Consider the following 56,050-nt stretch of genomic DNA (forward strand, 5'->3'; position numbering starts at 1 on the left):
GGCATCACTGTAGCGGGCGGCCTTACTCGGATGCCGGAGAGGAACGGCCCGCTCTGGAATTGGAACAAAGTCTTATAGAGGGGCTGTTGCTTTCCCTATACAGTTTTCCCCGCCGATAGAGCGAAGGTCGATGGCCCCGATGTGTGCGGAAGCGCGCGGGAGCTTGCGCGACCTCATACCCAAGCGGGAGGAACTGCATGACCAAGGACATTAGGCGGCCGACCCGGCGCGGCCTGCTGACGGCGGGCGCCGTGGGCGCGGCGGCCCTTTCGGCCCCGAGCTTCTTCATCAAGGGCGCGTGGGCGCAGGAGAAGGCGATCGGGAATTTCCCCCGCGCCACGGAAGGCTCGTCGATCAAGTTCGGCTTCGTCCTGCCGCAGACGGGTGCCTATGCCGACGAGGGCGCCGACGAGCTGCGCGCGTACCAGCTCGCGGTGAAGCACCTGAACGAGGGCTTCGACTTCGACAGCATCATCTCCGACAGCGGTCTCTCGGGCAGCGGCGTGCTCGGCAAGAAGGTCGAGTACGTGGTCGGGGACGACCAGACGAACCCGGACGCCGCCCGCCAGGTGTCGCAGCGCATGATCGAGCGTGACGGCGTGATCATGTTCTCCGGCGGCTCGTCCTCCGCGACCGCGGTGGCCAACCAGTATCTCGCCCAGGAAAAGGGCGTGATCTTCATGAACGGCCTCACGCATTCGAACGACACGACGGGCAAGGACCGCCGTCGTTACGGCTTCCGGCACTTCTTCAACGCCTACATGTCGGGCATCGCGCTCGGGCCGATCATCGCCGAGAGCTACGGCAAGGACCGCCGGGCCTATCACCTGACCGCCGACTACACCTGGGGCCACACCCAGTACGAGTCGATGAAGGCGTCGACCGAGGACCAGGGCTGGACGACCGTCAACAACATCATGACGCCGCTCGGCGCGCCCGACTTCTCGCAGTATCTCACCCAGGTGCTGAACTCGGATGCCGACGTGGTCATCCTGAACCACTACGGCAAGGACATGGTGAACTCGTTGACCCAGGCCGTGCAGTTCGGCATGCGCGACCTGCAGAAGAACGGGAAGGACTTCCAGATCGTCGTGCCGCTCTATTCCGAGCTGATGGCGGAAGGCGCGGGCGACAACATCGAGGGCGTCTACGGCACCACGAACTGGAACGAGAAGCTGCCCGACGCCGGCACGAAGGCCTTCGTCGACGCGTTCGTCGCCGACTACGACCGCCCGCCCAGCCAGGCCGCGCAGACCGCCTACGTGCAGACGCTTCTCTACGCCAGCGCGGCCGAGCGGGCCGGCACGTTCTATCCGCCCGAGGTGATCAAGGCGCTCGAGGACTTCGAGTTCACCGGCATCGGCTCGGAAGGGCCCATGCTCTATCGCGGCGCCGACCACCAGTGCTTCCACGACGTGCTCGTCGTGCAGGGCAAGCCGCCGAGCGAACGTGCCGACCAGCACGACCTGCTCGAGATCGTGAAGGTCGTGCCGCGCGCCGACATCGAGTACGACCCCGCCCTGCCGGCCTTCGGCGGCGAGCAGGCGGATCTCGGCCCCTACGAGCCGGCCTGAGCAGCAGGATCCGGGCCTTCGGATATCTCCGGAGGCCCGGACAGGCCCTCCGCGCCGGCAGGCATCTTCCGGCCGGCGCGTCGTGTTTCGCGGCCGGCCCACGGGTGAGCATCCGACCATGGAATTCAACGCGTTCTTCCTGAACTTTCTGACCGGGCTCCAGCTCGGCGCGATCTACGCGCTGATCGCCCTGGGCCTGACGCTGATCTTCGGCACGCTCGGCGTGGTGAACTTCGCCCACGGCGCGCTCTACATGATCGCGGCCTACGCCGCGGTGCTCATCTCGCGGTCGATGGGCTTCACCTACGCGATCTTCATCGTGCCGGCGCTGCTCTTCCTCGTCGGGCTCCTGATGGAGCGCGGGCTCATACGCTGGTTCTACGACCGACCACACACCGACCAGATCCTCGTGACGTTCGGCCTGGCGATCGTCATCGAGGAGGCGCTGAAATGGATCTTCGGCGCGAACAACATCCCGTTCGCGCTGCCGTCGTGGGGCTCGGGGCAGGTCCTGTTCTACGGGCTGGGCGCCACGGTGCCCGAGGCCATTCCGGGGCTCCGGATCCCGATGCCGGGGATCGAGGGCTTCACCTTCTTCCCCTTCTGGCGCCTCCTCCTGATCGGCGTCTCGGCGATCGTCGTGCTCGGCCTCTTCGTGCTCCTGCAGTTCACCCGGTTCGGCCTCGTCGTCCGCGCCGGCATGCGCGACCCGCAGATGGTCAGCCATCTCGGCATCAACGTGACGCAGAAATTCGCCATCGTCTTCGGCCTCGCCGCGGCGATCGCGGGGGTGGCGGGCGTGTTCGGCGGCCCGGTGACCCAGGTGAGCCCGACGGTCGGCCTCGCCTATCTCGTCCCATCGTTCCTGGTCGTGGTGATCGGCGGCATGGGCTCGCTGCTCGGCGCGCTCGTGGCGGCCGTCCTTCTGGGAATGGCCAGCGCCTTCACGACGGGCTTCGCCGCGCTCGCGGTCGATCCGTTCATGAAGGGCTTCCTGACGGCGCTGCAGCAGATCGTCGTCTACCTCGTGGCAGTGGTCGTCCTGCTCGTTCGGCCCCGCGGCCTGTTCGGCAAGAAGGGAGTGTTCGAATGAGCGACGTCGCAAAGCCCGTCTACGCCGGAGCGGACGAGCGGGGCGGCCGGGCCGGCATGTGGAACGGCCGGGGGCGCGACCTCGTGGTGGTCGCGATCATCGGCATGGTCACCTTCACCATGCCCTTGTGGCTCGTCGAGCTCGGCGGCTACGAGGCGCTGGCGACGAAGATCGTCATCTGGGCGATCTTCGCGCTCGGCTTCGACCTCCTGCTCGGCTTCACCGGCCTCCTCTCCTTCGGCCACGCCGCCTTCTTCGGGACGGCGGCCTACATCACCGGCCTGAGCCTGAAGCACTTCTCGTCCGACGTGATACCCGCGATGGCGTTCGCCTTCGTCGGCACGCTCCTCGTCGCGCTGTTCATCGGCTTCCTGACCCTGCGGCGCACCGGCATCTACTTCTCGATCCTCACCCTCGCCTTCGCGGAGATGATCCACGCGCTCGTGCTCTCCTCGACGCTGCAGCGCTGGACCGGCGGCGACAACGGCCTGACGGGGCTTCACTATCCCACGCTCCTCGGCATGAACCTGCGGGGCATCGCGGTCTTCTACTTCTGCGCCGTGATCCTCGTGATCATGTTCCTCGTCGCCCAGTTCCTGAAGCGCTCCCCGTTCGGCCTCATGCTGCGCTCCATCAAGGAGAACCCCATGCGGCTCGAATACACGGGCATCAACGTGTGGGCGTACAAGATGATGGCGTTCCTGATATCGGCGATGTACGCCGGGCTCGCGGGCTCGCTCATGGTCATCTACGAGCCCTACGTGGCGACGAAGTTCCTCCACTGGTCGACCTCGGGCGAGGTGGTCATCGCCACCGTCATCGGCGGCGCGAGCACGCTGATCGGGCCGATGATCGGCGCCGCCTTCCTCATGTATTTCGAGAACGTCGTGCAAGGCATGATCGGCGAGCAGTGGCGCCTGATCCTGGGGCTCATCTTCGCCGCCATCGTCATCTTCCTGCCCGGCGGCCTGATCGACATCTGGCGGGTGGTCTGGCGCGCGACGGGGCACAAGCTCCTGCACGGCCGCCGGCACAACGTGCCGGACATGGAGCTCACCGAGCCCCGCCACACCGATCCCCGTCCCTGACGCCGGCAGCTCAAGGAAACGACCCGTGACCGCCACACACACAACCGAGCCAGCGGCCGGCCACGCGAGGGGGGGCGACGACCTCCTCGTCATCAGGGGCGTGAGCAAGCGCTTCGGCGGCCTGCGTGCGCTCAGCAACGTGAACCTCACCGTCGAGCACGGCCAGATCCATGCCATCATCGGCCCGAACGGGGCCGGCAAGTCGACGCTCCTCAACTGCATGATCGGCCTGATCGACGCCGACGAGGGCGAGGTCGTCTTCGACGGCAAGCCGCTGAAGGGCCTGTCGCCCCACAACATCATGCAGCGCGGCATCGCGCGCGTCTTCCAGACGCCGCAGGTCTTCCCCGGCATGTCGCTGCTCGACAACGTGGCGATCGCCGCGCTCGCCAAGATGAACGGCCAGTTCCGGATCGACCCGTTCGTCTACCTCTCGCCGACCCACCCGGCCGTCGAGGAGGCGTCCGAGATCCTGCGGCGCCTCGGGCTCCTCAAGATGGCGAAATACGACGCGGCGCACCTGTCGCGCGGCGACAAGCGCCGGCTCGAGCTCGGCATCTGCATGGCCTGCAAGCCGCGCCTGATGCTGCTCGACGAGCCGACGGCCGGCATGGCGCGCCACGACACGAACCGCACGATCGACCTCCTCCGGGAGATCTCCGCCACCGGCATCACGATGATCGTGATCGAGCACGACATGCACGTCGTGTTCTCGCTCGCCGACGTGATCACCTGCCTCGCGCAAGGAACCCCCATCGCCTTCGGCAAGCCGGAGGAGGTGCGCGGCAATCCGAAAGTCCGCGAAGCCTATCTGGGGAGCAGCCACTGATGAGCGCCGTCATGGAGGCCGAACGGCCGGCCGCCGCGCCCGCGGGCGAGGCTTTCGTCCGGCTGAAGGACGTGGAGTCCTATTACGGCGAGAGCTACATCGTCCAGGGCGTGACCTTCGACGTGAAGGAAGGCGAGATCGTCGCGCTGCTCGGGCGCAACGGCGCCGGCAAGACCTCGACGCTGAAGACGATCGCCCGCGCCCACGAGCCGCACCTGACGGCGGGCGAGATCTGGCTCGGCGACCAGGCGGTCCACAAGATGCGCGACTGGCAGGCCGCGCGCGCCGGCATCCAGCTCGTGCCGGAGGACAGGCGCATCATCGGCGGCCTGACGGTGGAGGAGAACCTCATCCTCGCGCAGACCGCAGAGCCGGTCGGGTGGCCGGTCGACCGGATCTACCAGCTCTTCCCGCGCCTCGGCGAGCGGCGGCGGCAGGAGGCGACGACGATGTCGGGCGGCGAGCAGCAGATGCTGGCCGTCGGCCGGGCCCTCGCCCGCGACATCAAGCTCCTCCTGCTCGACGAGCCCTACGAGGGGCTCGCGCCGACGATCGTGGAGGAGATCGAGAAGGCGATGTTCGAGATCAAGGGGCTCGGCATCACCACGATCATCGTCGAGCAGAACGCCGTCGCCGCCCTGCGCATCGCCGACAGCGCCGTCATCCTCGACATGGGCTCCGTCGCCTATCGCGGAACCGCGAAGGAGGTTCTCGACAACGAGGAGCTCCGGAACGAGTACCTGGCGATCTGACGTCGGGAAGGCCACGCGAAATCCCGCTCCCGCCGTGCTAGCCTCGCCGAGGGGCGAATCGCGGGGGACGGGGATGATCTCGCTGGACTATATCCTGGAGGCGCTGGAGACGGGCGAGACGACGAGCGAGGCGTTGACGCTCGAAGCCCTCGACCGGGCGCGCGATCCGGCGGGCGAGGGCGGCCGCGCCTTCCTCTCGCTCTACGAGGAGGCGGCGCCGGTCGTCGCGCGCGCGAGCGACATGGTGCGCGAGGCGGGCGTGCCGCAGGGACCGCTGGCGGGCCTGCCGATCTCGATCAAGGATCTGTTCGACGTCCGGGGCGAGGTGACGAAGGCGGGCTCGCGGGTTCTCGAGGACGCGGAGCCCGCCGCCGACGACGCGCCCGTCGTGAAGAGGCTGCGGGCCGCCGGCGCGGTCCTCGTGGGCCGAACGAACATGACCGAGTTCGCCTTCTCCGGCCTCGGCCTCAACCCGCATTACGGCACGCCGCTCAACCCCTACGACCGCGAGACCGGACGCATTCCCGGCGGCTCGTCCTCGGGGGCGGCCGTCTCGGTGACGGACGGCATGGCGGTGGCCGCGATCGGTTCGGACACCGGCGGCTCCGTGCGCATCCCCGCGGCGATGTGCGGCCTGACGGGCTTCAAGCCGACGGCGCGCCGCGTCCCGACGACGGGCGCGGCGCCGCTGTCGTGGTCGCTCGATTCGGTCGGCGCGCTGGCGCCGACGGTCGCCTGCTGCACGCTGCTCGATTCAGTGCTGGCCGGCGAGGAGCCGTCGCCGCTGCCGCGCGTCTCGATCGAGGGCCTGAGGCTCGCCGTGTCGCAGACGCTTCTCCTCGACGGTCTCGACGAAACGGTCGCGCGCAGCTTCGGCCGGGCCGCCCGGCTGATCGCGGATGCGGGGGCGCGGCTTTTCGAGACGCCGCTCGAGCCGTTCGGCGAGATCGCGTCGGCGAACTCGCTCGGCGGCTTTCCCGGCGCGGAATCCTACGCCTGGCACCGGCCGCTCATCGTCGGGCGCTCGGACGAGTACGACCCCCGCGTGGCCGCCCGCATCACGCGCGGCGCCGAGCAGAGCGCGGCGGACTTCCTCGACCTCCAGGCTTTCAGGAAGGATCTCGTCGGACGGGTCGAGCGCGAGCTTTCGGCCTTCGACGCCGTGATCTGCCCGACCGTTCCCGTCGTTCCGCCGGAGCTTGCGCCGCTCGAGGAGGACGACGAACTGTTCGCGAAGACGAACCTGCTCGTCTTGAGGAACCCGACCGCCGTCAACATGATGGACGGCTGCGCGATCTCCATCCCCTGCCACAGGCTCGGCGATCCGCCCGTCGGCCTCATGCTCTTCGCGCCGGCGATGCACGACAGGCGGCTCCTCGCGGTCGCCCGCGCGGTCGAGCGCGTCCTCGCGCCGCTGCGGGAGGAATGACGGCAGGCCCAAGCTGCCTCCTCGATCTCACCGCTCCCCATCGTCCGGCGAGGCGAGGCAGGGATCGAGCATGATGCGACGCTCGTCGACGCGCATGTAGCCGCCCGCGAAGAGGGCCATGTCGCCGACCTCCCGGCCCTCCCGGCTGTAGGTGACGCACATGATCTGGACGCCGACTTCGGGGCACATGACGAGATAGGCGAGGGCGCCGTCCCACTCCGTCGCGACGAGAGGGCCGCGCACGGCGAAGCTGACGCGCGCGTCGATGTCGGGGCCGTGCTCGATCCAGTAGCCCGCCGTCTCGCAGGTCGCCGGCACGTCGGGATAGGCTTCGCCGAGCGTGAAGGGGCTGTCGGGCCGCTGCCACTCCGCGGCCGTCGCCGGGGCGGGGAGAGCGGCGCAGGCGAGCGCGGCCGCGAGGCCGGCGACGCAGAGCTCTTTCGGAAAAGGCACGGGGTCACTCCGCTGGTGTCCGGCGGCATCCTCACCCGAGATGCGCCGCGATGTCACGGGTGCCTCGGCGGCCGTGCCACATCGTTTCGTGCCGCGTGTTCCCGTGGGCCCATCCGGCCGCGTCTCCGTTGACTTATCGCACGCCGTCCGTATATTCCGCGCCTCAGGCGCACGTTGCACGACGCAACCCGTGCCAACAATCACGCTGTCCGAGGCTCTGATCGCTCCACCGGCCGGGCAGGCCGGTCGGGAAGCCGATCCCGCGAAAGTCCGTCGCCCGCGAGGGCACGGCGCCACAGGGCGCGACGAGAAATGGAACTGGGCATGTACGCGGTCATCAAGACGGGCGGCAAGCAATATCGCGTTGCCGCCAATGACGTGATCAGGATCGAGAGGCTTCCGGGCGAGGCCGGCGACACGATCACGTTCGAGGAAGTTCTGTTCGTCGGCGAAGGCGACGACGTCAAGGTCGGCGCTCCCTTCATCAAGGGCGCGACGGTCACGGGCGAGCTCGTGGAGCAGGCGCGCGGCAAGAAGGTCCACATCTTCAAGAAGCGCCGCCGCAAGCACTACCAGCGCTCGGCCGGCCACCGGCAGGACCTGTCGGTCGTGCGCATCACCGACATCGCGGCCTCGGGCGGCAAGAAGTCCGCTTCCAAGGCGAAGAAGGAAGAGGCGGCGCCTGCCGGCGAAGCCTCCTCCGAGGCATAAGGAGGCCAGACCATGGCGCACAAGAAGGCAGGCGGCTCGTCCCGCAACGGCCGCGACACAGCCGGCCGCAGGCTCGGCGTGAAGAAGTTCGGCGGCGAGCAGGTCGTGGCCGGCAACATCATCATCCGCCAGCGCGGCACGCGCTGGCATCCCGGCGACAATGTCGGCCTCGGCAAGGATCACACGATCTTCGCCATGGCCGACGGCCACGTCTCCTTCCGCACCAGCAAGGGCGGTCGGCAGTACGTCTCGGTCGTGGTGCCGGAGGCCGCCGAGTAACGGGCGGTTCGCGAGCCGCCGCAGGTCGAGCCTCGGCGGGTCGTCAGTCAATCGGACCAGGGGAGGCGGACCACCGTCTCCCCTTTCGTCGTTCAGATCACATTGATGATCTCTGGTCGATTGGACCAGCGATCATCAATGTGATCGATTCCAGAGGTTCAGAGCGGGATGCGGGCGGAAAGCCGGTTCCCACTTTTCCTCATCCCGCTCCAAAGCCAGGGTCCTCACGATGAACGAGATCTCGGAGCACGAGGCGCTCGGGCGCGACCGGCCGGTGCTGGCGAGCCAGCGCCTTCTTCTTCGCCTGGCGGGGCCGGACGACGCGGACGCGCTCTATGCGCAGCTGAACGACTGGGACGTCGTGCGCATGCTCGCGCGCGTCTCCTGGCCGGTGCCCGAGAAGCGGTTGAGGGAGTTCCTCGACGGCGTCGCGCCGCGGGCGCTGCGCGGCGCGGCCGAGGAGCTGGCGGTCCTGCCGGGCGGCCGCGAGCCGGCCGGCATCGTCGGCATCGAGTACGACGCGGAGGGCGCCCATATCGGCTACTGGCTCGGGCGCGCACACTGGGGCCGCGGGCTGATGACGGAGGCGGTGTCGCTCGTCCTCTCCGACATCTTCCGCCGCAGGCCCGACTGCCGGGTGGCGTCCGGCGTCTTCGAGGACAATCCCGCCTCGCTCAGGGTGCAGCAGAAGCTCGGCTTCGAGGTGGTGGGCTCGCACATGAGATGGTGCGAGGCGCGCCGCGCGAACGTGCGCCACATCGACACCGCGCTGACGCGCGAGACCTTCCGGAAGGACGCGAGATGAAGTTCCTCGACCAGGCGAAGGTCTATGTGAAGGCCGGCGACGGCGGCAATGGCTGCGTGTCGTTCCGCCGCGAGAAGTTCGTCGAGTTCGGCGGCCCGAACGGCGGCGACGGCGGGCGCGGCGGCGACGTCGTCGTCGAGTGCGTCGACGGGCTGAACACGCTGATCGACTTCCGCTACCAGCAGCACTTCAAGGCGAAGCGCGGCGAGCACGGCAAGGGGTCGAACCGCACGGGCGCGAACGGCGCCGACATCGTGCTGAAGGTGCCGGTGGGCACCCAGATCCTCGACGAGGACCAGGAGGAGATCCTGGCCGACCTGACCGAGGTCGGGCAGCGGGTGACGATCGCCCGGGGCGGCAATGGCGGCTTCGGCAACGCCCGCTTCAAGTCGTCGATCACCCAGGCGCCGCGCCGCGCGAACCCGGGGCTCGAGGGCGACGAGCGCTGGATCTGGCTGCGGCTGAAGCTGATCGCGGACGCCGGGCTCGTCGGCCTTCCCAACGCCGGCAAGTCGACCTTCCTCGCGACCGTGACCGCCGCCAAGCCGAAGATCGCCGACTATCCCTTCACGACGCTTCACCCCAATCTCGGCGTCGTCCGGCTCGACGACCGCGAGTTCGTGCTCGCCGACATTCCGGGCCTGATCGAGGGCGCGCACGAGGGCGTCGGCATCGGCGACCGCTTCCTCGGCCATGTCGAGCGCTGCGGCGTGCTTCTCCACCTCGTCTCCGCCGTCGAGGAGGACGTCGCCCACGCCTACGAGGTGGTGCGCGGAGAGCTCGACGCCTACGGCGCGGGGCTCGAGGAGAAGCCGGAGATCGTCGCGCTGTCGCAATGCGACACCGCCGACGAGGAGGCGATCGCGGAGAAGCGGCAGGCGCTCGCGGAGGCATGCGGGCAGGACGTGCTGCTCGTCTCGGCGGCGACCGGCCGCGGCGTGCGGGAGGCGCTGTCGGCCATCGTCCGCGAGCTCGACCTCAGGCGCGAGGACGAGGCGAGGGAAGCCGAGATCGCCGCCCGGGGCGAGGAAGGCTGGCGGCCTTAGCCTCCCATGGACAAGCGGCTTTCCGCCTGCCGGCGCATCGTCATCAAGATCGGCTCCTCGCTGCTCGTCGACCGGCACGAGGGCCTGAAGGCCGGCTGGCTCGACGCGCTCTGCGACGACATCGCCGCGCTCGCGGGCGCGGGCGCCGAGGTGCTCGTCGTCTCCTCCGGCGCCATCGCGCTCGGCCGCACGGTGCTGAAGATCCCGCCAGGCAAGCTGAAGCTCGAGGAGGGGCAGGCGGCGGCGGCCGTGGGCCAGATCTCGCTCGCGCGCGCCTGGTCCGAGGCCCTCGGCACGCGCGGGCTCGTGGCGGGGCAACTGCTCCTGACGCTCGGCGACACGGAGGAGCGGCGCCGCTACCTCAACGCCCGCTCGACCGTCTCGACCCTTCTCGCGATGCGGGCCGTGCCGGTGATCAACGAGAACGACACGGTGGCGACGAGCGAGATCCGCTACGGCGACAACGACAGGCTCGCCGCCCGTGTCGCCACGATGGCGAGCGCGGACTGCCTCGTGCTCCTGTCGGACGTGGACGGTCTCTACACCGCGCCGCCCCATCTCGATCCCGAGGCGCGCCTGCTCGAGGAGGTCAGGCGGGTGACGCCGGAGATCGAGGCGATGGCGGGGGGAGCGGCCTCGGAGCTCTCGCGCGGCGGCATGGCGACGAAGATCGAGGCGGCGAAGATGGCGACCGACGCCGGCACGCGGATGGTCATCGCCTCCGGCACGATCGAGCACCCGCTCAAGGCGATCGACACGGGCGGCCGCTGCACCTGGTTCAACGCGCGCGGAAATCCCGTCACGGCCCGCAAGCGCTGGATCGGCGGCTCGATCGAGCCGCGCGGCACGATCCTCGTCGACGCCGGGGCGGCGCGGGCGCTGCGCAACGGCAAGAGCCTCCTGCCGGCGGGCGTCGTGGGGATCGAGGGCGAGTTCTGCCGGGGCGACGCCGTCATCATCCGCGAGCGCGACGGCCACCAGATCGGCCGCGGCCTCTCCGCCTACGACGCCGCCGACGCCGTGAAGATCATGGGCCGCAACTCCGGCGTCATCGAGGAGATCCTCGGCTATTCCGGCCGCGCCGAGATGATCCACCGCGACGACATGGCCCTCAGGGAGGTGTGAGGGCGGCGGGCGGCCGGAGAACGGGCGTCTGAGGTCCGACGTCGACGCGGCCGGCGCCTTGGCATATATTGCCATCACACCCAGGAGGCTCAGATGGTGACCCGCAACGTCGTCCTCACCGCAGCCCAGTCCCACTTCGTCGACAGGCTCGTCGCGTCCGGCCGTTACCAGAACGCGAGCGAAGCTCTGCGCGCGGGCCTGCGGCTCCTCCAGGAGGAGGAGCTGGCGCTCGAGGCGCTGCGGGAGCGCTTGAAGGAAGGTGTCGAGCAGGCCGAGCGCGGCGAGTTCGCCGAGGGCACCGGCGAGGAGGCGATGCGCCGCGTGCTGGCGGAGGCAGTCGGTCGAAAGCGCGCCTGATGGCGAACTCCTGGCGGCTTACGCCACGCGCTCGCAGATCCTTCGCCGACATCATCGACTAGACGCACGAGACCTTCGGGAGCCGCCAAGCCCAGCTCTACGGCGAAAGGCTCATCGAAGCCTGTTCCGCGATCGCCGCGGGTGAAGCTCGTGTCAGGGACTGCAAAATGCTCCTCGGGGTGCGTTCGGAAGCCAGCTACCGGTATGCAAGGGCGGGGGAGCACTTCGTCATCTTCAGGGAGAATGCCGGCGCTGTCTCCGTGGTCGACTTCCTGCACGTCCGCAGCGACGTTGCGACGGCGCTTGTACGGCTGATGGATGCCGAGAGAGGCGAGTGAATCGCTTCACGCCACCTCCACACCCCGCTCCCTGACCATCCCGATCAGCCGTTGCGCGTCGAACGGGGCGCAGCTCTTCTGGTCGTTGTCGAAATAGCAGAACACGTCGCGGCTTTCGGCCGTCCAGCCGGCGATGCGGTCCGCCATATCGGCGAGGCCGTCGTTCGAGTAGTGGCCCTCGTAGCGGCCGCCGGGGCCGTGCGGGCGGAGATAGACGTGGGCGGCCGTCGCCTCCCAGGGGGCCGGCGCGTGGGCGTGGTCGGAGACGCAGAGCGAAACGCCCGCGTCACGCAGGAGCCGGAAGGTCGCCTCCTCGTACCAGGCGGGGTCGCGGAACTCGACCGCGTGGCGGCGCTCCTTCGGCAGCAGGTCGAGGAAACGGCCGAGCCGGTCGTGGTCGGGCTTCTGCTGCGGGGGAAGCTGCCAGAGCACGGGGCCGAACTTCTCTCCCAGCGGCGCCATGCGCCCCGTCACGTAGCGCACCGGCTCCTCGCAGTCCTTCAGGCGCTTGTAGTGGGTGATGAAGCGGGACGCCTTCCACGCGAAGACGAAGCCGTCGGGCGCGTTCGCGGCCCAGGAGGCGACCGCCGCCTCGCTCGGCACCCGGTAGAAGGAGGCGTTGATCTCGGTCGTCGAGAAGTGCCGGGCATAGGCCTCGAGCAACCTCTTCTTCGGCGTCTTCTCGGGATAGAAGGTGCCGATCCAGCCGTCATAGTGCCAGCCGGACGTGCCGATCCTCACCGCTGCCATGCGTCCGTCCCGATTGATCGCCGCGGGTCGATGTGTCACATCGGCCTTCGCAATCGTGCGTTTGCCGGAGTGACGGGTCATGAACTCCATCACCGCCAATGCGGTTCGGGACGGCGGGGCGGCGCAGGACGTGGCCGCGCTGATGCTCGACCTCGGCCGCCGCGCCCGCGCCGCGTCCAGGGTGCTGGCGCTCGCCCCGGCGCCGCGGAAGAACGAGGCGCTTCATGCGATGGCGGCGGCGCTGCGGGCCTCCCGGGAAGCGATCCTCGCCGCGAATGCGATCGATCTCCAGGCGGCGCGCGAGGCCGGAAGACCCGCGTCCTTCATCGACCGCCTGACGCTCGATCCCGCGCGCATCGAGAGCATGGCGGGCGGCATCGAAGACATTGCGGGACTGGCCGATCCGGTGGGCGACGTGATCGCGGAATGGGAGCGGCCGAACGGCCTCAGGATAGAGCGCGTGCGCACGCCGCTCGGCGTCATCGGCGTGATCTACGAGAGCCGCCCCAACGTGACCGCCGATGCCGGGGCGCTCTGCCTGAAGGCCGGCGACGCGGTGATCCTGCGCGGCGGGTCGGAGAGCTTCCATTCCGCCCGCGCGATCCACGCCTGCCTCGCGCAGGGGCTCGTGGCGGCGGGCCTCCCGGAGGACGCGATCCAGCTCGTGCCGGTGACGGACCGTGCGGCGGTCGGCTGGATGCTGAAGGGGCTCGGCGGCAATCTCGACGTGATCGTGCCGCGCGGCGGCCGCAGCCTCGTCGAGCGCGTGCAGTCGGAGGCGCGCGTGCCCGTCTTCGCGCATCTCGAAGGCATCTGCCACGTCTATGTCGATGCCGGCGCCGATCTCGCGATGGCGAGGGACATCGTCGTCAACGCGAAGATGAGGCGCACCGGCATCTGCGGTGCCGCGGAGACGCTGCTCGTCGACCGGCGTGTCGCGGACACGCACCTGAAGCCGCTCGTCCAAGATCTGATCGAGGCGGGCTGCGAGGTGCGCGGCGACGAGGCCACACAGGCCGTCGACGCCCGCGTCGTCGCGGCCGCGCCGGAGGATTACGGCCACGAGTTCCTCGACGCGATCATCGCGGTGAAGCTCGTCGACGGCATCGAGGGGGCGCTCGCCCACATCGCGACGCACGGCTCGCAGCACACCGAGGCGGTGATCACCGACGACCAGGCGGTCGCGGACAGGTTTCTCGCAGAGGTCGACGCGGCGATCGTCGTGCACAATGCTTCCACGCAGTTCGCCGACGGTGGCGAGTTCGGCATGGGCGCCGAAATCGGCATCGCGACCGGCCGGATGCACGCGCGGGGGCCGGTCGGCGTGGAGCAGCTGACGAGCTTCAACTACCGCGTCCGCGGCACGGGCCAGACCCGGGCGTGACGGGAGGGTATGTCTGGCCGAGGCTGCCGGCGGCGGGTGCCGGCCAGCGCGTCGGCCTGCTCGGGGGCTCGTTCAACCCGCCGCACGAGGGCCACGTCCACATCAGCCGGCTCGCGCTCGCGCGCTTCGGCCTCGATTTCGTCTGGTGGCTCGTCACGCCCGGCAATCCGCTGAAGAACCGGGGCGAACTCGGCAGCCTCGAGGCGCGTCTCGAAGCCTGCCGGCTCGTGACCCGGCGCATGCCCCGCGTCCGCGTCACGAGCGTCGAGGCCGACATCGGGATCAGCCGGACCCGCGACACGCTGCGCTTCCTCCTGGCACGCCGCCCGGACCTGCGCTTCGTCTGGGTCATGGGCGCCGACAACATGGCGAGCTTCCACCGCTGGCACGCCTGGCGGGAGATCGCGGAGATGGTGCCGATCGGGGTCGTCGACCGCCCGGGCTCGACGCTGCGCGCGGCCTCGAGCCCGTTCGCCGCACGCTATCGCCTCGCCCGGCTGCCGGAGACGCGTTCGCGGCGGCTGGCGGATGCGCCGCCGCCGGCCTGGGCGATCGTCCACGGGCCGCGGTCCGACCTGTCCTCCTCGGAGATCCGGCGGTCAGGCCTCTGGCCGCGGGACCGGATGGAGAATTCTTGAATCAGTCACGAAAGCCGACCATATTACGAAGCGGCAGCGAAGAAACCTTCGGGCTGCTCGTTTCGCACTAGGGGATGACAAGAGGAAGTTACCCTGACACTCGCGAAGACTTTCGAGGCCGACGCCCATGGCGCGCCTCACATCGGGATCGCCGGCGCGGATCATGCCCCGGACGATCTCCACCGCACGATCCTCGAAGCGCTGGATGACGGCAAGGCCGAGGATGTGGTTTCCATCGATCTGAGCGGCAAGTCGGCCCTCGCGGACACGATGATCGTGGCCTCGGGCCGGTCGGACCGCCATGTCGGCGCCGTCGCCGACAGGGTGATCCGCGCCCTCAAGGACGGCGGCTTCGGCCGCGCCTCGGTCGAGGGGCTCGAGACCTGCGACTGGGTCCTGATCGACGCCGGCGACGTCGTCGTGCACCTGTTCCGGCCCGAGGTCCGCGCCTTCTACAATCTCGAGAAGATGTGGTCCGACGAGGCGCCGGCCGAGCGGCTGAACGGCTGACGACCGAGTGGCGGTGGCCGGCGGAGCATGCGGATCACGATCCTCGCCGTCGGCCGCCTGAAATCGGGGCCCGAGAGCGACCTCGTCGCCCGCTACCACAAGCGGGCGGAGGCGACGGGGCGGTCGCTCGGCCTGACGGCCGTCCAGGTGAAGGAGATCGCCGAGGCGCGCGCGCCCTCGGCTGACGAGCGCCGCCGCGCGGAAGCGCAGCAGCTTCTCGCGAGGCTGCCCGACGGGGCGCACCTCGTGCTGCTCGACGAAGCGGGGGAGGATACGGGGAGCGAGGCCCTGGCGGACCAGCTGCGCGCTCTCGCGGATGCCGGCCGGAAGGACCTCGCGTTCGCCATCGGCGGGCCGGACGGGCACGGCGGCGATCTTCGGGCCCGCGCGAACGGGACCCTGCGATTCGGCCGGGCGACCTGGCCACACCAACTCGTGCGCGTGATGCTCATGGAGCAGATCTACCGCGCCATGACGATCCTCTCGGGCCACCCCTACCACCGGGCATGATTTGGCCACACCGCCGGGAGATGGTTGACGCTGTCTTAACCGGGCGGGGCCATCCTCTCCTCCATGAAATTTCGCTGCGCATCGTTCCGCGCGCCAGCCGTGGCCGCTCTGATGGTGGCGGCGTCAGCCACCGGCTGGCCGCCTGCGCCCGCGCACGCGCAGGAAACGGACGCGCCGGCGGAGGCTGCCGCGCCGGAGGCGGATCTCGACGAGCTCCGCCGCGGGCTCGAAGCCGGGCGCGAGCGCGAGAAGGCGCTCGCCGCGGAGATCGAGGGGCTGAAGGCGGACCGCGCGCAGCTCAACGAGCGACTGATCGGCGTCGCCGGCCAGGTGCAGGAAACCGAGACGGCGATCAGCGGCATCGAGGACCGGCTCCTCGATCTGGGCGACAGGCAGCAGGGCGTGCGGGAATCGCTCGGCTCGCGGCGCGGCCTGCTGATCGAGCTCATCGCGGCGCTCGAGAGGATCGGGCGCAAGCCGCCGCCGGCGATGCTCGTCTCGCCCGAGGACGCGCTGAAGGCGGTGCGCTCGGCGATGCTGCTCGGCGCGGTGCTGCCGGATCTGCGGGTCGAGACGGAGGCGCTCGTGTCCGATCTCGAGGAATTGAACAGGCTGAAGACCGAAGCCGCGGGGGAGCGGGACCGGCTCGTCGCGCGCACGGAGGAGCTCTCGTCGCAGCGCGAGGAGCTGGCCTCCCTGATGGAGGCGAAGCGGCAGTCGATCGCCGAGAACGAGGACCAGCTGGCGGCGACGCGGGCGCGGATCCGGGAGCTCGCGGAGAAGGCCGAAGGCGTCGAGGACCTGATCGCCTCCGTCGAGGAGGAGATCACGTTCGACAGGGGCAGGACCGGCCGCGAGGACCGCACGGTGACGCGGGAGGAGGCCCGGCAGGCGCTCGGCAATCTCGGCAGGCTCAGTCCCGCCGTGCCGTTCGGCCAGGCCGTCGGGCTCCTGCCGGCGCCGGTTTCCGGCCCGGTCGTGCGCCGCTTCGGAGAGGCGGACGACTACGGCGACATCGCCCAGGGCCTCTCCATCGCAACACGGTCGGCCGCGCAGGTCGTTTCGCCGGCGGACGGTCACGTCGTCTTCGCCGGGCCGTTCAGAACGTATGGGCAACTCTTGATAGTCGACCCGGGCGACGGCTATCATGTTCTATTGGCTGGTATGAGTAGTATCGGTGTCGAAGTCGGGCAGTTCGTCCTGGCCGGCGAGCCGGTGGGGGCAATGGGCGAGCTTCGGCTCGCGAGCGCCGAGAGAACGAGCATCGGCCGGCAACAGCCGACGCTCTACATCGAATTTCGTAAGGACGGACGGTCCATCGATCCGGACCCGTGGTGGTCGGACGGCGGCACAGGAGTTGGCGGATAATGCGCAAGGCGACGCTTCTCGTACTCGGAATGATCTTGGGAGGCTCAGGCAGCCTGCTCATCACGCAACCCCAGCTGACCGGAGGTGCGGCGAACGCCGCCAGCTCCGAGACCTACCGGCAGCTCAACCTCTTCGGTGACGTGTTCGAGCGCGTGCGCGCCGACTACGTCGAGATGCCCGAGGATTCCAAGCTCATCGAATCGGCGATCAACGGCATGCTCGCGGGCCTCGACCCGCATTCGAGCTACCTGCCGCCGAAGAGCTTCCGCGACATGCAGGTGCAGACGAAGGGCGAGTTCGGCGGCCTCGGCATCGAGGTGACGATGGAAGACGGCGTCGTCAAGGTCGTCGCGCCGATCGACGAGACGCCCGCCGCGCAGGCCGGCGTCCTGCCGAACGACCTGATCACGCATCTCGACGGTGAGCCGATCCAGGGCCTGACCCTGTCCGAGGCGGTCGAGAAGATGCGCGGCCGGGTCGACACGCCGATCGAGCTGACGATCGTCCGCGAGGGCGCCGCCGAGCCGATCAAGAAGACGCTCATCCGCGACACGATCCGCATCCGCTCGGTGCGGTGGAACGTGGAGGACGATCTCGGTTACGTCCGCGTCACGCAGTTCAACGAGCAGACCTTCGAGAATCTTCGCAAGGCGGCCGACGAGCTGCAGGCGGAGGTCGGCGCGGAGCGGCTGAAGGGCTTCGTCCTCGACCTGCGCAACAACCCGGGTGGTCTCCTCGACCAGGCGATCGCCGTGTCCGACGCCTTCCTCGACAAGGGCGAGATCGTCTCGACCCGCGGCCGCGAGGCGAGGGACACGCAGCGCTACAACGCGCGCTCCGGCGACCTCTTCGGCGACAAGCCGGTGATCGTGCTCGTGAACGGCGGCTCGGCCTCCGCGTCCGAGATCGTGGCGGGGGCTCTCCAGGACCATCGCCGCGCGACCGTCCTGGGCACCCGTTCCTTCGGCAAGGGCTCGGTCCAGACGATCATCCCGCTCGGCACGAACGGCGCCCTTCGCCTGACCACCGCCCGCTACTACACGCCCTCAGGCAAGTCGATCCAGGCCATGGGCATCACGCCGGACATCATCGTGGAGCAGCCGCTTCCCGAGGACATGGCGGGCCAGAACGTGGAGCCGCGGGGCGAGTCGTCGCTGCGGGGCCACCTCCAGGCCTCCGAGGGTGAGGAACAGGCCGGCTCGCTCGCCTACGTCCCGCAGGACAAGACGGAGGACGTTCAGCTGAACTACGCCTTCGACCTGCTGCGCGGCGTGCAGACGCATGCGAGCTTCCCCGCCAGCCAGGCGGCGAGCGCCAACTGACGACGATGCGGCGCGCCCCGGCGGGGCGCGCCGCACGCTTTCGGGCTTCGAGGGGGCAGAGATGGCCGGCAGAAGGCGCCGCAGGGGTGACGGCGCGGACATGGACCGCACGACGGTGCTGAAGTGGATCGGCACCGCCTGCATCCTCCTTCTCGGCGTCACGGGCCTGTATCTGCTCGTCGCCGAGGACCCTTACGGCGGAGAGCCGGTCCACGTGGCCAGGATCGTCTCCGGACCGGCGAAGCCGGACCGCCAGGACGCCGGCATCCGCCCCTCGATCACCCGCGACGGCCAGCCCGAGCCGCTCCCCTCCGGCCACCGGGTCGCGCCGGCCGACATCGTCATCCGCGATCCGATGTCGATGGCGCAGGCGGAACCGGGACGTGACCTCGATCCCGCACTGACAGAGCCCGGCCCGCACGGCCCCCTGCCGAGGATCGGGCCGGACGGCGAGACCTCCGCGCGCGCCTACGCGGCGCCGGTTTCGGCGGACGCGCTGGGCAAGAGCCGGATCGCGATCCTCGTCGGCGGCATGGGCCTTTCGGCGTCGGCCACCGAGAAGGCGATCGCCGAACTGCCTCCGGGCGTCACGCTCGCCTTCGCGCCCTACGGCCGCGATCTCGCCGATCTCGCCCGCAGGGCCCGGCGGGCCGGTCACGAGATCATGCTCCAGATGCCGATGGAGCCTTACGACTTTCCCGACAACGACCCGGGCCCGCAGACGCTGCTGACCGGCCTCGACGCCGCGCAGAACCGCGACCGTCTCCACTGGTCGATGGCGCGCTTCGGCGGCTATGTCGGGGTGACGAACTACATGGGCGCGCGCTTCAGCGCCACGGAGGGCGGAATGCGCGCCTTCCTCCAGGAGCTCAGCTCGCGGGGCCTGCTCTATGTCGAGGACGGCAGCTCCCAGCGCAGCCTCGCCCCGCAGATCGGGCGGGAGATCGGCCTGCCGACCGCGGCGGCGGACATGGTGGTCGACGTCGTGCCCCGGAAGGACGACGTCCGCAGGGCCCTCGACGAGCTCGAGGCCCTGGCAGCGCGCGAGGGCAGCGCGATCGGCTTCGCCACCGGGCTGCCGGTCACGATCGACGCGATCGCGGAGTGGGCCGAGGGGCTCGAGGAGCGGGGTGCGGCGCTCGTTCCCGTTTCGGCCGCGGTCGGCGTGACGGGGAGCTGACGGCGGGGCGGCCGGAGCCTGCCGTTGACTCCTCACGTTCCCCGCACGACCTTGCCGCTGCAACCGAAGCCCCCGCGAGGAGCAGGAACACCCGTGTCGATCGTCGAACCAGAGCAGCTTCCATACCGCCCCTGCGTCGGCGCGCTCGTCGTCAACCGCGACGGGCTGATCTTCGTCGGCCACCGCATGGACGGCCCCGAGGAGCCCGAGGGCCCCGGCACCTGGTGGCAGATGCCGCAGGGCGGGATCGACGAGGGCGAGGATCCGCGGGTGGCGGTCTTCCGCGAGCTCTACGAGGAAACGTCGATCAGGTCGGTCCGGATCGTCGCCGAATCCGAGGGGTGGTGGCTCTACGACCTTCCCCCGGAGCTTCAGGGGAAGGCCTGGGGCGGCCGCTTCCGCGGCCAGAAGCAGAAATGGTACGCCATGCGCTTCGAGGGCGAGGAGAGCGAGATCGACGTCGTGAACGTGCCGGACGGCCACGACGCGGAGTTCGACCGCTGGCAGTGGGTCGGCCCGGACGAGCTCATGAACCGCGTCGTGCCCTTCAAGCGCGACGTCTATCGCCGCATCGTCGACGAGCTCGTCCCGCTGATCAGGTAGTCCGTCGTTCAGGCGAGGCCGAAAAAGGCCGCCATCTCGCCGATCATCTCGTCCTGAAGCCTGTTGAACCGCTCGCCCGGCTGCTGGCTGTCGAGCCGCGGCTTCAACGGGTCCGGCGCCGCGATGCCGGAGCCCGCGAGGGTCTGGATGACGGCGTGCCCGCAGAACGGCACATGCGCTTCCGAGTACCCGCCCTCGTGGACGATGAGGAGACGACCGCCGCAGAGATCGGCGGCCGCGTCCATCGTCATCCGCGTCATCTCGGCGAAGGTCTCCGAGCCCGCCATCATCCGCGACAGGGGATCGACGCCCGAGGCGTCGTAGCCGCAGGCGACGACGATCGCGTCCGGCCGGTAGCGATGGAGCGCCGGGAGCACGATGCGGCGGAAGGTGGAGAGATAGGCCTCGTGCCCGCCCCCGGGCATCAGCGGCACGTTGATGTTCGAGCCCTCGCCCCTGCCTTCGCCCCGCGCCTCGACATGGCCGGTGTCCGGCGGATAGTTCCGGTCCTGGTGGAGCGAGATCGTCAGCACGTCGTCGCGGCCGTAGAAGATCGCCTCGGTGCCGTTGCCGTGGTGGACGTCCCAGTCGATGACGGCGATCCGCCCGGCCCGCTTCTCCGCGAACGCGGCTTCGACCGCGACCGCGATGTTCGCGAGGAGGCAGAAGCCGTTCGGGAAGTCGGGCAGGCAATGGTGCCCCGGCGGGCGCGAGAGCGAATAGGCATTGTCCTGCTCGCCCGAGAGGACCGCCCGCAGCGCCTGCGCCGCGAGCCCCGCCGACAGCGCCGCGACCTCGTAGCCGCCGGGGCCGAAGGGCGTGCGCCGGCCGAGTTCGCCGCCGCCGGCGTCGCTCAGCCGCTTGAACTCGGCAAGGTACTCTCGCGGGTGGACGCGCCGCAGCTCCTCCTCCGTCGCCTCGGGCGCCGAGCCCGAGTGGAGCTCACGCATCAGGCCCGTCACGTCGAGGAGGTTCTTCAGGCGGCGCTTCGTCTCGGGGCTCTCGGGGAGACCGCCGGCCGCCTGCGGCTGCACGAGGCCTCCGACGGGGAGGAGGAAGGCGTAGTTTCCGCCGCTGTGCCAGAAGCAGCGCTCGTCCCACCAGAAGCCGGTCTTCGTCATCCTGTCCTCGCGCGCTCCGCCGCACCGTCGTGGAGCCATAGGGCTCGCACGGCAGCGGGTGAAGCGCAAATGCACAGATCCGTGCGCGTTCTTTAGGAGGATTTCCCACTGTGGGGGAACCACATCCTCCATCGGGCCGTCTTTGAACAAGGCCGGGGTCCCTCGCCCTCGGCGAGCCGCGGCATCGCCGGCAGCACTTCCGTTTGCCTCCGGGGGCGGTTGACCGCTAAGTGTGGCACGCCAGATGCAACCGAGCCGGGGCCGCCGGCGCTGAGAGAGGCCGTTCATGCGCAAGAAAGCTGTCTACGACGTCGCCATCGCCCACGTGTTGCGCAAGCTGCACGACGAGGGGCACATTCCGCGCGACGTGCTCGCCAAGGCGCTGGACGTTCCCGAGCTCGAGCTCACCCGCATCGAGCTCGGCTCCGAGCCGCTGAGCGCGGGCGGCCTCGTGATGCTCCTGGAGTTCTCCAAGCTGAGCTGGGACGAGTTCCTCGGGCGGGTCCAGGCCGAGCTGCCGGCGGCCGAGAAGTCGGTGCGCTAAGGGCCGCTCCGCCCCCGCTCAGCCACGGGAACGGAATGAGCGATATCCTCACCCTGACGATGAACCCGGCGGTCGACCTCTCGGTCACCGCCGATGCCGTGACGCCGACGCACAAGATCCGCTGCCGCGAGGAGCGGCGGGAGGCGGGCGGAGGCGGCATCAACGTCGCGCGCGTCGTCCGCCGGCTCGGAGGCGACTGCCGCGCGCTCTTCCCCGCGGGCGGCAGCATGGGCGACCTGCTCGTGCGCGCCGTCGAGAAGGAGGGGATCGCGACGGTGCCCGTCAGGATCGCGGGAGAGACGCGCGAGAACTTCACCGCCACCGCCGCGGCGACGGGCGAGCAATACCGCTTCGTCCTGCCGGGCCCGCTTCTCTCGGAGGCGGAATGGCGGGGCTGTCTCGACGCCCTCGAATGCTGCGAGACGCCGCGCTTCGTCGTCTCGAGCGGCAGCCTGCCGCTGGGGTGCCCAGCTTCCGTCAACGGCGAGGTGGCACGGATCAGCCGTGCTCTCGGCGCCCGCCTCGTCGTCGACAGTTCCGGCGATTCGCTGAAGGCGGCCCTGGACGAGGGTGTCTATCTCTGCAAGCCGAGCCTCAGGGAGCTCGAGGGCGTGACGCGCACGAAGCTGCCCGACAGGGCCTCGCAACTCGCGGCCGCGAAGGATATCGTCTCCGCGGGGAGGGCCGCCGCGGTGGCCCTGACGCTGGGGGACGAGGGCGCGCTCCTCGTGACGGCGGAGCGCGCGTGGTTCGCGCCGCCGATCGAGGTGGAGGTCAGGAGCGCGGTCGGCGCGGGCGACAGCTTTCTCGCCGGATTCATGTGGTCCCTCGCCGGGGATCTGCCCTGGGAGGAGTGCTTCGCGTGGGCCGTCGCCGCCGGGACGGCAGCCGTGCTCACACCTGGCAGCGAACTTGCAGAGCGTGGGGATATCGAGCACCTCAGGCGAGACCGAGTGCTGGTCGAGCCGCTCTGGTAACCAAACCGGGACCAAGCGTTCCGTGGTCCGGTCCGGGATTCGTCCCGTAACGACGCTGAAAAGGGAGCGAGACTTGCTGAAACGAGAAGATGACACGCCCGCCGTTCCGACGGCGCCGGTGACGCGAGTCGAACCCTTCGCCTCGCGGACCCGCGTCGCCTATCTGTCGATGGAGATCGCGCTCGAGCCGGCCGTCCACACCTATTCCGGCGGCCTCGGCGTGCTGGCAGGCGACACCGCCTATTCGGCCGCCGACCTCAACCTGCCGATGGTGTTCGTTACCCTCGTCACCCGGCAGGGCTATTTCCGGCAGGTGATCGACGCGGACGGAAACCAGACCGAGGAGCCGGATCCCTGGGACCCGGCGGCGCACGCCGTGCCGCTCGGCGCGCTCGTGGCGGTCACGCTCGAGGGTCGGTCGGTCTGGATCCGGCCCTGGTTCTACGAGCTCAAGTCGCCGACCGGCGGCAGGGTGCCGGTGCTTCTCCTCGACACCGACGTCGAGCAGAACGACCCGGTCGACCGCGACATCACCGATCATCTCTATGGCGGCGACGAGACCTACCGCCTGAAGCAGGAGATCGTGCTCGGCATGGGCGGGCCGAGGATCCTGCAGGCGCTGGGCTTCGACATCCGCACCTTCCACATGAACGAAGGCCATGCCGCGCTTCTGACGATCGAGCTCCTGAACCGCTTCCGCCGCGCTCTGGGGCGGCAGCTGCCGCACTTCTCGGAGTACGACTACGGCCGCGTCCGCGACATGTGCGTTTTCACGACGCACACGCCCGTCGAGGCGGGGCACGACAAGTTCTCGTACGAGCTCGTGAACCGGATCGCCGGGGATCTCCTCCAGAACGGCGACCTGAAGGATCTCGGCGGGACCGACCACCTGAACATGACGAAGCTCGCGCTCAACCTGTCGAACTACGTGAACGGCGTCGCGCGCAAGCATGCCGACACGACGCGGCACATGTTCCCCGGTTACGAGGTGCGGTCGATCACGAACGGCGTTCATCCGGGCCGCTGGGCGCACCCGGCCTTCTGCCGGATCTTCGACGAGAACTATCCGGTGTGGCATGTCGAGCCCGAAGCGCTGAACCACGTCGACAGCCTGCCCGACGAGACGATCTGGCAGGCCCACATGACGGCGAAGCACGAACTGGCCGATCTCATCCGGCAGCGGACGGGGACGAGCCTCGATCCCGACCTCCCGACCCTCGGCTACGCGCGGCGCATGACCGGCTACAAGCGGCCGGGGCTTCTCTTCCGCGATCCCGAGCGCCTGCTCGCGATCGCCGAGAAGACGCCCTTCCAGATCGTCATCGCGGGCAAGGCGCATCCCCGGGACGCGACGGGCAAGGCCGCGATCCACGAGATCCTCGGCATCAGCGGCAGGCTCGCCGACCGGCTGAAGATCGCCTACCTCCCGAACTACAATCTGAGCGTCGCGCGGCACATCGTTTCGGGCGTCGACATCTGGCTCAACACGCCGATGCCGCCCCTCGAGGCTTCCGGCACGTCGGGCATGAAGGCGGCGCTGAACGGCGCGCTCAACTTCTCCACGCTCGACGGGTGGTGGGCCGAAGGCTGCCTCGATGGCGTGACGGGCTGGGCGATCGGCGACGGCGCGCCGTCGGAGGAGGACGGCGAGGACCTCTATCGCAAGCTCGAGGGCACCATCCTGCCACTCTATCACGACGACCGGGAGAAGTGGATCTGGATGATGAAGCAGTCGATCGGCCGCATCGGCTCGACCTTCAACACCCAGCGCATGATGCGGCGCTACGGCGCGGAGGCCTATCTGCGCTGACGGCCCTGCCGCGGCGCTTGCCAGCGCCCGGCGGCGGAGGCTACGAACGAGGCGGGCCGCCCGGCACCCAGTCCGCGGCGGCCGTTCTCCCTCGCAAGCCGGTGCATCATGAAGACACTCGCCGCCGCCCTGATAGCCTCCGTTGTCCTCGCCGGCTCGCTCGCTCCCGCGGACGCCCAGACGAGGCTGCGCGTCTCGAACTGGCTGCCGCCGTCCCACCCGATCGTGGCGGACATGATGAGGCCCTGGGCCGAGGCGGTCTCGGACGCGACCGAGGGCCGCGTCGAGGTCGAGATCATGGAGGCGCCGCTCGGGCCCCCGCAGGCGCAGTTCGACATCGTGGCGACCGGCCAGGCGGATGTCGGCTACGGCGTGCACGGCTACACCCCCGGCCGCTTCGTGCTGACGCAGGTGGCGGAGCTGCCCTTCCTCGGCGATTCCGCCGAGGCCGTTTCGGTCGCCTACTGGCGCCTCCACGAGGAGATGCTGGCCGAGGCCGGGGAGCATCGGGGCGTGAAGGTGCTCTCGGTGTTCGCGCACGGGCCCGGCCACGTCTACACGACGGGCACCGAGGTCGACGGCATCGACGACCTCCAGGGGCTGAAGCTGCGCACCGGCGGCGGCATCGTGAACGCGATCGCGAAGGAGCTCGGCGCCGTGCCGCTCCTCGAGCCGTCGAGCAAGACCTACGAGATCCTGTCGGCCGGCATCGCCGACGGCATCCTGTTCCCGCATGAGAGCGTGCCCTTCTTCCGCCTCGACGGCATCGTCAGGCACGGTGCGATCGTCCCGCGGGGCCTCTACAACACGAGCTTCTTCGTCGCCATGAACGAGGCCGTCTGGGACGGGCTCTCGCCGGAGGACCAGGAGGCGGTCATGTCGGTGTCGGGCGAGGCTTTCGCGCGGCGCGCGGGCCAGGCCTGGGATGCGGCCGACGCGGCGGGCCGGGAGAAGATGGTGGCCGCGGGCATCTCCTTCGTCACCCTCTCGGACGACGAGGTCGCCCGCATCGCGGAGAAGCTGAAGCCCGTGGAGGCGCGCGTCTTCGGCGAGATGGCCGAGAAGGGCGTCGACGGCGAGGCGGCGCTGCAGGCGTTGCGCGACCGGGTCGAGGCCTACGGCAACTGAGCGCCTTGGCTGGCGACGGCACGAGGCACCTTCCCGTCCGGCTCGAGCGAGGCGTGTCGCTCTCGCTGGGCCTCGGGGCGGCGATCTTCCTTCTCGCCATGATGCTCGTGACGACCGTCGACGTCGCGGGGCGCTACCTCTTCGCGACTCCGCTTCCCGGCGCCTTCGAGCTGACCCAGCTTCTGCTCGCGGCGACGGTCTTCGCCGGGCTGCCCCTCGTCACGCTGAAGGAGGAGCACGTCTCCGTGACGCTCCTGTCCGAGCGGCTGAAGGGCAGGGCCGCGGCGCTCCACGGCGCCCTGTCGAGCGCCTTGAGCGCGGCCGTCTTCATCGTCGTCGCGCGGCAGCTCGGCGTGCAGGCGATGCGGCTCGCCTCCTATGGCGACACGACCTCGCTGCTGCGGATCCCGATGGCGCCGCTGGCGTGGACCATGTCGGTGCTGGCCGGGCTGACGGCCTTCATTCTCGTCGCTCTCGCGGTCTCGCATCTCCTCGGGGCGATCCGGGGGCGGCGGTGATGGAGGCCTGGCTCATCGGCATCCTCGCCCTCCTCGCGCTCCTTCTCTGCGGTCTGCCGATCGCCGTGGGGATGCTTCTCGTCGGCGGGATCGGGGTCGGGCTTCTGCTGAACCCGACGGCGGCGCTGGCGATGCTCGGCCAGATCGCCTACCAGACCGGCCTCAACTACGAGCTCTCCGTGGTGCCCCTGTTCATCCTGATGGGCAACCTCATCGTCCAGGCGGGCCTCGCCGACAAGCTCTACGCTGCGAGCCAGGCCTGGCTGGGCCACAGGAAGGGCGGGCTCGCGATGGCGACGGTGATGGCCTGCGGCGGGTTCTCCGCCGTCTGCGGCTCGTCGCTCGCGACGGCAGCCACCATGGCGAAGGTCGCCATGCCGCCGATGCGCCGCTACGGCTACGCGCCCTCGCTGGCCGCCGGCACGATCGCGGCCGGCGGCACGCTCGGCATCCTGATCCCGCCCTCCGTCATCCTCGTGCTTTACGGCGTGACGACGCAGCAGAGCATCGGCGAGCTCTTCCTCGCGGGCCTCGTGCCGGGGATCCTCGGCATCCTGCTCTACCTCGCCGCAGTGCGGCTGACGCTTTTTCTCCAGCCGGAGGCGGGCCGAGCGGCGGAGCGCCTGCCGCTCGCGGACAGGCTGCGCGCCCTGCGGGGTGTCGGCGGGGTGCTCGTCCTGTTCGTCGTCGTCATCGGCGGCATCTATCTCGGCGTCTTCACCGCGACCGAGGCGGCCGGCATCGGCGCGTTCGGCGCCTTCGTGATCGCCCTGCTCAGACGTGCGCTCACCCTGCGGAGCCTCTACGCCGTTCTGATCGACACGGCGGCGACGACCGCCATGATGTTCTTCCTCCTGATCGGCGCGACGATGTTCACGAACTTCGTCAACGTCGCCGGCCTGCCGCGCGACCTGACCGCCTTCATCGACGGGCTCGACCTGGGGCCCGTCGCGGTGCTGGCGGCGATCCTGGTGATCTACGTGCTCCTCGGAACCGTGCTGGAGAGCCTGTCCATGGTGCTCCTCACCGTGCCGATCTTCTATCCGATCGTGCAGGGCCTCGGCTTCGACCTCGTGTGGTTCGGCATCCTCGTCGTCGTGGTCACGGAGATCAGCCTCATCACGCCGCCGATCGGGCTCAACGTCTTCGTGCTGAACTCGGTCATGAAGGACGTGCCGATGCAGGCGATCTTCCGCGGCGTCGTGCCCTTCGTGCTGGCCGACCTCGTCCGGCTCGCGATCATCCTCGCGTTTCCCGCGCTCGTGCTGATCATTCCAAGGACGATGGGGTAGGGCTGTTACTCTGCCGCCTCCTGCCGCACGAAGTCGAAGGCGTCGACGTCGAAGAGGCCGCGGTCGGTGATCTTGAGATGCGGGATCACCGGCAGCGGCAGGAAGGCGACCTGCAGGAACGGCTCGGCGAGCGTGCAGCCGAGGTCCTTGGCGACCCGGCGCAGCGGAATGAGCGTGTCGCGCACCGTCTCGAAGGGCTCGAGGCTCATGAGGCCCGCGACGGGCAGGGCGATCTCACCCTTCACCTCGCCGCCCTCCACGACGACGAAGCCGCCGCCGATCTCGCCCAGCCGGTTGACGGCAAGCGCCATGTCCCCGTCGTCGGCGCCGACGACGGTGACGTTGTGACTGTCGTGGCCGACGGAGGAGGCGATCGCGCCGCGCTTCAGGCCGAAGCCGTTGACGAAACCGACGCCGATCGAGCCCGAGCGGCCGTGCCGCTCGACGACGGCGACCTTCACGGCGTCCTGATCGAGATCGACCTGCGCGAGACCGTCGGCCTGCGGCAGCGTCATATGCAGACGCTCGGTGATGATGCGGCCCGGCACGACGCCGATGACGGGCGTCTCGCCCGAGAACGCCTTCACCTGGAAATCGGCGCCCGTCACGCGCTTCGCCTTCATCGACGTGAGCCCGACCGGCTCGACGTGCGGGCGCGCGGCGAACAGTTCGTCGTTCACGATCCGGCCGCCGGCGATCACCTGGCGGACGCTGCAGGCGTCGAGGTCGTCGAGGAGCACCATGTCGGCCCGCTGCCCCGGCGCGACGAGGCCGCGGTCGCGAAGCCCGAAGGCCTGCGCGCCCGACCAGCTCGCCGCCCGGTAGACGTGGTGGCGCGGCCGGCCGAGGGCGATCAACGTGCGGATCATGTGGTCGAGATGGCCCTCCTCGTCGATGTCGAGCGGGTTCCTGTCGTCGGTGCACAGGGCGACGAAGGACGACGTGTTCTCGTCGAGGATCCCGGCGAGGGCGTGCAGGTCCTTCGAGACCGAGCCCTCGCGGATGAGGACGCGTAATCCCTTCGCGAGCTTCTCTCGCGCCTCTTGAGCCGTCGTCGCCTCGTGCTCGGTGCGGATGCCGGCGGCGACGTAGCCGCAGAGGTCGCGGCCGGAGAGGAGCGGGCAGTGGCCGTCTATGTGGCGGCCGAAGAAGGCGTCGAGCTTGTCCATGACGCCGGGCGCGCGGTGAAGGATGCCGGGGAAGTTCATGAACTCGGCGAGGCCGATCACCTTCTTGTGGTCCATCAGCGGGGCGAGATCGTCCGCCGAAAGCTCGGCGCCGGCCGTCTCGAAATCGGTCGCCGGCACGCAGGAGGAAAGGTTCACGCGCAGGTCCATCGCCATGGCGCCGGCGCAGTCGAGGAAGTAGCGGATGCCCTGGAGCCCGAGGACGTTCGCGATCTCGTGCGGGTCGCAGATCGCGGTCGTGATGCCGCGCGGCAGCACGCAGCGGTCGAACTCGAGCGGCGTCACGCAGGACGATTCGACGTGGAGATGCGTGTCGATGAAGCCCGGCGCGCAGAAGAGGCCGCTGCCGTCGATCTCCGTCTCGCCCTCGTACGCGTGGTGGGTGCCGACGATGCGGTCGCCGACGATCGCTATGTCCGTCCTCGTCAGGCTGCCGGTGATGACGTCGAGCAGGTCGACATTCCTGACGACGAGGTCTGCCGGACGCTCGCCACGCCCCGCGGCGATCGCCCGTTCGAGGAACTCCCTGTGCGACATGCGTCCTGCCTCCCTTTTCTGCGCCGGCGGGATCCTAGACCAGCCCGCCGCATGGGTGAATGTCGAGCCTGCGGCATGAGACCCCTCGCGCGCCGTTCGCCGACGCGGTAACGGTCACGCCTCTTGTCTGCGTGGGAGGCCGTTCGTGAGGCAGGCGGAAGACAATTTCGACGTGGTGATCGCCGGCGGCGGCGTGATCGGCAGCGCGGTCGCGTATTTCCTGGCGAGCGAGCCCGACTTCGACGGCCGCATCCTCGTCTGCGAGCCGGACCCGAGCTACCGGTTCGCGGCTTCGGCGCTCTCGGCGAGCTCGATCCGCCAGCAATACTCCACCGCCATCAACATCGACATCTCGCTCTACGGCATCGCCTTCCTGCGCGAGGTGGGGGAGCGCCTCGCCGTCGACGGCGACCGGCCGGAGATCGGGCTGAAGGAGGGCGGCTACCTCTTCCTCGCGACGGAGACCGGCGCGCGGCAGCTCCGGGAGAACCACGAGCTGCAGACGGCGCGCGGCGCCGACATCGCGCTGATGACGCCGGACGAGTTGCAGGGCCGTTTCCCCTGGCTCTCGGTCGAGGGCATCGCGGCGGGAAGCTGGGGCCGCACCGGCGAAGGGTGGTTCGACGGCTACGGGCTGATGCAGGCCTTCAGGCGCAAGGCGCGCTCGCTCGGCGTCGAGTACAGGGCGGCGCGGGTCGTGGATGTCGAGGTCGCCGGCGGCCGGGTCATCGGTGCGGTTCTCGACGACGGCGCGGGCATCGCTTGCGGCGCCTTCGTCAACGCGGCCGGTGCCTCGGGGGCGCGGGCGCTCTGCGCACCCTTCGGCCTGACGCCGCCGATCGAGGCGCGCAAGCGGATGGTCTTCTATTTCGACTGCCGCGACGAGGTGGCGGGCTGCCCGCTGCTGATCGAGCCGGGCGGAGCCTATGTGCGGCCGGAAGGGAAGGGCTTCATCTGCGGCGCGGCGCCCGGGCCCGAGAACGATCCGGAGGCCGAGGGCGACTTCGAGGTGGAGCACGGCTTCTTCGAGGAGGTGCTCTGGCCGACGCTCGCCGCGCGGGTGCCGGCCTTCGAGACGATCCGGCCGGGGCGGGCCTGGGCGGGGCATTACGACATGAACCTCTTCGACCACAACGCCTTCGTGGGCCGGCTGCCGGGCCACGACAACGCCTTCATCGCCGCCGGCTTCTCCGGCCACGGGCTGCAGCAGTCGCCGGCCGTCGGCCGCGGCCTCGCCGAGCTCATCGTGCACGGCGCCTACAGGAGCCTCGACCTTGAGCCCCTCGCCTACGACCGGCTCATCGAGAACCGCCGGCTCGTGGAAAAGAACGTCGTGTGAGGCTAGGCTCTCCCGACTTCGTCCTTCCCTCCCTTCCTTGGATCTTGCTCACATGACGACGAACAGCCTGCGGCCGGGCGGCCGGATTCTGGTCGAGGCGCTCGAGGCGCAAGGGGTCGACCACCTCTATTGCGTGCCGGGCGAGAGCTATCTCGCGGTGCTCGACGCGCTGGTCGATTCGCCGATCGAGGTCACGGTGTGCCGTCAGGAGGGCGGGGCGGCGATGATGGCCGACGCCTACGGCAAGATGACGGGCCGCCCCGGCATCTGCTTCGTCACCCGCGGGCCCGGCGCGACGAACGCCTCGGCCGGCGTGCACATCGCGGCGCAGGATTCGACGCCGATGATCCTGTTCATCGGCCAGGTCGAGAGGGGCATGCTCGGCCGCGAGGCCTTCCAGGAGGTCGACTACGAGCAGTTCTTCGGCGGCATGGCGAAATGGGTCGTCGAGATCCGCGATCCCGCCCGTATCCCCGAGCTCGTCCACCGCGCCTTCGCGACCGCCATGTCCGGCCGGCCGGGGCCGGTCGTCGTGTCGCTGCCCGAGGACATCCTGACGGAGCTCGCCGAGGCGGTCGAGACGCCGCGCGCCGTCGCGCCGGCGATCCGCCCGGGCCGCGACGAGATGTTCCGCCTGGCGGAGATGATCGAGCAGGCCGAGCGCCCCTTCATGATCCTCGGCGGCAGCCGCTGGAGCGAACAGGCCGTCGCGGACATCGCCCGCTTCGCCGAGAGCGCCGGACTGCCCGTCGGCTGCTCGTTCCGCCGGCAGGGGCTCTTCGACCATCTCCACGAGAACTATGCGGGCGACGTCGGCATCGGCCCGAACCCGAAGCTCGCGGAGCGGGTGAAGGAGGCCGACCTCCTGATCCTCGTCGGTGGGCGCATGAGCGAGATGCCGTCGTCCTCCTACACGCTGATCGACATCCCGCGGCCGCGCCAGACCTTCGTCCACGTCCATCCGGGCGCGGAGGAATTGAACCGCGTCTACGCCGCGAGCCTCGCGATCCAGGCGGACCCCGCCTCCTTCGCCGACGAGGCGACAGGCTTCGACTTCCCGCCCTCCGAGGCGAGGTCGAAGCGGGTCGCCGAGGCCCACGCGGAGTATCTGGAGTGGAGCGAGACGGTGCCGCACGGGCCGGGCGACGTGCAGATGGTCGAGATCGTCCGCCACCTGCGGGACGTGCTGCCGCCCGAGGCCATCATGACGAACGGGGCCGGCAACTACGCGACCTGGATCCATCGCTTCTACCGGTTCCGCAAGTTCGACACGCTGATTGCCCCGACCTCCGGCTCGATGGGCTACGGCACGCCGGCCGCCGTCGCGGCGGCGCGGCTTCATCCCTCGCGGCAGGTCGTCGCGTTCGCCGGGGACGGCTGCTTCCTGATGAACGGCCAGGAGTTCGCCACCGCCGTGAAATACGGCCTGCCGATCGTGGTGGTCGTCGTCGACAACGCGATGTACGGCACGATCCGCATGCATCAGGAGCGCGAGTACCCGACGAGGATCAGCGCCACCGAGCTCACCAATCCCGATTTTGCGGCGATGGGGCGGGCCTATGGAGGCGAGGGGTATCTCGTCGAGCGGACGGAGGAGTTTGCGCCGGCCTTCGAGGCGGCGGTGAGGTCGGGTCGCCCGTCGATCATCCACGTGCGCCTCGACCCCGAGGCGATCACGCCGAGAGCCAGCCTGAGCGAGATCCGCGCGGCCGCGCTGGCGCGCCAGGCATGAGCGGCCGCGCCGGCGCGGCGCGGCCGGTGCGGCCTCAGGCGGCGCGCACGAGGTAGATGATCAGGATGATGAGGAGGATCGTCACGACGCCGCTCGGCATGTAGCCCCAGCCGCGGCTGTAGGGCCAGCTCGGCAGGGCGCCGATCAGGATCAGGACGAGCAGCACGATCAGGATTGTCTCGAGCATTCTTCGGCTCCTGTTTGAACGACAGATCTTGCGTCCGAAATCGAACGTCGGGAGGCGACCGGAAGTTCCTGATCCTGCGGGTCGCGGTGGGAATGCCGGGGCCCGCAAAAAATTCCGAAGCGGGCCGGAACCGGGGCAGAGCCGTCGCTGTTGTTAGGGTGCCCCTCCACACTGCGGACGGCCCCCACCGTCCGCTTCTACCGGCCCGCAGCTTCCCCCCGGCTGCGGGCCGTTTCTTTTTCTGGGCCTCTGGCCATGGCGCCGGTGGAGCCGGCAAAGAAAAAGGCGCGGCTCCTTTCCGGAACCGCGCCCTTCAATCTGCTCAGGCCTGGCGGCTATCTCGTGGCGAAGTTCGCTCCCACGACCGCCTCGCTCACCTCGTCGGGGCCGAAGGCCGCATGTTCGTCGTCGACCTGCATGATCTGCCCGAGCCGGGTGCGCGCCCGGTTGACGCGGCTCTTGATCGTGCCGACGGCGCAGCCGCAGATGTCGGCCGCCTCCTCGTACGAGAAGCCCGACGCCGCGACGAGGATCAGGGCCTCGCGCTGGTCGGCGGGGATCTCGTTCAGGGCCTTGCGCAGATGCGTCAGATCCACCTGCGACTGCTGCGACGGCGCGACGGCCAGCTTGGCGGCATGAATGCCGTCGACGTCCTCGACCTCGCGTCCGCGCTTGCGCATCTGCGAGTAGAACTCGTTGCGCAGGATGGTGAAGAGCCAGGCCCTGAGGTTCGTCCCTTCCGTGAAGGAGCCGAAATTCGCCCATGCCTTGACGAGCGTCTCCTGGACCAGGTCGTCGCCCCGCTCCGTGTCGCCCGCCAGCGAAACCGCGAAGCCGCGGAGGCTGGGTATCAGGTCGAGGAGCTGTTTTCGTAGCTGAGGTGAAACGGACATGTGAGTGTCCCCGGCTGCGCGTCGCTTGTTCGTGGCTGTCAACGGCGGACTACTTCTTCTCGTCGGCTTCACCGTCCTGCGCCTTCTCGTCGAGGGCGTTCAGGAGCTCCACGAACCGATCCGGCACAGGCTGGCTGACCACCCCGTCATAAAGGGCGCGGAGTTCACGCCCCAAGGCCGACTGCACGCGCGGCTCCAGCCGCGCGCGTCCTCCGTCGCCTTGCGGCGCACGGACCTCCTTCGGAGAACTGGCTTCGTACGAGGCGCTCATATCCTCACTCGTCGCTTGATCATTGTCGCGGGATCGCGTCACCGTCTTTCCCCCCACCCCTCGCGATGCCGGTCGCAAAGCGGTGTCATCTTAGCAAGTGCAACGGCGAGCCGCGCCCGGAAGTTCCGCAGCCACCGGCTCCCCCGCTTCTCCACCTGCACGAGAACATAACAGTCGCAACGGAACGATCCGCCGCCACGAACGTTCCCTCGCCAACCGACAAAAAGGTCGTCGTGCCCTCTGGGCGCGGCGACCATGTCCGTGCTTAAACTTCCGTTGTGTTGGTCGAGGGGTTTCATTCATGTCGCAATCCATGGCGCAACAGGTCGGCGCACTCATCCCGTATCTCCGGCGATACGCGCGTGCCCTGACCGGGAGCCAGTCGAGCGGTGACGCCTATGTGGCGGCGGTCCTCGAGGCGATCGTCGCCGATCCGAGCATCGTCCCGCGCGACACCGACATGCGTGTCGCTCTCTACAAGACCTTCTGCAGCCTGTGGCAGTCGATCGACCTCAACCTCGAGGAGGCTGGCCTCGGGGAAGGAACCGAGCAGCACGCGAACCGCCGGCTGGGCGCGATCGCCCCGCTCCACCGCCAGGCCTTCCTTCTCGTCACCGTGGAGGAGTTCACGGTGAAGGAGACGGCGGAAATCCTCGGCCTCTCGGTGGAGGAGACCTCGCGGCTGATCGACGAGGTCGGCTCCGAGATCGCGGAGCAGATGGCGACCGACGTCTTGATCATCGAGGACGAGCCGATCATCGCGATGGACATCGAGGCCCTCGTGACCAATCTCGGCCATCGCGTCTCCGGCATCGCCCGCACGCACACCGAGGCGATCGAGGCGGTGCGCAAGCATCCCCCCGGGCTCGTGCTGGCCGACATCCAGCTCGCCGACGGAAGCTCGGGCCTCGACGCCGTCAACGAGATGCTGGCGGACTACCAGGTCCCGGTGATCTTCATCACGGCGTATCCGGAGCGTCTCCTGACGGGCGAGAAGCCCGAGCCCGCCTTCCTGATCACGAAGCCCTTCCAGCCCGACATGGTCACCGCCGTCATCAGCCAGGCGCTGTTCTTCGAGGCCAAGGCTGGCGCCAGGGCGGAAGATCAGACAGCATGAGCGGGTGAGCGGAAACCTACACTCCACATGCCACGTTGTCCCCTGGGCCGGCCGAAGATGCCTGGACAGGAGAGATGGCGGGAAGCTCGGATCTGACGCAAGAGGGCAAAACCGCGGATGTGGTCCGTGAAGGAGGCGCCATGTCCGCGGAGATGATCCGGCGGCTCCAGGCGGCGATCGAGGTCTCGAACATCTCGGTCTCCAGCCAGGACAACGACTTGCGATATGCCTGGATCGTCAATCCGCCACAGAATCTGTCGGCGGACCGGTTCATCGGCCGGACGGACGAGGAGGTCTTCCCCTCGCCCTTCGGCGCCCGCATGGCGACGATCAAGCGGCAGGTGCTGGAGCGCGGCGAGGGCTTGTGGACGGAGGTTCCCTTCACGGCGGGCGACGACGGCCCGCGGTGGTACGACGTGAAGATCGATCCCTGGCGCGACCAGTCGGGGGGCGTGATCGGTGTCAATTGCGTCAGCGTGGACATCACGGACCGGCGGCAGACGACGGAGCACCTTCGCGTGCTGCTGCGAGAGCTCGCGCACCGGTCGAAGAACCTCATGGCCGTCATCCAGTCGATCGCGTCGCAGACGGCGCGGGGCGTTCCCTCGGTCGAGCAGTTCGTCAGCCGCTTCTCCGGGCGGCTCCAGTCCCTCGCGCGCGCGCACGACATCATCACCGACGAGGAGTGGCGGGGGGCGACGCTGCACCAGCTCGCCCGCGCCCAGGTGACGCTCTATGCGGATTGGCCGAGCTCGCGCGTCAACGTCTCCGGCCCCCACATCTTCCTGTCGCCGAACGCCGCCCAGCATCTCGGCCTCGCCCTGCACGAGCTGGCGACCAACGCCATTCGCCATGGCGCCCTCTCGGGCACAGGCGGCCACGTCGAGATCAGCTGGGACCGCACCCCGGACGCGAACGGACGCCGCGTCGTGTTCGAGTGGCGCGAGCGGGGCGGTCCTCCCGTGTCGGCGCCGCGAGCGACGAGCTTCGGCCGGCTGATGCTCGAGCAGATCGTGCCTGCCGCGGTCGGGGGGAAGGCGGAGCTCCGCTTCGAACCCTACGGCGTCTCCTACCGCCTCGAGGCTCCGGAGAGGACGCTGCTGCAGTGACGCGGGCCCAGGCGCGGTGCGGCAAAGGGCGCGTGCCGGCTTGCGGCGTGGGGACGAGGCCCTTACCTTCCTCGCCGTGGTCCCGACGCCTCCTGCGCGGGGGGCGAGCCAACCTTGCCACGGCGCACTCTGCCGGGTTCCGGCCGTCGCCAGGTGAAGAGACGCGTGGCCTGTCGGCGGCGAGCGAGGAGAGTACGGCCGGATGCACCGTCTGAGGCCGAGGGCTTTCAGGCGCGGCGCCGAGGGTTTCTCGGCGACGGGCAAGGCCGTGCTCCTGGTCGGCATACTGACGACACTGCTCGTCACCGCGATCATCTTCGCCCAGGCCCGAAGCAGCGCCAAGGCGGTGGCGGAGCTGCAGGCTGTGGACCTCGCCGATTCGCTCCGGCAGCGCGTGGGGCTGACACAGGCTTACATCCGGGCCACCGCCGGGCGGATGCGCGGAGCGGACCTTCCCGGGGCGGGCGAGTTCACGTCTTTCGCGACCTCTCTCGGTCCCCAGCCGATCGCCGACGCGCTCATCTGGCTGCCCGCGGTCACGGCGGGCGAGCGGCCCGATTTCGAGGCGGCCTTCCTCGCCCGTCACGGGGTTCCGGTCTCGGATCTGCGCGCGGGGGGTGAACGCATCTCGGCCGGCGCTCGCTCGGTCTATCTGCCGGTGGCCTATTTCGCCGGCTCCGACCGGCTCGCCTTCCTCCAGGGTGTGGATTTCCTCCAGCACGACGTCTTGAACGTCGCCGCGACGCTGGCGAGCACGACGGGAGGGCCCGCATTGTCCCCGCTGGTGAGCGTCGGGGACAGCCGCTTCGTCGTACTGATGCTCCCGGTCCGCCCGGGGCAGGTCGCCGAACCGGGACGACAGCCTCTCGTCGGGGCGGTTCTCGAGCTCAGCAGCCTGCTGAGCGGGACGCGGCTTCAGAAGGCGTGGACGGAATCGGCGGAGATTCGCGACGTCACCGATCCCGCCGCCGCCGTGCCGCTCTCTCCCCCCGCCGAGGCGAGCGGACCCGGGGAACTCGCGACCGCCGATGTCCCGATCGGTGCGCGGCAGTGGCAGGTGGCGGTCGTCGTCTCCTACGCCCAGGCCTACGAGCTCGCAGGATTGACCCTCCTGGCGGGTCTGATCCTGAGCGGCCTCGTTTCGCTTCTCGCGGACCGCGGCCACCATCTTCTGATCGCCGACGATCTGCAGCGCGAGGTCGACCGCCAGACGGCGGCCCTGCAACGCAGCACGGGGGAGTTTCGCGCGCTGTTCGAGGAGGGAGGCGCCGGCAAGTGCGAGATCGTGCCCGGAAGCGGCCATTTTCGCCGGGTCAATCTGCGCCTGTGCGAGATGCTCGGCTTCCCCCGCTCCGAGCTCGAGCAGATGACCTTCCGCATGGTGCTCGCCGAGGGAACGGAAGGCGCCCTCGATCCCGCATTCGAGGCGCTCCTGCGCGGGGAGCGGGATTCCTATTTCTCCGAGCGCCGCTTCCGCCTGAAAGGCGGCGGCGAGTTGTGGGGCGAACTCAGCGCGACGGTCCTGCGCGATCAGGTGGGCAGGGCGGTCTGGATCGTCGCGGTCGTGCAGGACGTGACGCCGCGCAAGCAGGCGGAGGAGGCGCGCTCGCTTTTGCTCCGGGAACTCGCGCACCGCGTGAAGAACACGCTGCAGCTCGCCCGCAGCCTGGCCGATCAGACCGCGCGATACGTGTCGGACCTGCCGAGCTTCATGATCCTCTACCAGAGCCGGCTGCGGGCCCTCGCGACAGCCCATGACCAGCTCTTCAAGACGAGCTGGTCGGGCGCCGATCTCGCCGATCTCGTTTCGGCGACCCTGTCGCCCTATGCCGACGCGGCGGAAGGCCGCATCGAGATCGACGTGCCGTCGCAGCGCCTGAGCTCGGCCGAGACCCAGACGGTCGCCCTGCTCGTCAACGAGCTCGCGACCAACGCCTCCAAGCACGGCGCCCTGTCGAACGATGCCGGCCGGATCCACATCACCGCGCGGGTCGAGCCCATGGAGGATGCCGAGGAGGGCGCGAGCGAGCAGCTCGTGTTCGTGTGGGACGAGGATGCGGGCCGGGAGGTCGAGAAGCCGTCCAAGAAGGGCTTCGGCATGACGTTTCTCACCCGGGCCGTCGCCCATCAGCACGACGGCGAGGCGGAGGTGGCGTGGGGCGGACGGGGAGTGGTCTACCGCTTCGTCATCCCGCTTCATCCGGACGAGCGCGAGGAGGCGGCGGCGGCCTGACGCCGCGGGGCGAGCGTTCAGCCCGGCGTGCCGACCATGCGGTCGAGCGTCTCCACCGCCTGTCCGACCGTGTAGGGCTTCGCCAGGCGCGGCACGTCACGCACCTCCGCGGGGTAGAGCTCGTCGGATCCGGCATAGGCCGTCGCGAAGACGAAGGGGATGCCCCGCTCCGAAAGGACCTGGGCGACCGGGAAGACCCGCTCTCCGGCGAGGTTGACGTCGAGTATGGCCACGTCGATGTCGCTGTTCTGCGCCAGACGCAGCGCCGAGCGGACGCTCCCGGCCGGCCCGATCACCTCGCAGCCCGCGTCACGCAGCCCTTCCTCGAGATCGAGCGCCAGCAGCATCTCGTCCTCGACGACGAGCACGCGTTTTCCGCCAAGGCTCATGTTCACGGCTTCTCCAGACCATGGTGAGGGACCTGCAGCGTGACCAACAAGGCCGAAGGGCCCTTGAGCCGCCATGACACGCGGATATCTCAAGCCGAACACCATTCCCATCGTCGGGGCAGACTTTGCTTCGAACCGAAGCAAAATTCACGCAAAAAGTGCGCAAATCGTTAACCTGCCGCAGGATCTCCCATTCGGGTCGATCGCAACCCAGAACACAAAGATCGGCCGCGGAATCCTCCGCGACCGTTTCGCAAAAGAAATGCCTCCGGCGCTTCCTGCCGGTGCCTTCGACCATGCGTCTGCTGGTGGTGAACGCGAGGCGGCAGGATGGGTTCCCTCGCGCGCGCCGGATTTTTTTAGCCCTTTGCGACGGCCTGCGAGGTCCACTCCACCGCCCTGACGTGAGAGCGCGAGCCCCGGGACGTTTCGGCGGACGCCGCAACGAAGTGGCGGGGGCTCGCGTTCGGGGATCGTCATCCCTCTCGGCACCCCTCGCGGGTGCCTTCCCCGACCCCGCCCGGCAGACAGGAGGCAGCGCATGCGGACGGACCTGCCGACGGACGATCCGAGGCTCGACGCGCTCGAGGGGCTCGACCCTTCGACCATCGCCTCCGCGCTCAACCGGGCGGCGGGCGAGGAGAGACGTGCGGCGTTCCGGGGCCTGCCGCCGGCGAAGGCGGGGAAGGTGTTCGGCCTGCTCGAGCCTTCGAGCCAGGCGGACGTGCTGCAGGCGCTCGAGCCGGAGACGAGGCGGGCCTTCCTCGACGAGATGGAGCCCGACGACCGCGCGAGGCTGCTCGGCCGCCTGCCGGAGGAGGAGGCCGAGCGCCTGCTCCAGGTGCTGACGCAAGAGGAGCGCGCCCTCACCATGGCGCTCCTGCGCTATCCCGAGGGGAGCGCCGGGCGGATCATGACGCCGGAGTTCGTGCGCCTTCACCCCGCCATGTCGGTCGCGGACGCGCTGGCCGCCGTGCGGGCCGGCGAGAGGCGGGCGGAGACGATCTACTTCATGCCCGTCGCCGCCGAGGACATGCGTCTCCTCGGCACGGTCGACCTCGCAGCCCTCGTCCTCGCCGACGAGGCGAGCACCATCGCCGACCTCGCCTCGACGGACGTGCCCGCCGTGCAGGCGACCGACGACCAGGAGGAGGTCGCCCGCTTCATGAAGGAGGCGGACCTCATGGTGGTGCCGGTCGTCGACGAGGGGAACCGGCTCGTCGGCATCATCACCTTCGACGACGCGATGGAGGTGCTCGAGTTCGAGGAGGGCGAGGACTTCGCGCGCACCGGCGCCTCGGAGCCGATCCAGCGGCCCTATCTCTCCGTGTCGATCCTGCGCCTCGTGCGCTCGCGCATCGTGTGGCTGTCGGTGCTCGCGATCGCGGCGACCCTGACGGTGAACGTCCTCGGCGCCTTCGAGGACACGCTCGAGAGCGTCGTGGCGCTGGCGCTCTTCATTCCGCTCCTCATCGGCATCGGCGGCAACACGGGCGCCCAGTCGGCGACGACGATCGTGCGCGCGCTCGCGGTGCGCGACGTGCGGCCGCGCGACGCGCTCAAGGTCGCGCTGCGGGAGGTCGAGACGGGCCTCCTGATGGGCGTCGCGATCGCCATCGCGGGCTACGTCATCGTCTCGGTCTTCTTCGATGGGGCCATCGCTCTCGTGGTGGCGATCACCCTCGTCGCGATCTGCGGCCTCGCCGCGCTCGTGGGCTCGCTGATGCCGCTTCTCGCGCGCAAGCTCTCGATCGACCCGGCCGTGTTCAGCGCTCCCTTCGTCACGACGATCGTCGATGCGACGGGGCTCCTGATCTACTTCATGGTCGCGCGGGCCGTGCTCGGGGTGTGACACTGTCCGCCCGAGTGCGGGCGGCGGGTGCGATGCGCCTTCGGGAAGCCCGGCGAATACGTCTATAGGGGGCGCATGGAAACGTGGTTCGCACAGTTCGTCGGGCATCCGCTCGTTCTCGCGGGGCTGCTCTTCGTCGCGCCCTTCCTGCTCGAGGAGGCGGCGATCCTCTCGGGCGCCGGCATCGCCGCGGCGGGCGAACTGTCCCTGCCGGTGACGATCGGCGCGCTCTATCTCGGCATCGTCGCCAGCGACTGGCTGCTCTACGGCCTGGGCGCGGCGGCCGGCCGCAGCGAGAGGCTGCGCGCGTGGATCGGGCCCGACTATATCGAGCGCGGCCGCCGGATCCTCCACCGCGGCGCGCTCGGCGCGGGGCTGATGGCGCGGCTCGTGCCGTGGCTGCTCTTCCCGGTCTTCGTCGCGAGCGGCTTCCTGCGGGTCGGCTTCGCGCGCTTCGCGCTCGTCAACGCGGGCATCGCGCTCGTCTACGTCAACGTGCTGTTCTGGAGCGTCTACGGGCTCGACCTGATCCTGTTCGAGCTGTTCGAGCAGTGGGGCTGGGTGATCGTCGCGGCCTTCGCGGTCGGCGTCGTCGCGCTCAGTCGGATCGCGGCGCGCCGGCAGGCCGCCCGGGAGGCGGAGACGCCGGAGGGCCCTCCGCCCGGCTGTCGCTGACCACGCAGTCGAGCGCGCTCCGCAGGAGATCCGCGTGCGTCCAGGGCAGGAAGTGGTCGCCGTCCTCGACGAGGACGACGCGCACCGAGGTCGCCCGGAGCTGCCGCTGCAGGTAGACGGCGTTCTCCGGCGGCACGAGCGTGTCCTGAAGCCCCTGCACGATCGTGACGGGGACCTCGATGGCGCCGAGGCTGCCGGCGAGGGTCTCGAGCTCGCCCTTCAGGGCCACGAGCTCCGTGTTCGAGTTCGCGAGCTCGAGCGGCAGGAGGCCGGCGAACATCTCGATCGCGGCCAGTTCCTGCAGCGGGTGGACCTCCTCCTCCGTGGGATCGCCGGCCGAGCCGATCAGGAGGACGCCGCCGATCCTGTCGGGGTAGTCGGCCGCGAGCCGCAGCGCCACCGGCCCGCCATAGGAATAGCCGACGAGCACCGCCTTCGGCGCGTCGTCGGCGCGCAGAAGCGGCGCGATCGCCCGGGCCTGCCGGCCGAGCTCCACGACGGGCTCCTCGGGAAGGCTCTGCCCGAAGCCCGGCCGGTCGACGGCGAGATGGTAGCGGTCGCGCGGCACGCTCACGAGGAAGCGCCCCCACTCCTCGGCGACGCCGGGGCTGCCGTGGATGAACACGATCCTCTGCCCGCGCGGATTGCCCGCGGCGAGGTAGCTGAGCGAGGTGCCGCCGTCCGCGCCGTCCGCCGCGCGCCTGACGGCGCGGGAGGTTTCGGCCTCCTCGTCTTCGAGGCCGAAGCCGGTGATCGCCACGAACTGCTCGCGCAAAGGCTGCAGCGGCGCGAGCAGCGCGTCGATCGCGGCCTCGGCGGGGCCGGCGGCCTGCGCCTCGATCACGACGACCTCGGCGGGAGCCGGACAATGGAGAGCATCGAGGATCATTCTTCGCCTTCGTCTGCGACCGTAGAGATGCCTGGGCAGCCATCCGGGGGGCATGTCGGGGGCCTGGCTCAGGTGCTCGTCGGATAGGCCCGGCGAAGATGCTCCTGCCGGCGCTGGAGCGCCAGCATTGTTCCGATGCCGGCCGGGCGGTGGCCGCGACGCCGGTTCTCCGCGGCGATTGCGAAGAGCGTCCGGTACTGCCGCCACAGGATACGGTAGGCGTCGCGGAGGCGGGTGCGGCCGTCCCAGATATGCAGCATCTCGGCGCCCGCGCCGTTCAGCTCGAGGATCGACAGCCCCTCGCCGTGGCGCAGCGCCTCGAGCGAGCTGAAGCGCAGGTCGAAGCGGCCGAAGTGGAACTCCGGGATGTCGCGCGCGATCTCCTCGATCGTCCGCTCGAGCTCCGGCGTCACGAGATGCGCCGCGTCGCGATAGACCGCGCCGAGGCGGGCGCTCCTCGCCACCGTCAGCGTCACGACCTCGTTCGCCGGGACGACCGTCCGCCAGCGCGCGCGGTGGCGCTCGCGGTAGACCGCGCGATTGCCGGCGAGCACCGGGTCGGCGTCGACCAGCGCCTCGAGCGTCGAGGAGCCGTCGCCGACCACGTGGGGCGCGTAGGTCAGCACCATCGAGGCGATGCGGCCGTGGCTCGCGCCGGGCTCGCGGATGTAGAAGACGGCCGCCTCGCCGTCATGGGCGACGAAGCGCTGGAGAATGAGGCCGGTGCCCGGCAGGACGTTGGCGAGATAGGCCGCGAGCTCGTCCGGCCCCTCGACCTTGCGCACGCCCCAGCCCTGGTAGCCGCGGTCCGGCTTCACGACGATCGGGAAGCCGAGGCCCGCCTCCCCGAGGCGCGCGAGCGCCGTCGGGAGGTCGTCGGCCGATCCCTCGGCCCTGAACGCGACATAGGGCGCGAGGCGCCTCGCGGCGCGCTCGCCGAAGAGGCGGAGGTCCTGCGACTTCCTTTCGCCCCACAGGCCGCCGACCTCCATCTTTGGGTTCGCGGCGGTGGGAAGGGTCACGCTCATGTGGCGCAGCGACAGCGCGATCCACATCAGCGCCGGGACGACGTAGAACACGAGATCGTGGAGCCGCCGCCGGTATACGGGATAGAGCCGGTCGCGCTGCAACGGCGGCATGCTCCGGTGCACGACGACCGTCCCCGACCGGGCGTCGCCTCCGCACGCGGCGCCCGCCGCCAAGACCTCCTGCTGGCTCGTCACGTCGCCTGTCGCTTCCCTGTCTCGTGCCGCATCGATCGGGTCGCGCTATCGCGCATGCCGCCCGGAACGCAACGCGATCCAACGACCCGCCTACCGCACGGAGAATCTTGCACGATTCGCCGCGTCCCATGGGCAACTAATGCCGGAACCGGGCAGGGCAACGGAGGCGGGAGGCTCACCCGTCGCGGGGCCGGCCGCACCGCCCGCCACGACCGGTCGCCCCGGCGGCGACGGTCGCATGCCGGCACGCATGCGCAGCTCGCCGATCTTCGCCGCCCGGTAGGTGCTCCGACCACCGGCTCGTCAACGTGCACCTCTCCTCGCAGGAGAAGTTCTGGCGCGCCTTCTTCGACGCGATCGAGCGGCCAGACCTCGCCGAGGATCCCCGCTTCGCCACGCGGAGTGCCCGGATCGAGAACTATTTCGAGCTCAGCCGGGAGGCCGGCACGGTCTTCCAGACCCGGCCTCTCGCGGAATGGGAGGCCCGTCTGTCGCGGAGCGACGTGCCCTTCGCGCCCGTCTACAAGGTGCCGGAGGTCTTCGACGACCCCCAGGTCCGGCACCTCGGAACGTTCATGGACCTCGATCATCCGACGGAGGGGCGGGTCCGCGCGATCCGCAATCCGGTGTGGGTCGACGGAAGCCGCGAGGGGCACAGAATGTCGCCCCCTCCGGCCCTGGGCGAGCATTCGGAGGCGGTTCTGGCCGAGCTGCGGCCGGACGAGCCGTAGGCCCACACCTCGAGCCGCGCCGCCACCTCGAACGCGACATCCGATTGAGGGCACCGGGCAGGATCGGGGGAAGGAGCCCGCACGCGGGGCCTGGACCGGCTCCGGTGCCGTCGGCGTCCGCCGTCGTGGCGCCGCTCGGCGTGTCGTTGCCCTCGGACAGAGAATGGGCGGCGACTGGACCGTCGCCGGACCAGCCCATCAACGTCGGCACCGAGCGAGCCTCGGCCCGCCGCTGGACTATCCGGCCGGCGAAGCCTCGGGAGCCGCCAGAGGGGGCCAGAGATGTGCCCACGGGCGCTCCCGCTCGAGCGCCATGGCGACCCGGTAGACGGTGAGCTCGTCGAAGGGCCTGCCGACGATTTGCATGCCGAGCGGCAGCCCGTCGGCGGAGAGGCCCGCCGGCACGGAGATGGCGGGCTGGCCCGTCAGGTTGAACGGGGTGCGGGCCTGGCGGTCATAGGTCGCGTCGACGGCCTCGTCGTCGTCGATCCTGGCGGGATGCTCGAGGCTCGAGACGCAGACGACGGCGTCGAGGCCTCGCATCGCGCGCGCCAGCTCCTCGCAGAGCACCCGCCTCAGCTTCTGCGCCTGCAGGTAGGTCGCCGCGTCGACGAAGGCGCCGGAGAGGATCTTCGTGCGGGCGCGCCAGCCGTAGTCGTGGTAGCGCTCCTGCAGCCACTTCTTGTGGATCGCGAAACTCTCCGCCTGGATGATCAGGCGGCCGCAGTCCGCGAAGTCCTCGAGCGGCGGGATCTCGACCGGCACCAGCCGCGCGCCGAGGCGCCGCAGCGTCTCGCAGCTTTCCGTGAAGGCGGCGGCGATCTCGTCCCGCGCCTCGCGGCCGAACTCCTCGATCACGCCGATCCGCATGCCCTCGATCCCGCCGTCGATCGGGCCGACCGGCCTCGCGTCACGGGCGCTCGTCGGATCGCGGCCGTCATGGCCGACGCAGGCGTCGAAGAGGAGGGCGTTGTCGGCCACGCCGCGCGTCATCGGCCCGACATAGTCGAGCGACTGCGCCAGCGGAAAGACGCCGCGCCGGCTGATCGCGCCGTATGTCGGCTTCATGCCGACGATGCCGCAGGCGGTGCCGGGATGACGGACGGATCCGGCCGTGTCCGTGCCGAGGGCGGCTGGCGCGAGCCCCGCCGCCACCGCCGCCCCGGAGCCGGAGGACGAGCCGGCGGGATGATGGTCTTGGTTCCAGGGATTGCGGGCCGGTGGCCACGGCAGGTCGAAGGAGGGACCGCCGGTCGCGAATTCGTGCAGCGCCGTCTTGCCGAGGATGACGGCGCCCGCCCGCCGGAGCCGCGCGACGACGAAGGCGTCCTCGGCGGCGCATTCCGTGACCGTGACGCGCGAATTCGCCGTCGTCGGCGTGCCCTCGACGTCGATGATGTCCTTGATGGCCACCGGCACGCCGTGCAACGGGCCGAGCGGGCCTCCCTTCGCCCGCACCTCGTCGCGCCGGGCCGCCTCGGACAGGGCCCGCTCCGCGCCGGGATCGAGGAATGCGTGAAGGCGAGGGTTCAGCGCCTCGATCCGGCGGAGGAAGGCTTCCGTCACCTCCACGGCGCCCAGCCGGCCGTCGCGCAGCCGCGAGGCGAGCTCCGTCAGGCTCAGAGCATGAATGTCGCTCATGGCGACTCGCCCGTCGCGCGGAACTCCAGCGCCGGCTCGGCGGCGGGGTCGAGGCGCCCGGTCCACGCCGCCGCGAGCTCCTGCTGCTTGAGGTAGCTCGTCCACAGACGCTGCCGGTCGTGCGCGGTCGGCTCGATGCCGAGGGCCGCGAGAGTCTGGTCGAACAGCGCCTCTTGCTGCGCGGTATCCTTCATGTCGCGGCTCCCGCCAGGCTTCCGCCGCCGGCACGGCGCCTCTGCATCATGTAGACCGCGCCGAAGATCACGAGACCCAGGACGTTCAGGACGAGCTGCGGGAACATGAGGATGATCGCCGACACGACGAGCAGGACACGCTCGATCAGGGTCGTCCGGCAGAGAAAATAGTTCGAGACGGCGGCCGCTGCCGGCACGACGGCGATGAAGGAGGTGACGATCGCCTGCGCCGCGCCGAAGGTCAGGCCGTCGGGCATGAGGATCGGCGTGTAGACGAAGAGGATCGGGATCACGAACAGGAAGAACGAGAACCTGAGCGCCGCGAACCCCGTCTGCATCGGGTCGGATCTCGCGATCGAGGCGCCGGCGAAGGCGGCCATGCAGACGGGCGGCGAGATGTTCGAGGACTGCGAGTACCAGAAGACGATCATGTGTGCGGCGAGCGCCGACATGCCGAGGGCCTCGAGGCCGGGCGCGATCAGGATCGCCATGAGGATGTAGGCCGACGTCACCGTCATCCCCATCCCGAGAATATAGGACGCAACGAGCGCCAGCAGGATGCCGACGGGCATCAGCCCGAAGGTGAACTGCATGATGGATGTCGTGAAGATGAAGCCGAGGCCGGTGAGGAACACGATGCCGAGGATGATGCCGACCGTGCCGACGACCGCCGAGATGGCGAGCGCGTTCAGCGCGCCTTCCTTCAGGCCGAGGACGATGTCGCGCAGGATCGACATGAGCACGGCGCCATAGCTCGTGCCCGCGTCCTTCTTGATGAGTCGCGCGAGCGAGCCGATGGCGATGAAGAGGAGGATCGTGAAGAAGACGGCGCGCGACGGCGACATGCCCGACAGCATGAGGTAGATGACGACGCCGATCGGGATCAGGTAGTACCAGCCCTCCTTGAAGATCTGCCACGGGCTCTCGCGCTGGTCGCGGGGAATGCGCGGGATGTCCTCCCGGGCCGCCTCGAAATGGGCGATGGCCGCGACGGAAGCGAAGTACAGGACGGCCGGCGCCAGCGCGACGACCATGATGTCGACGTAGGGGACGCGGATCATCTCGGCCATGATGAACACGGCCGCCCCCATGATCGGGGGCATGAACATGCCGCCGGTCGACGCGGCCGGCTCGATCGCCCCCGCGATATGGCGCCGGTAGCCCGCCTTGATCATCAGGGGAATCGTGAAGGTGCCGGTGGCCACGGTGTTCGCGGTGGCGCTGCCGGAGATCATGCCCATCATCCCGCTGCCGAGGACGGCCGCCTTCGCGGGGCCGCCGCGGAAGCCGGCCGTGAGCGCGTAGGGCAGGCGGACGAAGAAGTCGCCGGCGCCGAACCTGTTCATCAGCGCCCCGAAGACGACGAAGAGCACGACATAGGCGGCCGTCACCTGAAGGACGAGGCCGAACATGCCCTCCTGCGAGAACATGCTCGTGAGAACGCGCCCCCATTCGTAGCCGCGGTGCGAGATGTCCTGCGGCAGGAGGTTGCCGTAGACGGCGTAAAGCAGGAACAGGATCGCCACGATCGGCAGCATAAGCCCCATGACCCGCCGCGTCGCCTCGATGGAGACGATGGTCGCCATCAGCGCCATCCAGAAGTCGGCCTGGGTGTAGTAGCCGACGCGATGGACGAGGTTCTGGAACTCGACGATGAAGTAGCCGAACGAAACGACCGTCATCGCGATGAAGACGAGGTCGAGCAGGCTCGGACGGCTCCGCGGGGAGCCCTTGCGCGCCGGATAGATCAGGAAGACCATTGTCAGCGCGAGGAGCAGAAACGCCCCGCGATAGAGGCCGACGCCGATCCGGCCGAACCAGGCAGGGCCGGCCGCGTAGACGTAGAAGAGCGAGAAGGCGACGGCGATCAGCGTGAAGACGAGCCCGAAGGGGCGTGCGAGGATACGGGTCCCCAGACCCTCCTCCAGCTCATGGTCGTGGTCCCGAGCGTCAGGCTGCGTCTCGTTGGCCATCGCAATCTTCCTCCTTCGCGCGACACCGGCGGAACCGGCCGCGCCCGAAGGCGCGACCGGGGACCGATTCACTGGCGCAGCGGCTCGGGCAGCGTCACGCCGCGCTCCTGCCAGAACTCGGCAGCGGCGGGATGCATCGGCACGTAGAGCGTTTCCGCCCACTCGGCGTTGCGGTGGTCGTGGTCGGGGAAGGTGCGGTCGAGATGTGCGGCCGCCTCGTCGGTATAGGCGAGCTCGAGGAACTCCCGGACGACCTCGTCGGGCACGTCCTTGTGGACGATCCACTGCACGCCCTGCGCGAAGGTCACGGCATCCTCGTCCTGGCCTTCATACGTGCCGGCCGGGACCGTGAGCGTCGTGAAGAAGGGATACTCGTCGAGGAAGCCGCTCTCCTCGATCTGCGGGCCGAGGTCGAGAACGCGGACCGGATGCGTCGCGTCGATCTCCTGGGCGAAGCCGGCCGGCGCCGGGCCGGTGCGGTTGAAGCCGTCGATGTCGCCGTCGGTGAGCATCCGCCCGAGCTCGCCCCAGGCGTTGTACTCGATGTTGATCTGGTCGTAGAGCCCGACATGGCGCAGGAACTTGTCGGCCTCGGCGGCGGAGCCCGAGCCGGGCGCGCCGCTCACGAAGTCGCGGCCCGCGAGATCCTCCACGGAGCGGATGTCGGAAGACGCGAGGACGAGGAAGTTCCAGCCGGAGATCTTCTGGGCCGGGCCGAGCTGCCGGTAGTCCTGGTACTCGCGCTCGAAGCCCTCTCCGGCCCACGCGCCGTAGATGTCGCTCTCGAAGGCCATGCCGATCTCGCCCTGGCCCGAGCCGACGAGACGGATATTCTCGACGCTGCCCCCCGAGGTCGAGGGCACGATGCGCAGCTTGTCGGTCTTGCCGTTGATGTGGTCGGCGAGCGCCGCGCCCTGCGTATAGAACGTGCCGGACGTGCCACCGAGCGGCATGCTGATCTGAAAGGTCTGGGCGTGCGCCGCCGTGGAGATCGTCGCCGCAGCCAGCGTTGCGGCCAGTGCTGTCAGTCTTCTCATCTTCTTCCTCCCTGGTTGGACTGGTGTCCTCGTCGCCGACCGATCCGGTGCGGCTCTGCCGGCGCGAGGGGTTAGAGCTTCATGGCGAAGGGATCCCGATCCTCTCCCGAGAGGTCGAGCATGACGTTCTTGACCTGCGTGTATTCCATGAGCGTGTGCCAGCTGCGCTCGCGGCCGTGGCCGCTGAGCTTCGTGCCGCCGAACGGGGCCCCGACATAGGAGGCCCGGTAGGTGTTCACCCAGACGAGGCCCGCCTCGATCTCGCGGGCCATCCGGTGCGCGCGGCGCACGTCGTTCGTCCAGACGCCGGCGGCGAGGCCGTAGTCGCTGTCGTTGGCGATGCGCACCGCGTCAGCCTCGTCCTCGAAACGCAGGATGCACAGGACCGGCCCGAACACCTCGTCGCGCGCGATCGTCAGCGAGGGCTCCACGTCCTTGAGAACCGTCGGCTCGATGAAGAAGCCGCGCTCGAGGCCGGGCCCCGTCGCCTGCCGGCCGCCGAGGGCGAGCTTCGCCCCCTCGTTCTCCGCCTGCGCGATCAGCGACAGGATGCGGTCGAACTGGGCCCTGTTGGCCACCGGCCCCATTTCCGTCGCTGGGTCCAGCGGATTGCCGAGCCTGATCCCGCGCACCTTCTCCAGGACCCGGTCGCAGACCTCGTCGTAGATCGACGACTGGACGAGCAGCCGCGAGCCGGCGATGCAGGTCTGCCCGGAGGCGCCGAAGATGCCGGCGACGGCACCGTTCACCGCGGCCTTCAGGTCGGCGTCCTCGAAGATGATGTTCGGCGACTTGCCTCCAAGCTCCGTCGTCACCGGCACGAGCCGGCGCGCGGCGGCCTCGAGGATGCGCCGCGCGGTCGGCAGGCCGCCGGTGAAGCTGATCTTCTTCACTCGCTTGTGCGTCGTGAGAGCCGGCCCGATGCGCCCGTCGCCGGTCACGATGTTGACCACGCCGTCCGGGAAGCCCGCCTCCGCGATCAGCCGGCCGAAAGCCAGTGTCGAGATGCTCGCATGCTCCGAGGGCTTGATCACCACCGTGTTGCCGGCGGCCAGTGCCGGGGCGAGCTTGTTCGCCAGAAGCGGCAGCGGCGAGTTCCAGGCGGTGATCAGGACGGCGACGCCGAGCGGCTCGACGATCGTGTAGTCGAGCATCTCGCCGTTATCGAGCGGGATCGTGTTGCCCTGCAGCTTGTCGGCGAGCCCGGCGAAGTAACGGTAGTTGCGGGCGGCGAACTTCATCTGCGACCCGGTTTCCCGGATCACCTTTCCGTTGTCGGTGGTATCGATGCGCGCGAGATCCGGCCCGTTCTGCTCGACGAGGTCGGCGAGGCGGTTGAGCATCAGCGCCCGGTCTCGGCCGTTCACGCCCCTCCAGACGGAGACATACGTGTCGTGCGCGATCTCGATGGCGCGCGCCACGTCGGCGTCGCCCGCCTGCGGCAGGGTCGCCCAGACCTCCTGGGTGTAGGGGTTCACGCTGTCGAGGCGTTCCGAGCCGGACCCCCCGGTCCACTCGCCCCCGATGAGCATCTGGTACTCTGCGGCCATCCCGTACTCCTCTGTGCAGGGAGAGGGGTAGCCGCCGCGCAGCGTTCCGTCAAGCGCACCATGTTCTCTCAGGCAGAACACTTGTGACGCGCGCTCGGCTGATCTATCTGGACATTTGCAGGTTCGGAGCAGGCATGGCCACGGTAACGAAGACGTCGGACGAGAAGAAGGGTGTGGCTGCGGTCGCGCGCGCGCTGTCGCTGCTGAACGCCTTCGAGGGCGCGGCCGAGCCCCTGACGATCTCCGAGCTCGCGCGCCGCACGGGCCTCTACAAGAGCACCGCTCTGAGGCTCATCCAGTCGCTGAAGGCGGAGGACTTCGTCGCACAACTCCCCGACGGATCCTACCAACTCGGCAGCTCCTTTGTCCGGCTCGCGCGATCCGTGCAGATGCCCTCCAGCATGGAGGAGCGAATCCTCCCCGTTCTGAGGCGCCTGGTCGAGCAGGGCAGCGAAAGCCCGTCATTCCATGTGCGAGCCGGTGACGACAAGCGCGTCTGCATCCTGCGGGTCGACTCGCGGCATTCGACGCTCGATCGGGTGAAGACGGGCATGGCGCTTCCCCTGGACCGGGGCGCGGCCGGGCGTGTGTTCCTGGCCTATGACGGCACCGGCAAGGGAGAGGCCTACGATCGCATCCGCGCCGGGGGCTATGCCGTCTCCTTCGGCGAGACGGATCCGGACTGCGCGGCCGTGGCCGCACCCGTCTTCGGCATCGGCAACGAGTTGCTCGGCGTCCTGTCGCTGTCCGGGCCGAGAGTGCGGTTCGATGAGGAGACGGTGAACGCCCAGGTCACCCTCCTGCTTCCGGCCGCGGCGGCGCTCACGCGAGCCATGGGCGGAAGCATCCGGGGCGCGTCGGCGAGACGAGCCTGTCCGTCCGACGCATCCGAACCCGCCATGGGTGCCGGCGGCTGAAGGGGGCTAGGAGTTCGGGCCGCGAGAGTGGCCGCGGAGCGAGCATTGCGCAGCGCGGTCCCGCCCCGAGCCGGAAAAGGCGCTCCATTGCTCCGGTCGCTCACGCGAGTGCCAGGCTTGCCGCCCACGCCGTCACGGCCGCGACGGCGACGAGCGGCAGTCCGAGCCGGGGGTAGTCGCGGAACCTGTAGTCGCCGATGCCCATGACGAGCGTGTTGTTGTGGTGGCCGAAGGGCGTGAGGAAGTCGAGCGAGACGCCGACCGCCACGAGCATCAGCAGCGGGTCGGGCGGCAGTCCGGCCGAGCGGGCGAGGGCCACGGCGACGGGGGCGAGGGCCACGGCGGTCGACGCGTTGTTGATGAACGGCGTGATGACGAGCGCCGCGACGAGCACGACCGCATGGAGCCCGGCCGGCCCGGCGTCCCCGATCAGCCCCATCAGGGCTGTCGCGACGACGTCGGCGGCGCCCGTCCGCTCCACCGCCGCGCCGAGCGGAATCATCGCCGCGAGCATCATGAGCACGGGCCAGTTCAGGGTCGGCAGCGCCCGGCGCAGGTCGATGACCCCGCCGGCGGCGAGGCCGAGGATCGCCCCGCCGAAGGCGATCTCCGGCGGGACGAGCCCGAAGGCCGCGAGCGCGACGGCCAGGAGAAAGACCCCGAGCGTGATCCAGCCCTGGGGCTTCGGCTGCTCCACGCCGCGCGGCGAGATCGCGAGGCAGTCCGTGTCCTCGAGAGCCTGACCGATCGCCTCCGGCCTGCCGTGCAGCAGAAGGACGTCGCCGACGCTGAACCTGACGTCGCCGAGGCGGCCCTCGATCCGCGGCGTCTGGGGCGAAAGCGCCACGACCTCGATCCCGGCCTGCTCGAAGGCCGCGATCGCGCGGGCCGGCGAGCCGAGGACGGTGCTCTGGGGCAGGACGACCGCCTCGACCCAGTCTCCGGCGCCGCCGGCGGCTCCGGCCGTGACCTCGGCCGCGCGGCGCCGGTACATCTCCATCGCGGTCGCCACGTCCGTCTCGACGAGCAGCACGTCCCCGGCGCGCACCTCCTGCTCTTCCCGGCGCCCGAAGACGTGGCGCTCGTTGCGCAGATGCGCGTGGACGAAGCCGCTCAGGCGATCCTCGACCTCGGCGACCGACCGGCCGGCCAGCGGCGAGTTCGGCCGCACCCGAAACTCGGTGACGAAGCGTCTCGGGCCGGTGATCGCGGGGGCTGCCGCGTCGAGGCCGCGTCCGCGCATGAGGCGGGGCCCGAGGAAGACCAGCACGGGCAGGCCGACGAGCGCCACCGGCAGCCCGATCGCCGCCAGCGCGAAGAACGAGAACGGCTCGCCGAGAGTGTCGGCCCGCGATGCCGAGACGAGAAGGTTGGCCGGCGTGCCGATCAGCGAGCACGTGCCGCCGAGGAGCGTCGCGAAGGACAGCGGCAGGAGCACGGCGCCCGGCCGCACGCCGGTCGACCGGCAGAGCGACAGCGACAGCGGCAGGAGAAGCGCCAGCGCGCCGATATTGTTCATGAGGACCGAGATGCCGGCGCCCATCACGCAGACCGTCGTCACGACGCCGCGCTCGCTCGAGACGTGCCGGACGATCCGGTCCGTGGCGAGGTCGAGCAGGTGCGAGCGCACGAGCACCTGCACGATCACGAGGATCTCCGCCACTGTGATGACGGCCGCGCTGGAGAAACCCGAGAACGCGCTCCCCATCGGCACGAGGCCGAGCGCGACCCCGGCGGCGAGGCCGGCGATCGCGACGACCTCGATCCGGAAGCGGTCGGCGGCGAAGACCGCGAGCAGCGCAGTCATGAGACAGACGATGGCGACCTGGTCGAACGTCATGCCCGTTCCCGCGTGGAGGACCGGCGGACGATGATCGTTCCCGCGCCCTCTGTCACGCGAAGGAACGCAGGCCCCACGGCGCGGCCGATGCGGCGTGTCTCGCCCTTCCGCGCGCCGAGAGGCGGGACAGCGCCTCGGCGGCCGCCGCGGCCTGCGCGACGATCTGCGGAACGGCCGTGATCTCGTAGAGGCTGCCCCGGCCGAGCGGGCCGAGCGCGAAGACCGGCGGTCCCGACCGCCCGCCGGCGCTGCGGACGCGCCCGGATCGGGCGACCGCGAGCCCCATCCGCAGCGGGTCGGGCATCACGAGCCCCTGCGCCACGAGAGACTGGACAAACGGCGTGTCCACCGCCGGGCGGTAGCCCGTGCAGTCGAAGACGAGGTCGAAGCGGCGGGCCGCGAGCCGGCCCCGGACGTCCTCGACGATCGCCTCCTGGCAGGTCCCGCGCCGACGCACCTCCAGGACCCGCCCCTCCAGCACCTCCGGCGGCAGGGCGTCGAGCTCGGCATGGAGCTCGGGCGGCAGCCTGTGGCGGATGTTCTCCCAGTAGGGGGCGAGGTGGTCGAGGAAGCGCTGGCGGTCGGCAAGGGTGAAGGAGGTCCACACGTCCTGCACCTGGCACCGCACCGCGTTCGCGACGCCCTGCCAGTCCCCGCCCGCGGTTGCGATCTCGCGCTCGGTCCGGCGGACGTGCCGCAGGATGGCGGAGAGCGACTTCAGCTCCCGCAGGTCGACCATCTTGACGTCGGCGTGGCGGGGCGTGTGCGGCCGCGGCAACAGGCCGTGCCGCGACACGACGGTGGCGGCGCCGGCGAAGCCCGCCCGCCGCAGGTTCACGAGGCTGTCGACCATCGTCAGGCCGCCGCCGACGAACAGCGCGTTGCGCGCGGCCTTCGCCATCTCCGCGTCGAGCGGACGGTAGGGGTCCTGGCCGAGCCGCCGCAGCGACGGCTCCCGCGTGCCGTAGCCGGTGGCGACGAACAGGGCGTCGAACTCCTGGCAGCCGTGGTGCCGGAAGCGCACACGCAGCCGGTCGCCGGCGGGCTCGGCGGCCACCGCCTCGTCGGTCAGGAGCGTCGTCGCCACGTTCCGGCTTCCCGACAGCGCCTCCCGCAGGCGCTCGCCGGCATAGCGGCCGAAGGTCGCGCGGGGCTGGAACGATTCCGGCGCCGCGTCGTCCCTCCCTGCCGCCTGGCCCGCCAGCCAGTTCGTGAAGTCTCCCGGTGCGTCGGGCACCATGGAGAGGTCGCGCGCCCGGACGTTGAGGAGCTCTCCGCGACCCGCCGCGGGGCCGTGGGCGAAACCCGGCCCGAAATGCCCGCTCGCATCCGCGATCACGAGCTCGGTGGGGCCGCTCATGCGCCGGGCGATGGCGATGGCCGCCGCGGCGCCGGAGATGCCGCAGCCGACGATGCCGATGCGGACCGGCGGCGCGGCAGGGGCGAGCAGTCTGGCGAGCTGGGGGATCATGGCGTCAGCTCGCGAGCCGGCATTCGTCGTCGCGATAGAGCTGCCACTTGCGCGGCCGCACCGCGAGGCGGCCGTTGAGGCGGTGGCTCTGCTCGGCGGGCAGCTCGATCTCGAGCCGGTCCCGTCGACCGCCGATCTCGAGCTCGATCAGGCGGGCGCCGCTCGTCCGCCTGACGGCCGAGATCACGCCGGGTATCGAGCCCGCCTCGTCCCGGCTCACCTCGAGGTCGTGCGGGCGCAGATAGAGGCGCGCCGGCCCGTCGGGCAGGTTCGTGCGCGGCAGCTCGAGCGGCCGGTCGTCGAGATAGACCCGGCCTGCCTCGACGTGGACGCGCAGGGCGTTCGACGCGCCGATGAAGGAGAAGACGAAGGGCGAGGCGGGGGCGTCGTAGATGTCGTCGGCCGAGCCGACCTGCTCGATCTTCCCGTTGCTCATCACGACCACGCGGTCGGCGAGCTCCATCGCCTCCTCCTGGTCGTGCGTGACGAAGACGGTGGTGTGGCCGGTTCTCTCGTGCAGCTCGCGCAGCCACCGCCTGAGCTCCCGCCTGACCTTCGCGTCGAGGGCGCCGAACGGCTCGTCGAGGAGAAGGACGCGCGGCTCGATCGCCAGCGCCCGGGCGAGCGCGACGCGCTGGCGCTGGCCGCCCGAGAGCTGGGCGGGGAAGCGCTTTCCGAGCCCCGGGAGCTGGACGAGCTCGAGAAGCTCCTCCGCCCGGCGCCGGATCTCCGCCCGCGACGGGCGCTGCGAGCGCGGCCTGACCCTCAGGCCGAAGCCGACATTGTCGGCGACCGTCATGTGCTTGAAGAGCGCGTAATGCTGGAAGACGAAGCCGACATTCCGCTCCTGCACCGATTTGTGCGAGGCGTCCTCGTTGCCGAACAGGATGCGGCCCGAGGTCAGGAACTCGAGGCCGGCGATCAGCCTCAGGAGCGTCGTCTTGCCGGAGCCCGAGGGGCCGAGCAGCGCGATCAGCTCGCCCGAGCGTATGTCGAGCGAGACGTCGTGCAGCGCCGGGAAACGCTCGAACTCCTTGCGGATGTTCTCGATGCTTATGTCCATGTGCTGAATGCCTTCAGTGGCCGCGGACGGCGGCGATGCCGTCGGCGAAGCGCCATTCGAGGAGCGACTTCAAAGCGAGGGTGAGGAGCGCGAGGAGCGCCAGCAGCGAGGCGACGGCGAAGGCCGCCTGGAAGGCGTACTCGTTGTAGAGGATCTCCACGTGCAGCGGCATCGTGTTCGTGACGCCGCGTATGTGGCCGGAGACGACCGAGACCGCGCCGAACTCGCCCATCGCCCGGGCGTTGCAGAGGAGGACGCCGTAGAGCAGGGCCCATTTCACGTTCGGCAGCGTGACGAGCAGGAAGGTCTTGAAGCCGCTCGCCCCGAGCGACAGGGCGGCCTCCTCGTCGCCCGTCCCCTGCTCCTGCATCAGCGGAATGAGCTCGCGGGCGACGAAGGGGAACGTCACGAAGATCGTCGCGAGCACGATACCCGGCAGGGCGAAGACGATCTTGATGCCCGCGCT

Annotated in this window: 53 protein-coding genes and 2 pseudogenes (1 of these 55 only partly in view); 36 read left to right on the forward strand and 19 right to left on the reverse strand. The window is 69.8% G+C overall.

What is annotated here, in order from left to right; translation table 11 throughout:
- Window positions 1–197 precede the first annotated feature (197 nt).
- The 6 genes from N177_RS08875 to N177_RS08900 all read left to right on the forward strand — a co-directional run bounded on the left by N177_RS08875 (window position 198) and on the right by N177_RS08900 (window position 6,765).
- Window positions 198–1,574 carry a substrate-binding protein gene (locus N177_RS08875; protein ID WP_023431970.1) on the forward strand — a complete coding sequence of 459 codons (1,377 nt, stop codon included), beginning with the start codon at window positions 198–200 and terminating at the stop codon, window positions 1,572–1,574.
- A gap of 118 nt (window positions 1,575–1,692) precedes the next feature.
- On the forward strand, window positions 1,693–2,667 hold the full coding sequence (locus N177_RS08880; RefSeq protein ID WP_023431971.1) for a branched-chain amino acid ABC transporter permease: 975 nt from the start codon (window positions 1,693–1,695) through the stop codon (window positions 2,665–2,667).
- Entirely contained in the window at window positions 2,664–3,755 is a 1,092-nt protein-coding gene (locus tag N177_RS08885; RefSeq protein ID WP_023431972.1) for a branched-chain amino acid ABC transporter permease, read from the forward strand. Before N177_RS08880 ends, N177_RS08885 begins: the two co-directional genes overlap by 4 nt.
- 25 nt (window positions 3,756–3,780) lie before the next feature.
- Window positions 3,781–4,584 (forward strand): ABC transporter ATP-binding protein, encoded by an 804-nt coding sequence (locus tag N177_RS08890; RefSeq protein ID WP_023431973.1) that lies wholly within the window; start codon window positions 3,781–3,783, stop codon window positions 4,582–4,584.
- Window positions 4,584–5,336 (forward strand): ABC transporter ATP-binding protein, encoded by a 753-nt coding sequence (locus N177_RS08895; protein ID WP_023431974.1) that lies wholly within the window; start codon window positions 4,584–4,586, stop codon window positions 5,334–5,336. The genes N177_RS08890 and N177_RS08895 overlap by 1 nt, the downstream gene beginning before the upstream one ends.
- Window positions 5,337–5,409: 73 nt before the next feature.
- On the forward strand, window positions 5,410–6,765 hold the full coding sequence (locus tag N177_RS08900) for an amidase (protein ID WP_023431975.1): 1,356 nt from the start codon (window positions 5,410–5,412) through the stop codon (window positions 6,763–6,765).
- Window positions 6,766–6,792: 27 nt separating this feature from the next.
- Here N177_RS08900 and N177_RS08905 read toward each other — a convergent pair whose 3' ends face one another.
- The gene (locus N177_RS08905) at window positions 6,793–7,218 is read right to left on the reverse strand and encodes a hypothetical protein (RefSeq protein ID WP_023431976.1); all 426 of its coding nucleotides are present in this window, start codon (window positions 7,216–7,218) and stop codon (window positions 6,793–6,795) included.
- A gap of 324 nt (window positions 7,219–7,542) precedes the next feature.
- On the opposite strand from N177_RS08905, the gene rplU reads away from it, so the two are divergent.
- From rplU to N177_RS21865, 7 genes and pseudogenes are all read left to right on the forward strand, one after another.
- Window positions 7,543–7,929 carry a 50S ribosomal protein L21 gene (gene rplU / locus N177_RS08910; RefSeq protein ID WP_023431977.1) on the forward strand — a complete coding sequence of 129 codons (387 nt, stop codon included), beginning with the start codon at window positions 7,543–7,545 and terminating at the stop codon, window positions 7,927–7,929.
- A 12-nt stretch (window positions 7,930–7,941) separates the two neighbouring features.
- The gene (gene rpmA / locus N177_RS08915; protein WP_023431978.1) at window positions 7,942–8,208 is read left to right on the forward strand and encodes a 50S ribosomal protein L27; all 267 of its coding nucleotides are present in this window, start codon (window positions 7,942–7,944) and stop codon (window positions 8,206–8,208) included.
- A gap of 229 nt (window positions 8,209–8,437) precedes the next feature.
- Window positions 8,438–9,013 carry a GNAT family N-acetyltransferase gene (locus N177_RS08920; protein WP_023431979.1) on the forward strand — a complete coding sequence of 192 codons (576 nt, stop codon included), beginning with the start codon at window positions 8,438–8,440 and terminating at the stop codon, window positions 9,011–9,013.
- Window positions 9,010–10,059 (forward strand): GTPase ObgE, encoded by a 1,050-nt coding sequence (obgE, locus tag N177_RS08925; protein ID WP_023431980.1) that lies wholly within the window; start codon window positions 9,010–9,012, stop codon window positions 10,057–10,059. Before N177_RS08920 ends, obgE begins: the two co-directional genes overlap by 4 nt.
- A 6-nt stretch (window positions 10,060–10,065) precedes the next feature.
- Complete coding sequence (proB, locus tag N177_RS08930; protein ID WP_023431981.1) at window positions 10,066–11,184, forward strand: glutamate 5-kinase; 1,119 nt, start codon at window positions 10,066–10,068, stop codon at window positions 11,182–11,184.
- A gap of 93 nt (window positions 11,185–11,277) precedes the next feature.
- Window positions 11,278–11,541: a type II toxin-antitoxin system ParD family antitoxin gene (locus tag N177_RS08935; protein ID WP_023431982.1), complete on the forward strand. Its 264-nt coding sequence runs from the start codon at window positions 11,278–11,280 to the stop codon at window positions 11,539–11,541.
- Between the two features lie 83 nt (window positions 11,542–11,624).
- Window positions 11,625–11,879 (forward strand): annotated as a pseudogene (locus N177_RS21865) (hypothetical protein); the annotation flags it as partial.
- A 6-nt stretch (window positions 11,880–11,885) separates the two neighbouring features.
- On the opposite strand, the gene N177_RS08945 reads toward N177_RS21865, so the two are convergent.
- Window positions 11,886–12,629, reverse strand: a complete 744-nt coding sequence (locus N177_RS08945; protein WP_040485483.1) for a DUF72 domain-containing protein — start codon at window positions 12,627–12,629, stop codon at window positions 11,886–11,888.
- Between the two features lie 79 nt (window positions 12,630–12,708).
- Here N177_RS08945 and N177_RS08950 point away from each other — a divergent pair, with 79 nt between their 5' ends.
- The 8 genes from N177_RS08950 (at window position 12,709) to N177_RS08985 (ending at window position 20,144) form a co-directional block, all read left to right on the forward strand.
- The gene (locus N177_RS08950) at window positions 12,709–14,013 is read left to right on the forward strand and encodes a glutamate-5-semialdehyde dehydrogenase (protein WP_023431985.1); all 1,305 of its coding nucleotides are present in this window, start codon (window positions 12,709–12,711) and stop codon (window positions 14,011–14,013) included.
- Window positions 14,010–14,651 carry a nicotinate-nucleotide adenylyltransferase gene (locus N177_RS08955; RefSeq protein WP_023431986.1) on the forward strand — a complete coding sequence of 214 codons (642 nt, stop codon included), beginning with the start codon at window positions 14,010–14,012 and terminating at the stop codon, window positions 14,649–14,651. Before N177_RS08950 ends, N177_RS08955 begins: the two co-directional genes overlap by 4 nt.
- A gap of 189 nt (window positions 14,652–14,840) precedes the next feature.
- Complete coding sequence (gene rsfS, locus N177_RS08960; protein ID WP_425280795.1) at window positions 14,841–15,161, forward strand: ribosome silencing factor; 321 nt, start codon at window positions 14,841–14,843, stop codon at window positions 15,159–15,161.
- 27 nt (window positions 15,162–15,188) lie between these two features.
- On the forward strand, window positions 15,189–15,671 hold the full coding sequence (gene rlmH / locus N177_RS08965; protein ID WP_023431988.1) for a 23S rRNA (pseudouridine(1915)-N(3))-methyltransferase RlmH: 483 nt from the start codon (window positions 15,189–15,191) through the stop codon (window positions 15,669–15,671).
- Between the two features lie 99 nt (window positions 15,672–15,770).
- A complete protein-coding gene (locus N177_RS08970) occupies window positions 15,771–17,039 on the forward strand; it encodes a murein hydrolase activator EnvC family protein (RefSeq protein WP_051402309.1) in 1,269 nt (422 codons plus the stop codon).
- Window positions 17,036–18,361 carry a S41 family peptidase gene (locus N177_RS08975; RefSeq protein ID WP_040485485.1) on the forward strand — a complete coding sequence of 442 codons (1,326 nt, stop codon included), beginning with the start codon at window positions 17,036–17,038 and terminating at the stop codon, window positions 18,359–18,361. Before N177_RS08970 ends, N177_RS08975 begins: the two co-directional genes overlap by 4 nt.
- A gap of 100 nt (window positions 18,362–18,461) precedes the next feature.
- Window positions 18,462–19,541 carry a divergent polysaccharide deacetylase family protein gene (locus tag N177_RS08980; RefSeq protein WP_023431991.1) on the forward strand — a complete coding sequence of 360 codons (1,080 nt, stop codon included), beginning with the start codon at window positions 18,462–18,464 and terminating at the stop codon, window positions 19,539–19,541.
- Between the two features lie 93 nt (window positions 19,542–19,634).
- Window positions 19,635–20,144 carry an RNA pyrophosphohydrolase gene (locus N177_RS08985; protein WP_023431992.1) on the forward strand — a complete coding sequence of 170 codons (510 nt, stop codon included), beginning with the start codon at window positions 19,635–19,637 and terminating at the stop codon, window positions 20,142–20,144.
- Window positions 20,145–20,152: 8 nt separating this feature from the next.
- Here N177_RS08985 and N177_RS08990 read toward each other — a convergent pair whose 3' ends face one another.
- Window positions 20,153–21,265: a class II histone deacetylase gene (locus N177_RS08990; RefSeq protein ID WP_023431993.1), complete on the reverse strand. Its 1,113-nt coding sequence runs from the start codon at window positions 21,263–21,265 to the stop codon at window positions 20,153–20,155.
- Window positions 21,266–21,551: 286 nt separating this feature from the next.
- Here N177_RS08990 and N177_RS08995 point away from each other — a divergent pair, with 286 nt between their 5' ends.
- The 6 genes from N177_RS08995 to N177_RS09020 all read left to right on the forward strand — a co-directional run bounded on the left by N177_RS08995 (window position 21,552) and on the right by N177_RS09020 (window position 27,534).
- The gene (locus N177_RS08995) at window positions 21,552–21,809 is read left to right on the forward strand and encodes a hypothetical protein (RefSeq protein ID WP_023431994.1); all 258 of its coding nucleotides are present in this window, start codon (window positions 21,552–21,554) and stop codon (window positions 21,807–21,809) included.
- 35 nt (window positions 21,810–21,844) lie between these two features.
- The gene (locus N177_RS09000) at window positions 21,845–22,786 is read left to right on the forward strand and encodes a 1-phosphofructokinase family hexose kinase (protein WP_023431995.1); all 942 of its coding nucleotides are present in this window, start codon (window positions 21,845–21,847) and stop codon (window positions 22,784–22,786) included.
- A 118-nt stretch (window positions 22,787–22,904) separates the two neighbouring features.
- Window positions 22,905–24,596, forward strand: coding sequence for an alpha-glucan family phosphorylase (gene glgP, locus N177_RS09005; protein WP_040485487.1), 1,692 nt, complete (start codon window positions 22,905–22,907; stop codon window positions 24,594–24,596).
- A gap of 108 nt (window positions 24,597–24,704) precedes the next feature.
- Entirely contained in the window at window positions 24,705–25,724 is a 1,020-nt protein-coding gene (locus N177_RS09010) for a TRAP transporter substrate-binding protein (protein ID WP_023431997.1), read from the forward strand.
- Window positions 25,725–25,777: 53 nt separating this feature from the next.
- Window positions 25,778–26,242 carry a TRAP transporter small permease gene (locus N177_RS09015; protein ID WP_152527880.1) on the forward strand — a complete coding sequence of 155 codons (465 nt, stop codon included), beginning with the start codon at window positions 25,778–25,780 and terminating at the stop codon, window positions 26,240–26,242.
- Window positions 26,242–27,534 (forward strand): TRAP transporter large permease, encoded by a 1,293-nt coding sequence (locus tag N177_RS09020; RefSeq protein ID WP_023431999.1) that lies wholly within the window; start codon window positions 26,242–26,244, stop codon window positions 27,532–27,534. The genes N177_RS09015 and N177_RS09020 overlap by 1 nt, the downstream gene beginning before the upstream one ends.
- Before the next feature lie 5 nt (window positions 27,535–27,539).
- Here the strand turns inward: N177_RS09020 and ade are convergent, their stop codons facing one another.
- Complete coding sequence (gene ade / locus N177_RS09025; protein WP_023432000.1) at window positions 27,540–29,258, reverse strand: adenine deaminase; 1,719 nt, start codon at window positions 29,256–29,258, stop codon at window positions 27,540–27,542.
- Window positions 29,259–29,403: 145 nt separating this feature from the next.
- Between ade and N177_RS09030 the strand changes: the two genes are divergently transcribed.
- Window positions 29,404–30,597, forward strand: coding sequence for an NAD(P)/FAD-dependent oxidoreductase (locus N177_RS09030; RefSeq protein ID WP_023432001.1), 1,194 nt, complete (start codon window positions 29,404–29,406; stop codon window positions 30,595–30,597).
- Between the two features lie 67 nt (window positions 30,598–30,664).
- A complete protein-coding gene (locus N177_RS09035) occupies window positions 30,665–32,329 on the forward strand; it encodes a thiamine pyrophosphate-binding protein (RefSeq protein WP_040485489.1) in 1,665 nt (554 codons plus the stop codon).
- A 34-nt stretch (window positions 32,330–32,363) separates the two neighbouring features.
- Here N177_RS09035 and N177_RS21005 read toward each other — a convergent pair whose 3' ends face one another.
- From N177_RS21005 to N177_RS09050, 3 genes are all read right to left on the reverse strand, one after another.
- Window positions 32,364–32,516: a DUF3309 family protein gene (locus tag N177_RS21005; RefSeq protein ID WP_023432003.1), complete on the reverse strand. Its 153-nt coding sequence runs from the start codon at window positions 32,514–32,516 to the stop codon at window positions 32,364–32,366.
- Between the two features lie 335 nt (window positions 32,517–32,851).
- Window positions 32,852–33,409, reverse strand: coding sequence for a sigma-70 family RNA polymerase sigma factor (locus N177_RS09045; RefSeq protein ID WP_023432004.1), 558 nt, complete (start codon window positions 33,407–33,409; stop codon window positions 32,852–32,854).
- Between the two features lie 49 nt (window positions 33,410–33,458).
- Window positions 33,459–33,722 (reverse strand): NepR family anti-sigma factor, encoded by a 264-nt coding sequence (locus N177_RS09050; protein WP_152527881.1) that lies wholly within the window; start codon window positions 33,720–33,722, stop codon window positions 33,459–33,461.
- Between the two features lie 259 nt (window positions 33,723–33,981).
- Here N177_RS09050 and N177_RS09055 point away from each other — a divergent pair, with 259 nt between their 5' ends.
- From N177_RS09055 to N177_RS20570, 3 genes are all read left to right on the forward strand, one after another.
- Window positions 33,982–34,797, forward strand: a complete 816-nt coding sequence (locus N177_RS09055) for a response regulator (RefSeq protein WP_023432006.1) — start codon at window positions 33,982–33,984, stop codon at window positions 34,795–34,797.
- Window positions 34,798–34,937: 140 nt separating this feature from the next.
- Window positions 34,938–35,906, forward strand: a complete 969-nt coding sequence (locus tag N177_RS09060; RefSeq protein WP_023432007.1) for a sensor histidine kinase — start codon at window positions 34,938–34,940, stop codon at window positions 35,904–35,906.
- A 202-nt stretch (window positions 35,907–36,108) separates the two neighbouring features.
- Window positions 36,109–38,139 carry an HWE histidine kinase domain-containing protein gene (locus tag N177_RS20570; protein ID WP_023432008.1) on the forward strand — a complete coding sequence of 677 codons (2,031 nt, stop codon included), beginning with the start codon at window positions 36,109–36,111 and terminating at the stop codon, window positions 38,137–38,139.
- A 17-nt stretch (window positions 38,140–38,156) separates the two neighbouring features.
- Here N177_RS20570 and N177_RS09070 read toward each other — a convergent pair whose 3' ends face one another.
- A complete protein-coding gene (locus tag N177_RS09070; protein WP_040485460.1) occupies window positions 38,157–38,528 on the reverse strand; it encodes a response regulator in 372 nt (123 codons plus the stop codon).
- Between the two features lie 541 nt (window positions 38,529–39,069).
- Between N177_RS09070 and mgtE the strand changes: the two genes are divergently transcribed.
- Together mgtE and N177_RS09080 are read left to right on the forward strand one after the other, a co-directional pair.
- The gene (gene mgtE / locus N177_RS09075) at window positions 39,070–40,380 is read left to right on the forward strand and encodes a magnesium transporter (protein ID WP_023432010.1); all 1,311 of its coding nucleotides are present in this window, start codon (window positions 39,070–39,072) and stop codon (window positions 40,378–40,380) included.
- Between the two features lie 75 nt (window positions 40,381–40,455).
- The gene (locus N177_RS09080; protein ID WP_040485461.1) at window positions 40,456–41,055 is read left to right on the forward strand and encodes a DedA family protein; all 600 of its coding nucleotides are present in this window, start codon (window positions 40,456–40,458) and stop codon (window positions 41,053–41,055) included.
- Here N177_RS09080 and N177_RS09085 read toward each other — a convergent pair.
- Together N177_RS09085 and N177_RS09090 are read right to left on the reverse strand one after the other, a co-directional pair.
- Entirely contained in the window at window positions 40,979–41,944 is a 966-nt protein-coding gene (locus N177_RS09085) for an alpha/beta fold hydrolase (protein WP_023432011.1), read from the reverse strand. The two genes, N177_RS09080 and N177_RS09085, sit on opposite strands and share 77 nt — an antisense overlap.
- A 68-nt stretch (window positions 41,945–42,012) precedes the next feature.
- A complete protein-coding gene (locus N177_RS09090; protein ID WP_051402311.1) occupies window positions 42,013–43,167 on the reverse strand; it encodes a 5-(carboxyamino)imidazole ribonucleotide synthase in 1,155 nt (384 codons plus the stop codon).
- A gap of 293 nt (window positions 43,168–43,460) precedes the next feature.
- Between N177_RS09090 and N177_RS09095 the strand changes: the two are divergent.
- A pseudogene (locus N177_RS09095) lies at window positions 43,461–43,898 on the forward strand (CoA transferase); the annotation flags it as partial.
- A 237-nt stretch (window positions 43,899–44,135) separates the two neighbouring features.
- On the opposite strand, the gene N177_RS09100 reads toward N177_RS09095, so the two are convergent.
- The 5 genes from N177_RS09100 to N177_RS09120 form a co-directional block, all read right to left on the reverse strand.
- A complete protein-coding gene (locus N177_RS09100; RefSeq protein WP_023432014.1) occupies window positions 44,136–45,539 on the reverse strand; it encodes an amidase in 1,404 nt (467 codons plus the stop codon).
- On the reverse strand, window positions 45,536–45,733 hold the full coding sequence (locus N177_RS09105; protein WP_023432015.1) for a hypothetical protein: 198 nt from the start codon (window positions 45,731–45,733) through the stop codon (window positions 45,536–45,538). Before N177_RS09105 ends, N177_RS09100 begins: the two co-directional genes overlap by 4 nt.
- A complete protein-coding gene (locus tag N177_RS09110) occupies window positions 45,730–47,706 on the reverse strand; it encodes a TRAP transporter permease (RefSeq protein ID WP_023432016.1) in 1,977 nt (658 codons plus the stop codon). Before N177_RS09110 ends, N177_RS09105 begins: the two co-directional genes overlap by 4 nt.
- Window positions 47,707–47,774: 68 nt before the next feature.
- On the reverse strand, window positions 47,775–48,743 hold the full coding sequence (locus N177_RS09115) for a TAXI family TRAP transporter solute-binding subunit (RefSeq protein WP_023432017.1): 969 nt from the start codon (window positions 48,741–48,743) through the stop codon (window positions 47,775–47,777).
- A gap of 71 nt (window positions 48,744–48,814) precedes the next feature.
- Window positions 48,815–50,293, reverse strand: coding sequence for an aldehyde dehydrogenase (locus N177_RS09120; RefSeq protein WP_023432018.1), 1,479 nt, complete (start codon window positions 50,291–50,293; stop codon window positions 48,815–48,817).
- 134 nt (window positions 50,294–50,427) lie between these two features.
- Here N177_RS09120 and N177_RS09125 point away from each other — a divergent pair, with 134 nt between their 5' ends.
- Entirely contained in the window at window positions 50,428–51,210 is a 783-nt protein-coding gene (locus tag N177_RS09125) for an IclR family transcriptional regulator (RefSeq protein ID WP_023432019.1), read from the forward strand.
- Window positions 51,211–51,310: 100 nt separating this feature from the next.
- Here the strand turns inward: N177_RS09125 and N177_RS09130 are convergent, their stop codons facing one another.
- The 4 genes in view from N177_RS09130 to cysW are tightly spaced (at most 52 nt apart) and all read right to left on the reverse strand, a layout consistent with a single transcriptional unit that may run on beyond the window.
- Window positions 51,311–53,050 (reverse strand): SLC13 family permease, encoded by a 1,740-nt coding sequence (locus N177_RS09130; protein WP_023432020.1) that lies wholly within the window; start codon window positions 53,048–53,050, stop codon window positions 51,311–51,313.
- A 52-nt stretch (window positions 53,051–53,102) separates the two neighbouring features.
- Complete coding sequence (locus N177_RS09135; protein WP_023432021.1) at window positions 53,103–54,521, reverse strand: FAD/NAD(P)-binding protein; 1,419 nt, start codon at window positions 54,519–54,521, stop codon at window positions 53,103–53,105.
- Window positions 54,522–54,525: 4 nt separating this feature from the next.
- On the reverse strand, window positions 54,526–55,584 hold the full coding sequence (locus N177_RS09140; protein WP_023432022.1) for a sulfate/molybdate ABC transporter ATP-binding protein: 1,059 nt from the start codon (window positions 55,582–55,584) through the stop codon (window positions 54,526–54,528).
- A 13-nt stretch (window positions 55,585–55,597) separates the two neighbouring features.
- A protein-coding gene (gene cysW / locus N177_RS09145) for a sulfate ABC transporter permease subunit CysW (protein WP_023432023.1) crosses the window boundary here: on the reverse strand, window positions 55,598–56,050 show its 3' portion. It continues 444 nt past the right edge of the window; the window shows 453 of its 897 coding nt (coding positions 445–897); its start codon lies beyond the right edge, outside the window; the stop codon is at window positions 55,598–55,600.

This window comes from Lutibaculum baratangense AMV1, from assembly GCF_000496075.1.
In the GTDB taxonomy this organism is placed as follows: Bacteria; Pseudomonadota; Alphaproteobacteria; order Rhizobiales; family Tepidamorphaceae; genus Lutibaculum; species Lutibaculum baratangense.

What these genes read in the sequence shown, in the direction of transcription:
- N177_RS08875 (WP_023431970.1), top strand. Translation starts at nt 198, where the DNA reads ATGACCAAGGACATTAGGCGGCCGACCCGGCGCGGCCTGCTGACGGCG.
- N177_RS08880 (WP_023431971.1), top strand. Translation starts at nt 1,693, where the DNA reads ATGGAATTCAACGCGTTCTTCCTGAACTTTCTGACCGGGCTCCAGCTC.
- N177_RS08885 (WP_023431972.1), top strand. Translation starts at nt 2,664, where the DNA reads ATGAGCGACGTCGCAAAGCCCGTCTACGCCGGAGCGGACGAGCGGGGC.
- N177_RS08895 (WP_023431974.1), top strand. Translation starts at nt 4,584, where the DNA reads ATGAGCGCCGTCATGGAGGCCGAACGGCCGGCCGCCGCGCCCGCGGGC.
- N177_RS08900 (WP_023431975.1), top strand. Translation starts at nt 5,410, where the DNA reads ATGATCTCGCTGGACTATATCCTGGAGGCGCTGGAGACGGGCGAGACG.
- rplU (WP_023431977.1), top strand. Translation starts at nt 7,543, where the DNA reads ATGTACGCGGTCATCAAGACGGGCGGCAAGCAATATCGCGTTGCCGCC.
- rpmA (WP_023431978.1), top strand. Translation starts at nt 7,942, where the DNA reads ATGGCGCACAAGAAGGCAGGCGGCTCGTCCCGCAACGGCCGCGACACA.
- N177_RS08920 (WP_023431979.1), top strand. Translation starts at nt 8,438, where the DNA reads ATGAACGAGATCTCGGAGCACGAGGCGCTCGGGCGCGACCGGCCGGTG.
- obgE (WP_023431980.1), top strand. Translation starts at nt 9,010, where the DNA reads ATGAAGTTCCTCGACCAGGCGAAGGTCTATGTGAAGGCCGGCGACGGC.
- proB (WP_023431981.1), top strand. Translation starts at nt 10,066, where the DNA reads ATGGACAAGCGGCTTTCCGCCTGCCGGCGCATCGTCATCAAGATCGGC.
- N177_RS08935 (WP_023431982.1), top strand. Translation starts at nt 11,278, where the DNA reads ATGGTGACCCGCAACGTCGTCCTCACCGCAGCCCAGTCCCACTTCGTC.
- N177_RS08945 (WP_040485483.1), bottom strand. Translation starts at nt 12,629, where the DNA reads ATGGCAGCGGTGAGGATCGGCACGTCCGGCTGGCACTATGACGGCTGG.
- N177_RS08950 (WP_023431985.1), top strand. Translation starts at nt 12,709, where the DNA reads ATGAACTCCATCACCGCCAATGCGGTTCGGGACGGCGGGGCGGCGCAG.
- rlmH (WP_023431988.1), top strand. Translation starts at nt 15,189, where the DNA reads ATGCGGATCACGATCCTCGCCGTCGGCCGCCTGAAATCGGGGCCCGAG.
- N177_RS08980 (WP_023431991.1), top strand. Translation starts at nt 18,462, where the DNA reads ATGGACCGCACGACGGTGCTGAAGTGGATCGGCACCGCCTGCATCCTC.
- N177_RS08990 (WP_023431993.1), bottom strand. Translation starts at nt 21,265, where the DNA reads ATGACGAAGACCGGCTTCTGGTGGGACGAGCGCTGCTTCTGGCACAGC.
- N177_RS08995 (WP_023431994.1), top strand. Translation starts at nt 21,552, where the DNA reads ATGCGCAAGAAAGCTGTCTACGACGTCGCCATCGCCCACGTGTTGCGC.
- N177_RS09000 (WP_023431995.1), top strand. Translation starts at nt 21,845, where the DNA reads ATGAGCGATATCCTCACCCTGACGATGAACCCGGCGGTCGACCTCTCG.
- N177_RS09010 (WP_023431997.1), top strand. Translation starts at nt 24,705, where the DNA reads ATGAAGACACTCGCCGCCGCCCTGATAGCCTCCGTTGTCCTCGCCGGC.
- N177_RS09020 (WP_023431999.1), top strand. Translation starts at nt 26,242, where the DNA reads ATGGAGGCCTGGCTCATCGGCATCCTCGCCCTCCTCGCGCTCCTTCTC.
- ade (WP_023432000.1), bottom strand. Translation starts at nt 29,258, where the DNA reads ATGTCGCACAGGGAGTTCCTCGAACGGGCGATCGCCGCGGGGCGTGGC.
- N177_RS21005 (WP_023432003.1), bottom strand. Translation starts at nt 32,516, where the DNA reads ATGCTCGAGACAATCCTGATCGTGCTGCTCGTCCTGATCCTGATCGGC.
- N177_RS09045 (WP_023432004.1), bottom strand. Translation starts at nt 33,409, where the DNA reads ATGTCCGTTTCACCTCAGCTACGAAAACAGCTCCTCGACCTGATACCC.
- N177_RS09055 (WP_023432006.1), top strand. Translation starts at nt 33,982, where the DNA reads ATGTCGCAATCCATGGCGCAACAGGTCGGCGCACTCATCCCGTATCTC.
- N177_RS09060 (WP_023432007.1), top strand. Translation starts at nt 34,938, where the DNA reads ATGTCCGCGGAGATGATCCGGCGGCTCCAGGCGGCGATCGAGGTCTCG.
- N177_RS20570 (WP_023432008.1), top strand. Translation starts at nt 36,109, where the DNA reads ATGCACCGTCTGAGGCCGAGGGCTTTCAGGCGCGGCGCCGAGGGTTTC.
- N177_RS09070 (WP_040485460.1), bottom strand. Translation starts at nt 38,528, where the DNA reads ATGAGCCTTGGCGGAAAACGCGTGCTCGTCGTCGAGGACGAGATGCTG.
- mgtE (WP_023432010.1), top strand. Translation starts at nt 39,070, where the DNA reads ATGCGGACGGACCTGCCGACGGACGATCCGAGGCTCGACGCGCTCGAG.
- N177_RS09080 (WP_040485461.1), top strand. Translation starts at nt 40,456, where the DNA reads ATGGAAACGTGGTTCGCACAGTTCGTCGGGCATCCGCTCGTTCTCGCG.
- N177_RS09085 (WP_023432011.1), bottom strand. Translation starts at nt 41,944, where the DNA reads ATGATCCTCGATGCTCTCCATTGTCCGGCTCCCGCCGAGGTCGTCGTG.
- N177_RS09100 (WP_023432014.1), bottom strand. Translation starts at nt 45,539, where the DNA reads ATGAGCGACATTCATGCTCTGAGCCTGACGGAGCTCGCCTCGCGGCTG.
- N177_RS09105 (WP_023432015.1), bottom strand. Translation starts at nt 45,733, where the DNA reads ATGAAGGATACCGCGCAGCAAGAGGCGCTGTTCGACCAGACTCTCGCG.
- N177_RS09110 (WP_023432016.1), bottom strand. Translation starts at nt 47,706, where the DNA reads ATGGCCAACGAGACGCAGCCTGACGCTCGGGACCACGACCATGAGCTG.
- N177_RS09115 (WP_023432017.1), bottom strand. Translation starts at nt 48,743, where the DNA reads ATGAGAAGACTGACAGCACTGGCCGCAACGCTGGCTGCGGCGACGATC.
- N177_RS09120 (WP_023432018.1), bottom strand. Translation starts at nt 50,293, where the DNA reads ATGGCCGCAGAGTACCAGATGCTCATCGGGGGCGAGTGGACCGGGGGG.
- N177_RS09125 (WP_023432019.1), top strand. Translation starts at nt 50,428, where the DNA reads ATGGCCACGGTAACGAAGACGTCGGACGAGAAGAAGGGTGTGGCTGCG.
- N177_RS09130 (WP_023432020.1), bottom strand. Translation starts at nt 53,050, where the DNA reads ATGACGTTCGACCAGGTCGCCATCGTCTGTCTCATGACTGCGCTGCTC.
- N177_RS09135 (WP_023432021.1), bottom strand. Translation starts at nt 54,521, where the DNA reads ATGATCCCCCAGCTCGCCAGACTGCTCGCCCCTGCCGCGCCGCCGGTC.
- N177_RS09140 (WP_023432022.1), bottom strand. Translation starts at nt 55,584, where the DNA reads ATGGACATAAGCATCGAGAACATCCGCAAGGAGTTCGAGCGTTTCCCG.